General features: G+C 45.4%; 46 protein-coding genes (2 of these 46 cut by a window edge). 22 read left to right on the top strand and 24 right to left on the bottom strand.

What is annotated here, in order from left to right; all coding sequences use genetic code 11:
- On the top strand, positions 1-558 hold the 3' portion of the coding sequence (locus EHO57_RS03345) for an OmpA family protein (protein ID WP_135642890.1). It extends 474 nt beyond the left edge of the window; the window shows 558 of its 1,032 coding nt (coding positions 475-1,032); its start codon lies off the left edge, out of view; it ends in the stop codon at positions 556-558.
- Positions 559-577: 19 nt separating this feature from the next.
- A complete protein-coding gene (locus EHO57_RS03340; protein ID WP_135642888.1) occupies positions 578-1,600 on the top strand; it encodes a cation diffusion facilitator family transporter in 1,023 nt (340 codons plus the stop codon).
- 80 nt (positions 1,601-1,680) lie between these two features.
- On the opposite strand, the gene EHO57_RS03335 is transcribed toward EHO57_RS03340, so the two are convergent.
- Both EHO57_RS03335 and uvrA read right to left on the bottom strand, forming a co-directional pair.
- Positions 1,681-2,739, bottom strand: coding sequence for an acyl-CoA dehydrogenase middle domain-containing protein (locus EHO57_RS03335; RefSeq protein WP_135642886.1), 1,059 nt, complete (start codon positions 2,737-2,739; stop codon positions 1,681-1,683).
- A 24-nt stretch (positions 2,740-2,763) separates the two neighbouring features.
- Positions 2,764-5,598 (bottom strand): excinuclease ABC subunit UvrA, encoded by a 2,835-nt coding sequence (gene uvrA / locus EHO57_RS03330; protein WP_135642884.1) that lies wholly within the window; start codon positions 5,596-5,598, stop codon positions 2,764-2,766.
- A 197-nt stretch (positions 5,599-5,795) separates the two neighbouring features.
- On the opposite strand from uvrA, the gene EHO57_RS03325 reads away from it, so the two are divergent.
- Positions 5,796-7,436, top strand: coding sequence for a S49 family peptidase (locus tag EHO57_RS03325; protein WP_246050509.1), 1,641 nt, complete (start codon positions 5,796-5,798; stop codon positions 7,434-7,436).
- Positions 7,437-7,540: 104 nt separating this feature from the next.
- On the opposite strand, the gene EHO57_RS03320 is transcribed toward EHO57_RS03325, so the two are convergent.
- Together EHO57_RS03320 and EHO57_RS03315 are read right to left on the bottom strand one after the other, a co-directional pair.
- Positions 7,541-8,497, bottom strand: coding sequence for an L-threonylcarbamoyladenylate synthase (locus EHO57_RS03320; RefSeq protein ID WP_135642879.1), 957 nt, complete (start codon positions 8,495-8,497; stop codon positions 7,541-7,543).
- Entirely contained in the window at positions 8,484-10,082 is a 1,599-nt protein-coding gene (locus EHO57_RS03315) for a glycosyl hydrolase family 18 protein (protein ID WP_135642877.1), read from the bottom strand. Before EHO57_RS03315 ends, EHO57_RS03320 begins: the two co-directional genes overlap by 14 nt.
- A gap of 152 nt (positions 10,083-10,234) precedes the next feature.
- Between EHO57_RS03315 and EHO57_RS03310 the strand changes: the two genes are divergently transcribed.
- Positions 10,235-10,948: a queuosine precursor transporter gene (locus EHO57_RS03310; RefSeq protein WP_135642875.1), complete on the top strand. Its 714-nt coding sequence runs from the start codon at positions 10,235-10,237 to the stop codon at positions 10,946-10,948.
- Between the two features lie 96 nt (positions 10,949-11,044).
- Here the strand turns inward: EHO57_RS03310 and EHO57_RS03305 are convergent, their stop codons facing one another.
- Complete coding sequence (locus EHO57_RS03305) at positions 11,045-11,389, bottom strand: hypothetical protein (RefSeq protein WP_135642873.1); 345 nt, start codon at positions 11,387-11,389, stop codon at positions 11,045-11,047.
- Positions 11,390-11,481: 92 nt separating this feature from the next.
- On the opposite strand from EHO57_RS03305, the gene EHO57_RS03300 reads away from it, so the two are divergent.
- From EHO57_RS03300 to EHO57_RS03260, 9 genes are all read left to right on the top strand, one after another.
- Complete coding sequence (locus tag EHO57_RS03300) at positions 11,482-12,999, top strand: 2-isopropylmalate synthase (RefSeq protein WP_135642871.1); 1,518 nt, start codon at positions 11,482-11,484, stop codon at positions 12,997-12,999.
- A 136-nt stretch (positions 13,000-13,135) separates the two neighbouring features.
- The gene (locus EHO57_RS03295) at positions 13,136-15,160 is read left to right on the top strand and encodes an oxidoreductase (RefSeq protein ID WP_135642868.1); all 2,025 of its coding nucleotides are present in this window, start codon (positions 13,136-13,138) and stop codon (positions 15,158-15,160) included.
- 294 nt (positions 15,161-15,454) lie between these two features.
- Positions 15,455-15,790, top strand: coding sequence for an LIC14007 family protein (locus EHO57_RS03290; RefSeq protein ID WP_135642866.1), 336 nt, complete (start codon positions 15,455-15,457; stop codon positions 15,788-15,790).
- Positions 15,791-15,911: 121 nt separating this feature from the next.
- On the top strand, positions 15,912-16,382 hold the full coding sequence (locus EHO57_RS03285; RefSeq protein WP_135642864.1) for an FKBP-type peptidyl-prolyl cis-trans isomerase: 471 nt from the start codon (positions 15,912-15,914) through the stop codon (positions 16,380-16,382).
- 5 nt (positions 16,383-16,387) lie between these two features.
- Positions 16,388-18,370 carry an ATP-dependent helicase gene (locus EHO57_RS03280; RefSeq protein ID WP_135642862.1) on the top strand — a complete coding sequence of 661 codons (1,983 nt, stop codon included), beginning with the start codon at positions 16,388-16,390 and terminating at the stop codon, positions 18,368-18,370.
- Positions 18,371-18,479: 109 nt separating this feature from the next.
- The gene (locus EHO57_RS03275) at positions 18,480-19,130 is read left to right on the top strand and encodes a SprT-like domain-containing protein (protein WP_246050507.1); all 651 of its coding nucleotides are present in this window, start codon (positions 18,480-18,482) and stop codon (positions 19,128-19,130) included.
- An 11-nt stretch (positions 19,131-19,141) separates the two neighbouring features.
- Positions 19,142-19,327, top strand: a complete 186-nt coding sequence (locus tag EHO57_RS03270; protein ID WP_135642858.1) for a hypothetical protein — start codon at positions 19,142-19,144, stop codon at positions 19,325-19,327.
- Between the two features lie 381 nt (positions 19,328-19,708).
- Positions 19,709-20,386 (top strand): hypothetical protein, encoded by a 678-nt coding sequence (locus EHO57_RS03265; RefSeq protein WP_246050505.1) that lies wholly within the window; start codon positions 19,709-19,711, stop codon positions 20,384-20,386.
- A gap of 10 nt (positions 20,387-20,396) precedes the next feature.
- Positions 20,397-20,948 (top strand): YceI family protein, encoded by a 552-nt coding sequence (locus EHO57_RS03260; RefSeq protein ID WP_135642856.1) that lies wholly within the window; start codon positions 20,397-20,399, stop codon positions 20,946-20,948.
- A gap of 3 nt (positions 20,949-20,951) precedes the next feature.
- Here EHO57_RS03260 and EHO57_RS03255 read toward each other — a convergent pair whose 3' ends face one another.
- The 8 genes from EHO57_RS03255 to EHO57_RS03220 all read right to left on the bottom strand — a co-directional run bounded on the left by EHO57_RS03255 (position 20,952) and on the right by EHO57_RS03220 (position 34,709).
- Positions 20,952-22,139, bottom strand: coding sequence for a VWA containing CoxE family protein (locus EHO57_RS03255; protein WP_135642854.1), 1,188 nt, complete (start codon positions 22,137-22,139; stop codon positions 20,952-20,954).
- A 6-nt stretch (positions 22,140-22,145) separates the two neighbouring features.
- Complete coding sequence (locus EHO57_RS03250) at positions 22,146-22,949, bottom strand: AAA family ATPase (protein ID WP_135642852.1); 804 nt, start codon at positions 22,947-22,949, stop codon at positions 22,146-22,148.
- Between the two features lie 94 nt (positions 22,950-23,043).
- The gene (pbpC, locus tag EHO57_RS03245) at positions 23,044-25,179 is read right to left on the bottom strand and encodes a penicillin-binding protein 1C (protein WP_135642850.1); all 2,136 of its coding nucleotides are present in this window, start codon (positions 25,177-25,179) and stop codon (positions 23,044-23,046) included.
- Between the two features lie 26 nt (positions 25,180-25,205).
- Positions 25,206-30,896 (bottom strand): alpha-2-macroglobulin family protein, encoded by a 5,691-nt coding sequence (locus tag EHO57_RS03240; protein ID WP_246050503.1) that lies wholly within the window; start codon positions 30,894-30,896, stop codon positions 25,206-25,208.
- Between the two features lie 141 nt (positions 30,897-31,037).
- Complete coding sequence (locus EHO57_RS03235; RefSeq protein WP_135642848.1) at positions 31,038-32,375, bottom strand: TldD/PmbA family protein; 1,338 nt, start codon at positions 32,373-32,375, stop codon at positions 31,038-31,040.
- Positions 32,375-33,757, bottom strand: coding sequence for a TldD/PmbA family protein (locus EHO57_RS03230; RefSeq protein WP_135642846.1), 1,383 nt, complete (start codon positions 33,755-33,757; stop codon positions 32,375-32,377). Before EHO57_RS03230 ends, EHO57_RS03235 begins: the two co-directional genes overlap by 1 nt.
- Positions 33,758-33,809: 52 nt before the next feature.
- Positions 33,810-34,232, bottom strand: coding sequence for an HIT family protein (locus tag EHO57_RS18900; protein WP_135642844.1), 423 nt, complete (start codon positions 34,230-34,232; stop codon positions 33,810-33,812).
- 3 nt (positions 34,233-34,235) lie between these two features.
- Positions 34,236-34,709: a hypothetical protein gene (locus tag EHO57_RS03220; protein ID WP_135642841.1), complete on the bottom strand. Its 474-nt coding sequence runs from the start codon at positions 34,707-34,709 to the stop codon at positions 34,236-34,238.
- A gap of 67 nt (positions 34,710-34,776) precedes the next feature.
- Between EHO57_RS03220 and EHO57_RS03215 the strand changes: the two genes are divergently transcribed.
- The 5 genes from EHO57_RS03215 (at position 34,777) to EHO57_RS03195 (ending at position 40,682) form a co-directional block, all read left to right on the top strand.
- Positions 34,777-35,616: a hypothetical protein gene (locus EHO57_RS03215; RefSeq protein ID WP_135642839.1), complete on the top strand. Its 840-nt coding sequence runs from the start codon at positions 34,777-34,779 to the stop codon at positions 35,614-35,616.
- A 273-nt stretch (positions 35,617-35,889) separates the two neighbouring features.
- Positions 35,890-36,978 carry a recombinase RecA gene (gene recA / locus EHO57_RS03210; protein ID WP_210410000.1) on the top strand — a complete coding sequence of 363 codons (1,089 nt, stop codon included), beginning with the start codon at positions 35,890-35,892 and terminating at the stop codon, positions 36,976-36,978.
- 125 nt (positions 36,979-37,103) lie between these two features.
- Positions 37,104-38,114, top strand: a complete 1,011-nt coding sequence (argC, locus tag EHO57_RS03205) for an N-acetyl-gamma-glutamyl-phosphate reductase (protein ID WP_135642835.1) — start codon at positions 37,104-37,106, stop codon at positions 38,112-38,114.
- 6 nt (positions 38,115-38,120) lie between these two features.
- A complete protein-coding gene (locus tag EHO57_RS03200; protein WP_135642833.1) occupies positions 38,121-40,049 on the top strand; it encodes an AMP-binding protein in 1,929 nt (642 codons plus the stop codon).
- 3 nt (positions 40,050-40,052) lie between these two features.
- The gene (locus EHO57_RS03195) at positions 40,053-40,682 is read left to right on the top strand and encodes a nucleoside phosphorylase-I family protein (RefSeq protein WP_135642831.1); all 630 of its coding nucleotides are present in this window, start codon (positions 40,053-40,055) and stop codon (positions 40,680-40,682) included.
- Position 40,683: 1 nt separating this feature from the next.
- Here the strand turns inward: EHO57_RS03195 and EHO57_RS03190 are convergent, their stop codons facing one another.
- Complete coding sequence (locus EHO57_RS03190; protein WP_135642829.1) at positions 40,684-42,438, bottom strand: patatin-like phospholipase family protein; 1,755 nt, start codon at positions 42,436-42,438, stop codon at positions 40,684-40,686.
- 129 nt (positions 42,439-42,567) lie between these two features.
- Between EHO57_RS03190 and EHO57_RS03185 the strand changes: the two genes are divergently transcribed.
- Both EHO57_RS03185 and EHO57_RS03180 read left to right on the top strand, forming a co-directional pair.
- Entirely contained in the window at positions 42,568-43,170 is a 603-nt protein-coding gene (locus tag EHO57_RS03185; protein WP_135642827.1) for a DUF4254 domain-containing protein, read from the top strand.
- Positions 43,167-44,225, top strand: coding sequence for a glycosyltransferase family 9 protein (locus EHO57_RS03180; RefSeq protein WP_135642825.1), 1,059 nt, complete (start codon positions 43,167-43,169; stop codon positions 44,223-44,225). The genes EHO57_RS03185 and EHO57_RS03180 overlap by 4 nt, the downstream gene beginning before the upstream one ends.
- Here EHO57_RS03180 and EHO57_RS03175 read toward each other — a convergent pair whose 3' ends face one another.
- Complete coding sequence (locus tag EHO57_RS03175; RefSeq protein ID WP_135642822.1) at positions 44,226-45,521, bottom strand: glycosyltransferase; 1,296 nt, start codon at positions 45,519-45,521, stop codon at positions 44,226-44,228. It lies immediately after the preceding gene.
- 130 nt (positions 45,522-45,651) lie between these two features.
- Here EHO57_RS03175 and EHO57_RS03170 point away from each other — a divergent pair, with 130 nt between their 5' ends.
- Positions 45,652-46,983, top strand: a complete 1,332-nt coding sequence (locus EHO57_RS03170; RefSeq protein WP_135642820.1) for an O-antigen ligase family protein — start codon at positions 45,652-45,654, stop codon at positions 46,981-46,983.
- Here EHO57_RS03170 and EHO57_RS03165 read toward each other — a convergent pair.
- The 9 genes from EHO57_RS03165 to EHO57_RS03125 form a co-directional block, all read right to left on the bottom strand.
- On the bottom strand, positions 46,963-48,711 hold the full coding sequence (locus EHO57_RS03165) for a phospholipase D-like domain-containing protein (protein WP_246050500.1): 1,749 nt from the start codon (positions 48,709-48,711) through the stop codon (positions 46,963-46,965). The genes EHO57_RS03170 and EHO57_RS03165 overlap by 21 nt on opposite strands.
- On the bottom strand, positions 48,708-50,111 hold the full coding sequence (locus EHO57_RS03160; protein ID WP_135642816.1) for an LA_2168 family protein: 1,404 nt from the start codon (positions 50,109-50,111) through the stop codon (positions 48,708-48,710). The genes EHO57_RS03165 and EHO57_RS03160 overlap by 4 nt, the downstream gene beginning before the upstream one ends.
- 8 nt (positions 50,112-50,119) lie before the next feature.
- The gene (locus EHO57_RS03155) at positions 50,120-52,279 is read right to left on the bottom strand and encodes an LIC11755 family lipoprotein (RefSeq protein WP_135642814.1); all 2,160 of its coding nucleotides are present in this window, start codon (positions 52,277-52,279) and stop codon (positions 50,120-50,122) included.
- 50 nt (positions 52,280-52,329) lie between these two features.
- On the bottom strand, positions 52,330-54,189 hold the full coding sequence (gene uvrC / locus EHO57_RS03150; protein ID WP_135642812.1) for an excinuclease ABC subunit UvrC: 1,860 nt from the start codon (positions 54,187-54,189) through the stop codon (positions 52,330-52,332).
- A gap of 33 nt (positions 54,190-54,222) precedes the next feature.
- Positions 54,223-54,672 (bottom strand): peptide chain release factor family protein, encoded by a 450-nt coding sequence (locus EHO57_RS03145; protein WP_135642810.1) that lies wholly within the window; start codon positions 54,670-54,672, stop codon positions 54,223-54,225.
- Positions 54,673-55,104 (bottom strand): acyl-CoA thioesterase, encoded by a 432-nt coding sequence (locus tag EHO57_RS03140; RefSeq protein ID WP_135642808.1) that lies wholly within the window; start codon positions 55,102-55,104, stop codon positions 54,673-54,675. It lies immediately after the preceding gene.
- Position 55,105: 1 nt separating this feature from the next.
- Positions 55,106-55,807 (bottom strand): endonuclease III domain-containing protein, encoded by a 702-nt coding sequence (locus tag EHO57_RS03135; protein ID WP_135642806.1) that lies wholly within the window; start codon positions 55,805-55,807, stop codon positions 55,106-55,108.
- Positions 55,758-56,039 carry a 50S ribosomal protein L28 gene (rpmB, locus tag EHO57_RS03130; protein ID WP_135642804.1) on the bottom strand — a complete coding sequence of 94 codons (282 nt, stop codon included), beginning with the start codon at positions 56,037-56,039 and terminating at the stop codon, positions 55,758-55,760. Before rpmB ends, EHO57_RS03135 begins: the two co-directional genes overlap by 50 nt.
- A gap of 99 nt (positions 56,040-56,138) precedes the next feature.
- Complete coding sequence (locus tag EHO57_RS03125; protein ID WP_135642802.1) at positions 56,139-56,912, bottom strand: LOG family protein; 774 nt, start codon at positions 56,910-56,912, stop codon at positions 56,139-56,141.
- A gap of 30 nt (positions 56,913-56,942) precedes the next feature.
- Here EHO57_RS03125 and EHO57_RS03120 point away from each other — a divergent pair, with 30 nt between their 5' ends.
- Positions 56,943-57,671: the 5' portion of a hypothetical protein gene (locus EHO57_RS03120; RefSeq protein ID WP_135642799.1), read on the top strand. The gene runs 420 nt beyond the window's last position; only the first 729 of its 1,149 coding nucleotides appear in the window; it begins with the start codon at positions 56,943-56,945; its stop codon lies beyond the right edge, outside the window.

The raw sequence follows: 57,671 nt of genomic DNA, 5'->3' as shown, positions 1-57,671 counted from the left end.
AAGATCGCTAGCCTCGAGGCACGTATCCAGTCTCTTACAGACCAGATCGCTAAACTCGAAAACCTGAGCGAGAACCAAAAAAGAGAACTCAATCGTCTTTCCGAACAGGCAAACGAACTGGAATCCAAGCTTTCCGGCGAGATCGCAAAAGGACAGATCCGAGTGAAACGATTCCATAATCGACTCGTGATCAATATTGACGATCAGATCTCCTTCGATTCCGGCTCCGCAGACTTGAAAAAGCAGATCTTTCCCGCCTTGGACAAGATCAAGGAGATCCTAGCAAACTACCCCGGAAACCTGATCATCGTAGAAGGACATACGGACAATATCCCGATCAAGAACAAGAAATTCCAAGACAACTGGCAGTTATCCACAGAGAGAGCTCTTTCTGTACTTCGCTTTTTATTAGAGAGCAAGAGCCTGGATGGCAGGAACTTTTCCGCCGCAGGATATGGGGAGCACCAACCCATCGTTTCCAACGATAGCGCAGAAAATCGATCTCTGAACCGAAGAGTGGATATAGTCCTAGAGCCTCAGAGCGGAAAAAGCCATTAAGTCCCTCTGAAGTTTTCCCTTGGATAAGAATCTTACAACATCCCTATCGAACCTGGAACCCTTTTTAAGGCAGGCCATTCTTCGTCCCAAGCGAAAGGATACGATACGCACTCTTGTGTTTGCGTTCCTTCTTTCTATTCTTATCTTTTCCTGGGAGATATTCGGTTCTGCGGAAAGCAAGAGCCTTGCCCTTCTTGCAGACGCAGGACATGTGATCTCGGACTCTTTCGCATTTCTCTTAAGCATATTCGCAGTTTGGATCTCGGACAGAAAACCGACTTCCAAAATGAACTTCGGCTTCTTCCGGGTAGAAGTGTTTGCTGCATTTTGCAATTCCATCCTGATCTCCGGGATCTCTATCTACATCATCATAGAAGCGATCCATAGATTTCAGTCCCATCACGATATCGCCCCTGATTCCATGTTGGTATTCAGCTTGGGAACGATTGCATTGAACCTTCTCTCCGTTTGGCTTTTGAAACGGATCGCGGCGGACAATATCAATCTTAGATCCGCCTACTTACATGTTCTAAGCGATCTCTTAGGCACCTTGGCCGTACTTGCCGGAGCCATTCTGATCCGATTCGTGGGCTGGGTCTGGATCGATCCTCTGATCAGTCTCCTTCTTTCCATAATCATTCTTAGATCTGCTGTGATCATTCTGAAGGAAAGCATTCTCATCCTTCTAGAAGCTTCTCCTACTCATGAAGAATGGGATCATCTAAAGAAAGATATATTAGAGATAGAAGGTGTGGAGAATATCCTCTCCGCTCATACCTGGACTCTAACGAAAGGGATCCACGCCTCTGCGTTCCGATTGCAGATCGCTTCCAAATCGGATCCTAAGATGATATTAAAAAATGCGTATGAGCTTCTAAGAGGGGAATGGAAATTCGAACAGATCTACCTTCAATTAGAGGATCCTAAAACGACCCAAACGATCGAGGGTATTGTAGCCAAGACTCTGCACGATATCGATTCGGAAGAATGGGGACATCACCATCATACTCACGATCATCCGGCTCATCACCATTCACATTGAATTGATAAAGACCTAAGCGTTGAGAAGATCTAGGATCTAAAAGACCAAGAGGTAAGACTGCTTGGCCGGGATCTATAGATCTATTTCAGAGAGCCGAATTTTCTCCACTCTCTAGACTGTTTCAATCGGTTCTTGATATAAACAGGACTTCTGGCAGGATGGATCGACGAGAATAATCCTAGATCAGGATACTCCTTTCTACGATCGAAATTAGGAATTCCATCCAGAATGCTAAAGCATTCGTCTAGGACGGCCTCGTAACCGTACGGATGATCCACTTCTATCTTATAATCCGGGTCCTTATCCTTCTTGTCCGAGATCTCCATGCATTTTCCGTAAAGTAGTCCGCTGAGATCCCAGAGCTTTCCAAGAACGGCGAATCTTTCTCTGCACTCAGAGCCTTGGCTTAGGTCCGCGACTACCTTTCGCATAGCTCCTGAAAACAGGACAGCAGCAGAAAGCATTTCCGAAAGATGGATATCCGCGCCTAGTTTCGCATAATCGTCCACGAAAGAATATTCTGCGGGAATGCGAAGCTTCTCCCCCTTGATCTTGCAATGGGTCGCTTCCATCGCATATTCCAAATGGAATTCTTCTAATTCTAGTCCGGCAATATCTCTCGGGATATAATAGACACCGTAGTCGGAACTTCCTTCTTTCTTTGTGACTACGAGAAATCCTTCCGCATCCGCGCCATTGGTCACGAATCCTTTATAAAAATCTAATTCTAGCTCTCCACTCGGCAGACATCTCGCCACCGACTTGAGGTTTGTGAGTTTTCCCATCCATTCCGGCTCGCTCACTCCGAGGCCCAAGATCCCAAGCCCACTACTCAATCGATCGAGGATCGTAGCTGCCAGTTCTTTGGTGCCGGGCTTTGTAGGGACTCCATTTTCCTTTCCCGAAACCATGCGTAGGATCTTTCCTGCTACATTGGTTTGGGCCATGATCCCGACCCCGACTCCGATTCCATGCGGAAAGGACGGAAGAAGGAAAAGCTTTTCGTGAAATTCCCTGTATCTTCCTTCCTCTAGGGCTACGAATAAGCCTGCCTTTGCGATCTCCGGAAGAGAGGATCTATAAACAGTACGAAATTCTCCCCCAGGAAAAGATTCGAGTTTATCTCTTAAATCTATCATGTTTTTATAATATCGCCACGAGGATCAGCCGGCCTTCTTCCCGTGCCCGTTCAGCACCTTCTTCAGATATTGGCCTGTAAAGGATTCTTTGACCTTAGCGATCTCGGCAGGAGTTCCTTCCGCGATAATGGTCCCTCCACCATCTCCTCCTTCCGGGCCCAGATCTATGATCCAATCCGCTTGTTTGATCACATCCAGATTGTGTTCGATCACGATCATGGAGTTTCCTCGGTCCACAAGAGTATGAAGAACGGACATCAAATGTCTTACGTCCTCGAAATGAAGCCCGGTAGTAGGTTCATCCAGGATATAGAGAGTCTTTCCGGTAGGTCGTTTGGACAATTCCGTAGCGAGCTTGATCCTCTGTGCCTCTCCTCCGGAGAATGTGGTGGCAGGCTGTCCCAGTTTGATATAACCGAGACCGACTTCGCCCAAGGTTTCCAGTTTTCGTTTCAAGGCAGGGATATTCTCGAAGAACGAGATCGAATCTTCGACTGTCATTTCCAAGATCTCGTAGATATTCTTTCCTTTATAACGAACTTCTAATGTTTCCTGATTATATCGTTTTCCTTTGCATACATCGCAGGTCACATACACATCCGGAAGGAAATGCATCTCTATCTTCAGGATCCCGTCTCCTTCGCAGGTCTCGCAGCGTCCTCCGCTCACATTAAAGCTAAATCTTCCGGGATTATATCCTCTAAGCTTGGAGTCTTCTAACTGAGCGAACATATCCCGAACTACGGTGAAAAGCCCGGTATAGGTCGCAGGATTGGATCTAGGGGTCCTTCCGATCGGCGATTGGTCTATATTGATGATCTTATCGATTTCTTCGAGGCCAGTGATCTTCTCATGCTTGCCCCAAACCGTTCTCATTTTCATTACCTTATGAGCGGCAGCATTGTACAGGATATCATTGATGAGAGTGGATTTTCCGGAACCGGAGACTCCGGTAACCACGATCAGCTTTCCAAGAGGGATCTCTACGGAGACATTCTTGAGATTATTCTCTTTGGCGTTTACGATCTTCAGCTTCTTCCCATTTCCAGGTCGTACCGATTGGGGAAGCGGAATGAAGGCCTTTCCGGAAAGATACTTACCGGTTAAAGAAGACTTATCCTTGGCAACTTCTTCCGGAGTACCGGAAGAAACCACGGAACCTCCGTGGACTCCCGCTCCCGGTCCCATGTCTATCAACCAGTCCGCTTCTTCCATAGTTTCCTGGTCGTGCTCCACGACTAGAACTGTGTTCCCAAGATCCCTCAGCTCCTTTAGAGTATTGATGAGCTTGGTATTATCCCTCTGGTGCAAACCGATCGAAGGTTCATCCAGAATATAGAGAACTCCTTGGAGACGAGAACCGATCTGGGTAGCCAGGCGGATCCTCTGTGCTTCTCCCCCAGAAAGTGTGCCGGCGGAGCGTTCTAGGCTTAGATACCCGACACCCACATCGTTCAAGAAGGTCAATCTCTGTTGGATCTCCTTTAGGATCGGGCGGGCAATCACTTCGTCGCTCCCCTTTAACTTCATCGCTTTAACGAATTCTAGTCCGTTCTCTACGCTAAATCCCGAAAATGTATCGATCGTGGTGCCATTTACTTTTACTGCGAGACTTACAGGCCTTAACCGTTTACCCTCGCAGGAGGGACATGAATGGTTTGTCATAAAACCTTCGAGTTGTTGGCGACGAGCCTCTGAGCCTTCCTTATACCTGCGCTTTAGATTCGGGATCACTCCCTCGAATTCTCTACTGAATTCATAATGGGATTTATCGTTCCGGAAATCGTAATCTATCTTTAAGTTCTTATCCCCGTAAAGAATGGTATCTCTGATCTTCTTCGGAAGGTTCTTCCAAGGAGTATTATAATCGAATTTTAATTTCTTAGCTAAAGAGTGAACAGTCGTCAAAAACCAATAGCTACTGCTCTTAGAACCCGCCCAGGCTTCGATGGCGCCTTCGACCAAGGATAGCTCCGGATCTGAGACCAGAAGATCCTCGTCGAATTCTAACAAACTGCCGAGTCCATCACAGGTCTCACAAGCGCCGTACGGCGAATTGAATGAGAATAACCTAGGAGATAATTCAGGAAGGGATTCTTCCGGGTGATTCGGACAGGATAGTTTTTGGGAGAAGGTAACATCCTTCTTTCCATCATCCATAAGTAGGATCCCATCCGATTGTTTAAGAGAGGTCTCGATGGAATCGGCCAAACGAGAACGGATTCCATCCTTGATGACCAAGCGATCCACAACGATCTCGATGGTTGCCTTAAAACTCTTCTTTAGGACGATCTCTTCGTCTAGGGTCTTGATCTCTCCGTTCAATCGGATCCGATTGAAACCGTCCTTACGGATCTTTTCTAAAACGTCCTTATGCTCTCCCTTTTTTCCGGAGACAATAGGAGAAAGGAGTTGGATCTTAGTGCCTTCCGGATAGCTCAGGATCCGGTCCGTGATCTGGTCCACCGAAAGGGATTGGATAGCAGTGCCACAGATAGGACAATGAGGCTTTCCAATCCTTGCATAAAGAAGACGAAGATAATCGTAGATCTCGGTAACTGTACCTACAGTGGATCTAGGGTTCCTGTGAGTGGTTTTCTGTTCGATAGAAATGGCCGGAGAAAGTCCTTCGATCAGATCTAGATCCGGTTTCTCCATTTGCCCCAAGAATTGGCGAGCATATGCAGAAAGACTCTCCACATATCTTCTCTGTCCTTCCGCATAGATAGTATCGAATGCAAGAGAGGATTTTCCGGACCCAGAAAGACCCGTGATCACAACGAGTTTGTCTCTGGGAATATCTAAACTGATATTTTTGAGATTATGCTCTCTCGCTCCTCTGATCTTGATATGATCCAAACTTCTAACCCTCTCTCTTGATTCAGATAAAATCCCGAAACTCTGGCTGAAAAGCGGTTTTCATTTCGGAATTTTACGTTTTCCGGAATAAAACACGGTATTACTTTGGTCGACAAAAGGACTTTCCAATGATTAAAACTCTTTTCTCCCTGCTCTTTTCACCGATACGGATTTTTTTTCAGGGAGTGCGGATTCTTTTGTGGAGCCTTCGAAAAGGAAATCATATCTATCTAGAGATCCCTTCTTCTTTCTCTTATGATAAGAAATCTTTCTTAGTTCGTCTCTTGGTCTCTAAGGAAGAGTCGCCTTTCTTAGTGGATTTTCTATTGGGACTGAAAGCACTTAGTATGGTCCCAGGTTTGCGAAAAGTTTCCTTTCAAATTTCTAATCCGGAGTATGGATTTGGAGAAGTTTGGAATATCTGCCAAGCCATCCAAGCCTTGAACGACAAGGGGATCCAAACCTCGGGGTATTGCTTAGGTGGTGGTACCAAGGCATTACTTCTTTTATCTTTCTGCAAATCCAGATATTCCTCTTCCGCAGCGGAATTCTTTCCGGTGCTTCCTTCCGCAGAGCCTTACTTCTTCGGAGCGACTGCTAAGAAATACGGAATCGGAGTAGAGGCATACGCGAGTGGAGCATTCAAGGCTTTCGGAGAGACCTTTCAAAGGACTTCCTTTTCGGCCCCGGCCAAGAAGAATATAGAATCCCTTCTCTCCGACCAAAAGGAATTACTCGAATTCGGTTTTCGGAATACTTCCGGCTTGGCTCTTAAAGTATTAGAGCAACCGATCCTAAGCGCCGAGAAATTGAAAGAGATCGGATTTTTAACGGATTTCTTAGAAGAAGATGAATTCGAAGAGAATTATCTGCATAAGGATTATAAGAAAGAAACGGAAGACGCAAGGCCTGAATACAAAAAGTTAACCGCGAGCGGCTTACGATTGTACAATAAGAAAAAGAATTTCAGCCTTCTCTCCAGATCCTTACCTATAGTCGCAATCGTCCCCATCCAGGGAAATATCCTTCCCGATCTAGGAAGAGAAGAAGATTTTAGATCGAGACAGGTTTCCTTTCGCTATTACCAAGAGATCTTCAAGGAATTAAAAGAAGACCCGAAAGTAAAAGCAGTCGTTCTGGAAATGAACTCCCCCGGCGGAAGTGCTCTCGTTTCCGAGCTACTCTACCGAGAGATCAAAAAACTCTCGCAAATGAAACCGGTCATTACCTATGTTCTGAACGTTGCCGCTTCCGGAGGATATTATCTTGCCTGCGGAACCAAAGAGATCCATGGAACCCCTTATTCCGTAGTAGGTTCCATAGGAGCCGTCATGCTACGGTTCGAGCTCAAGAAACTGTATGATAAATTCGGGATCAAGAAGGAAAGGATCGGATTCTATCCGCATCGGGACATTCTTTCCGAGTATGGGAAACTTTCTCCCCAATCGGAGCAATTCCTAAAGAAAGAAGTGCTTCGATCCAGGGATGTATTTTACTCCAGAGTCACAGAAGCCAGACAGAAAACTTTCGCGGAACTGGAATCCAAGTGGGGAGAAGGTAGAGTATTCCTAGGAGACAGATTCCAAAAAGCGGGATTCTTGGATTCCTGTTCCAGTCTTCTGGATATATTACAAAAACTGAAAACGGATCTGGGAGCAAAAAAGATAGATATCCAATATCTCCCAGGCACGTATAACTGGAAGGCTCTCGTCCAGGATCTGAAACCTGGATTGCAATTCGCAGGATTTCCATTTAGATCACTTTCGGAGAAACAAAAGAAAGAAGATCCAAGGGAAATCCTCTATCTTTCCGACATAGCGACGGAGTTAACCAAATAACATCGCATTGTAAAATGGGAAAGTATCCGGATCAAAACAAGAATTTCAAAACGATACATCCGATCCGACATTCGGGATGGGATTGGAAATACGGCCCAGGCGTTTTATGCTAAACCGGAATCCTGGGCTTTTTGGATCCGATTCAAAAGTGCTTCTTTTCCTTTTCCTTCCAATGGCGGAAAACAATAGATCTTTGTGATCCCTTGCCGATCGCAATCTCTAAAGAAAGAATATAGATTTCTCATATACTCCGCATTGTCTTTTAAGTCCAGGCCGTACTTCCAACCAGGTAAAAGGCCGATCCCAATTGCAGCCGCATCTGCCTCTGGACGAACCCCTTCTTCTGCAAGGAACACAATTGCGTCTGGCGCATAATGTCTATATTTCGTACCGGGGCTCATGGGCTTCTCTTCGTCAGAAGAAGTGTCCGCAGGACCGAAGTCTTCCAGCTCCGGCAGGAGATCCTTTAGGTCCTCGAAACTCCAGAATCCGGGACGAAGGATCCGTGGCTTAGGTCCGGAAAGATCGATCACAGTCGATTCCAAACCGATCGTAGGCTCCGGCCCTTTTAAGATCAGATCCACCTTTCCTTTGAATTCGGAAACCGCATCCGAGAATCTAGTGATAGAAGGTTGCCCGGATAGATTCGCAGAAGGAGCCGAAACAGGTCCTCCAAATGCCCTCAACATTTCGTTCGCTGTCGAATGAGAAGGGACTCTGACAGCGAGCGTAGAAAGTCCTGTAGAAAAAACAGAATTATCTAATTTAGAAAGTACGAATGTAATCGGTCCCGGCATGCAATACGCAGCAAGAGATCTTGCAAAAGCGTTCATGCTCGCTATTTTTGGGATCTCTCCCGGATCGGAAAGATGAACGATTAGAGGATTATCCGCAGGACGATTTTTGATCTTATAGATCTCAAGACAGGCTTGGAAATTTCTGGAATTTGCACCCAGGCCGTAGACTGTTTCCGTAGGAAAAAGGACGATCCCACCCTTCTTAAGGACGCTAGCGGCCCGAGAGGGATCGTCTGTGATCAGTGTATCCTTATTTTTTAACAACTTCCTCAACAGAGGACTTAGCTTCTTCCTGCCCTTCTTCCGGTGCAGCTTGTTTCACATCCGGAGTATTCGCCTTTTCCGGAACAGCCTTAGGAACCGGGGGAAGTTTATTCGTCACTAAAAGTTCCAAGTAGGTATTGATACCAGGGTCGTTGTCCGAAAGAAGCTGCCAGAAAGAAAACCCGCCTATATCATAAGATCTTAATAGGGTCATCTTGTCCTCAAAAGCCTTTCTATTCATGAAGAAGGCAACACGATCGCAACCTTCCGATTTGTACCAGATACTAGGATCTTCGTAGGTCTTTCCTTCGTGAACCCAGCTAAACTTAGAAAGATTGGTCCAAGAAGAAGAGTTCTTATTATCCGCCATAACCTGGTTGATATTGGTAGGCTGTTTGGTGATCCCCAATTGCTGGCGTTTCAAAGCATCCGACCAATACACGGACTTGATCTTTGCATTGCAATTCAGTGCCCAGTCATATCCGTAAGTTGGGATCGCCATATACAATTTCTTAGCGGGAACTCTTTCTTTCGCGTAAGTAATGATATTTCGTATCCATACGTTAGGCGCCTGAGGTCCTGGACCAGGGTTTCTATACTTGCGAGGATGAAGTTCGTAAGCCATCACTTTCACTCGATCCGCATGTTTCGCTAGAAACGCATAATCGTGTGTCATAGGACCTCTCCAATTTTCCGCGAAGTCCATATTGATCTTTTCTTTTAGACCCTTGCAAGCCTTTAAAGAGGTTTTTTTAGCCGCTGTCTTAGGATGGACAGCAACGGAGAGTAACTTTCCTCGTTTATGGATCTCTTTGGAGAGAAGTACGATGAACTCTTCGAATTTTTCCTTCTTCTCGCAGCTCATTCCTTCATAGTCTATATCGATCCCGTCGAAACCATAGGTATCTACTTCGTATAGAATGTTCTGGATATGTTTGTCACGGATATCGTTGCGACCGTTCAGTCCGATATTCTCTGCGATCTTCTCATTCTTATTTTCCCAACGGAAAATGGTCGGGATGATCTTTACCCTAGGATTTAAGGAACGAAGTTCGGCAACTCTTGCATGCTTTTGGGCACTTCCCCAAAGAGAATACAGATCTCCGTTATTCGTCTCTCTTCCCTTGAATCCATAAATAAAGGGATGAATTTCATTGTATAGATGGACAGTCCTCTTCATCGCCTCATAGTCCGAGAACCAGGTAGAGGCACGGAAAGCGGTATCATCTTCCATGGCTACGGGAACCACGGAGGTTTTCCCTTCTTCGGTAGAACCATCGGAAGAAGAGTTCGGTAGAGTAGAATTCCACCATTTTTTAAGGTCCTCCCAGGCGCCGCTCGGCACGAGTTCGGACTTCACTCCTACATTCTGGAGCTGGATCGGAGCCTCCGCAACCGCAGGGGCTTCCTGTTTTTGGTCAGGACGTTCCTTTAAGGCTTGGATCCCAAGATAAAAAGAAATTCCGGAAAGCACGATCCAAGTGAAGCTTACAATCCCTGTGTGTAGAAAAGACTGCTTCTTTGGTTGGTAAGGAACGGGACGGCTTAAGTCCTCTGGGGTAAATGGTTCATCGTTTGGATTCATTTGAGCTCTATGTATATATCGAATCGCGGAGGCAAAAAATAAAGCACCGACTGTCTTCCAGTGATTTTCAGGGAACTTCCCTGTCAAACGTTTGTGAAATTCCCCCCTGTTCTTTGATTGACAGACCCTAGATCCGCGAAATTTTTCCCTGGATGCAGTTTCATAGGCCGGCCAAGCTATTTTTCGTTTTAGGTTCCATATTCATCACCTTCTTACTCATGGCAGAAGTTACCGGTTCCAAATGGATCCAACTGAATGTGGGGGGCCTTGCCTTCAATCTTACTCTGGGCGTGATCCCCTTTCCGATCACATTCATAGTCACAGACCTATTAAACGAATACTATGGCCGAAGAGGGGTCAGATACCTCACTCTAGTGGGAATGGTAATGATCGTTCTCGCATACTTCTTACTCCAAATTGATATGCATATCCCCGCCGTGGGGAATTCTCCGGTAGATGATCATTCCTTTAAGGTGGTTTTCTTCAATACGGGACAGGTAATTGCAGGATCTGTCATCGCCTACCTGATCGGCCAGTTGGTAGACATCCAGATCTTTCATTTGATCCGCAAACGTACCCAGAACAAACTCCTCTGGCTCCGGGCTACAGGTTCTACCATATTCTCCCAATTGCTGGACTCTTATGTCGTTATCTTTGTGGCCTATTGGGGACAGTATGAGTTCCAGACTTTGAACCAAATCTCTTATACAAACTTTGGCTACAAGATCCTCATCGCGATCGGGATCACTCCCCTTATCTACGCTTCTCATTATGCGATCGAAAGATACTTAGGAGAAGAAGCGCATAAAATGGCAGAAGAAGCCTTGAGAGAAGGCAAAGAAGAGATCCAAACCTATCCAGGCTAACGCTCGAGAATTTGTACATGTTTAGCGGCAGCGATCCGCTTATATATGATCCTCCCTTGATTGGAAACTACTTTCTACGGTATGGCAGGCGCGTTCTTATTTTCTAAAATAGAGCCAAAGCCGATTTTCCCACGGGTCCAAAAAGGAAATGTACTGGCTCGACTCAGACTCCTTCTGAAAGCCAGAAAAGAGCAAACGAGAAGCGAAGGATACGGCTCCTTCTTCTGAGATCGTCCAAATAGAAGTTCCGGGAGAAACGGGACATTCTTTCGTTTCCTTACTAAAGACTAGGGTTTGGTTATCGGAGAATAACACTTCTGCGTGGCCGGAGCTAGAACGAATTAGTTTTCCTTGAAACAGATCCGCATACAACTCTGCCGACTTTTCTGCATCTTCTGCTCTCAGGCTAGAAGCAAAGAATTGGGGTGTTTCAGAGTGCATTTCCTGTCTAATCTCCAAGTGGGCCTTTTCGCATAATTGGGTTTACGGCCCGATTCCGACATTATTTTTGGAGTAAGGAAGTATTCCAAGCAATGAACTCAAATTTGGATTTTGTGAGAATTTTCGATACCACTCTCAGGGATGGAGAACAATGCCCTGGTGCTGCCATGAGCGAGAATGAGAAGATAGAGATCGCTCTGCAACTCGCCAAAATGAAGGTGGATGTGATCGAGGCAGGATTTCCTGTATCTTCTCCCGTACAATTCCAAGCGGTCCAAAGAATTTCCAGAGAGGTCGAGGGTCCCATCATTGCTGCTCTTGCAAGAGCGGTTCGCCCGGATCTAGAAGCGGCTGCTAAGGCGATCATCCCCGCTCAAAAGAAGAGAATTCATACTTTTATCGCATCCTCACCCATTCACATGAAATTCAAATTGGGAAAAGAACCTTCCGAAGTCCTTAAGATGGCTGTAGAAGCAGTCAAGATCTGTAGAGACCATGTAGAAGACGTTGAGTTCTCTCCCGAAGATGCAACTCGCTCCGAGCCTGAGTTCTTACGGGAATTGTGCGAGGCAGTGATCGAAGCGGGTGCCACTACCATCAATATTCCCGACACAGTTGGATACACGACTCCATATGAGTATGGAGAACTTTTCAAATTCCTCATCCAGAATGTAAAGGACAGTCATAAGGCGATCTTCTCCGCACATTGTCATAACGATCTAGGACTTGCGACCTCGAATAGCTTAGCTGCCGTACTGAATGGAGCAAGACAAGTAGAATGTACCGTAAACGGGATCGGAGAAAGAGCCGGCAACACAGCCATGGAAGAAGTGGTCATGGCTCTTAGAACCCGCAAAGATAAATTCGGAATCCAGACAAATATCGCAACGGAAGAGATCGCAAAGGCTTCTTATCTAGTAAAGACCATCACTGGAATGGTGGTCCAAGCGAATAAGGCGATTGTAGGTGCAAATGCTTTCGCACATGAATCAGGCATCCACCAAGACGGGGTTCTCAAGAACAGAGAAACGTATGAGATCATGACCCCGGAAAGTGTTGGGGTCCAATCCAATCGAATGGTATTAGGTCGTCATAGCGGTAGAGCCGGATTCAAGGATAGGATCGTACGTTTAGGATTCAATCCACATGCCGAAGAATTAGAAGCAGCCTACCAAAGGTTCTTGGAGATAGCAGATCGTAAGAAAGAGATCTTCGACGAGGATATCAGGGCTCTATTTGCGGACGAATCCAGAAAATCCTCTAACGATCGATTCGCATTAGAAAGTTTTCATGTAACCACCGGAACCAAAAGCACTCCTACTGCAAGCATCCGTCTCTCTATCGAAGGCCAACTCAAGGAAGAATCCGCAACAGGAGACGGTCCGGTAGATTCGATCTTCAAAGCCATCCAAAAGGCGACCATCTCCGATGCGGAACTCATCAAGCTAGTCATCTCTCCCGTAACCGAAGGACAGGACGCACTCGCAGAGGCTTCGGTTACTCTGGAGAAGCATGGAGAAAGAGTGGTTGGAAAAGGGAGTTCGACGGATATCATTGAGGCCTGTTCCCAAGCCTATATTTCCGCTTTGAATCGTTTCTCTATTTCCTAAACGCAAAATAGATGCCGAATATCGTTCGGTATCTATTTTCAAAACCCCTAGAAAAACCGTTGCCTTTTGAAGATTGCGGGAAAACCTCACACAGTAGAACGAGTGTTCTACTAATTTGCGTTAGAAGAGGTTATTCATGTCTTCCTTAGATACTTCCTCCATTTTTCGCCCGATCGCGATCGGTGCGGAAACCATTCCGAACCGGATCATCATGGGCTCCATGCACCTTGGTTTAGAAGGTCTTCCCCAAACCGCGGATAGAATGGTCGCATTTTACGGAAGAAGGTTCGATGGCGGAGTCGGACTGATCACCACCGGAGGGATCTCGGTGAACGCGGAAGGTAAAGGTTCCAATATCTTCTTCGATTTCCAAAAGGAAGAAGACTGCAAGGAACTGGAAAAGACAGCCTCGGCTCTCAAATCCAAAGGGATCTTCTGCGCTCAGTTATTCCATGCAGGAAGATATGCATATCATAGAGAGCTCGTAGCCCCTTCTCCTTTAAGAGCTCCCATCAATCGTTTTATTCCGAAAGAATTATCCACAGACGAAGCTTGGAGGACCATCCGAGATTTCGGTTCTTCCGCATTACGAGCCAAGCAAGTCGGCTTTAGAGCGGTAGAGGTCATGGGTTCCGAAGGATATCTGGTAAACCAATTCTTCTCCGATGTAACCAACAAGAGAAGCGATGAGTTTGGTGGAAGTCCGGAAAACAGAAGAAGATTCGCGATCGAGGTCATGAAAGAGGTCCGTAGACAAGTGGGCCCTGGATATCCTGTGATCGTTCGGATGTCAGGGATCGATCTGATCCCAGGCAACCCTAGCTTCGAAGAAGTGATCGCGCTCGCAAACGAACTGAAAGCTGCCGGTGCAGACGCTTTGAATATTGGGATCGGTTGGCATGAGTCCAGGATCCCTACGATCTCTCAATTAGTTCCGAGAGGAGCTTGGGCAAAGATCGCAGGCAAGATCAAGGCTGCCGTTCCGGGGATCCCTATCATTGCGTCCAACAGGATCAATATGCCGGAAACGATCATCCAAGTTCTTTCCGCAGGAGAAGCGGATATTGTGAGTATGGCAAGGCCATTCTTAGCGGATGCAGATATCGTAAATAAGATCCAGAGCAACCAAACGGAACGAGTGAATACTTGCGTGGCTTGCAATCAAGCCTGTCTGGATCATACCTTCAAGGAAGAAATGGTTTCCTGTCTTGTGAACCCATCCGCAAACAGAGAATTAGAATGGACCAACCTTCCTAAGGCAAAAAAACAAAGAGTGGTCGTAGTCGGTTCCGGTCCGGGAGGAATGGAGGCTGCCAGAGTCTCCGCACTGAGAGGACATGAGGTCATTCTTCTGGAAGCTACGGAGAAACTAGGCGGCCAATTGAATCTTGCTGCGGCCATCCCTGGTAAATTCGAATTCTTTGAAACGATCCGCTATTTCAAAAATGAACTTCCTCGTCTAGGAGTGGATATTCGTTTTAATACCAAGGCCGATCTGGCTCTATTAGATTCTTTGCAACCGGATGCGGTGATCTTTGCTACGGGAGTTCTTCCTAGAAACTTGAATCTACCCGGTTTGGATAAGAAGCCTCACGCGAGTTATGTGGAGTTCTTGAACGGTTCGTTCAAAGCCGGTTCCAAGGTAGCCATTATCGGCGGCGGAGGGATCGGAGTGGACGTAGCTCATAAACTTACGGAAGAAAAAGATCCGGATATTCCTTCTTACTTTCATAGATACAATGTGAATTCGTATACAGAAGCAAAGATCCAGCCGGAGACCGCGACCCGAAAAGTTTCCATCCTGAGAAGGAACGGCAAGGTTGGCGCGGGACTCGGTGCTACTACATCCTGGGCGCTATTGCAAGAACTGCAATCTAAAGGAGTGGATTTCCTTTCTTCCCTAACTTATAAGGAAGTAACGGATAAGGGTCTTGTAATAGAGACCAAGAAGGAAGGAGACAAGACTCTCGAATGCGATTCGATCATTCTCTGCGCGGGTCAGATCAGCGATAAGTCCTTGTATGAAACCTATCTAACGAAAAGAGCGAAGACACCTTCTTATCTGATCGGAGGTGCAAAGGACGCATCCGGTATAGATGCAAAGAGAGCGATGTTAGAAGGATACTTAGCGGCGGTAAGCATCGGCTCGGAACAAAATTAAGAAAATCGAAATTAGATCTTTCTGAGAGAAGACCCGTCTTTAACCGAAGGCGGGTCTTTTATTTTCTTAAACTGTATTCTAAGAAACTTACGACGTGCAAAGACCGTTCCTTTCCACAGATATTTTTATCTGAACTATTTAAAAGTTCTTACAATCTAAGACCTGTTTTGTGGCGGGGAAGTGACAAAAGCATTCTTTCCCGTTGACTTTTTCCGGGTATGATTCTTAATGGAGATCGAATTTCCATCAAGTAAGGACATAAAATTCCTCTCGGATCCAAGAGGAGTGCTCATAATGAAAGTATACTCAGCTGAAAGAGTTCCGAATTCCACCGATTATAATTTGTACATAACCGAGGGGAATTCTAAAACTAGATTGATCCTTTCGGAACCTAGTCTCCCAGGCTATAGCGAATTATCTATTAATGATAAAGTCTTAAAGTCTTTAGCTTATTCTATACTTCTAAACTATACCCAAGACAGAGAGTTCTCCAATCGCAACACGAATCGCTTCCTGAATTTCCTAAGCGATATCGTTCACCGGGATTCTTGGTTCTTTCTAGCAAACCGAGTGGAACAATTCATCAAGGACGTAGAGAGTTTCGGAGTCGAAATTTCTTACGACTTTTAGAATTACCCGAAAAATCTGATTGTCCCAGGACCTTCTAAGAATATACTAACGGAAACGGTACCGGAATAATCCCTCCGCATCTTTATTACCCCCGGGCTTAAGCCCTTATGGAGCGCAACGAATGAATCCTAGAGTCGTGACCTTTCACTATACATTAAAAGATAAAGAAGGGAATATGATCGATTCCTCAGAAGGTAGTCACCCTCTTTCTTATCTGGAAGGTACCGGACAGATCATTTCCGGGCTAGAAGATGAATTGAAAAGCATGAATTCCGGGGACAAAAAGCTGATCTCCGTGGATGCCGACAAGGCGTATGGCCAAAAAAATCCGGAACTTGTTTTTGATGTTCCTAAGAGCCAATTCCCGGAAGATGAAGCATTGAGCGTAGGAATGATGTTCCAAACCGACGAACCAGATACCGTTTATACCATCACCGAGATCAAAGGAGAGACCATCATCGTGGACGGAAACCATCCTCTTGCAGGAGTGGATCTGATCTTTGATGTGCAGATCGTGAATACTAGAACCGCTACAGACGAGGAAGTAAGTCACGGGCATGTCCACGGCGAAGGGGGACATCACCACCACTAAGATCGATGGGCAATCCGGAGATATTAAACGAGAAGCAAAAAGAAGCGATCGAAACATTAAACGGTCCCGTGCTGGTTATCGCCGGAGCGGGCACCGGAAAGACCAAGACCCTGGTCCACAGACTTTCCAAGTTAGTCGAAACCGGGGTTCCCGCCGAGAACATATTACTACTCACATTCACCAGAAAGGCTTCGAGAGAAATGCTCTCTCGTGCGGTTTCCCTTTTAGACAAACGTTGCGCTCGAGTGCATGGGGGAACCTTCCATTCTTTCAGTAGTCATGTTCTTCGAAAATACGCGCCTGTCCTCGGGCTTTCTTCTCAGTTCTCCGTTTTGGATGAATCGGATACCGCTGATATTTTCCAACTCTTACGAACCGAAGGAGAATATTCCAAGCAGAAGTCCAGATTCCCTTCTAACGATACTCTCATTTCCTTGCATTCGGCTAGTATCAACCGAGTAAAAACCCTCGAAGAGCTATTAAAGACGGAATATCCGAAGTTCTTAGAACAGGAAACTCTGATCCAAAAGATCTTTTTGGAGTATGCCACCTACAAGAAAGAAAGATCCCTAATCGATTATGACGATCTATTGGTCCATACCAGGGATCTATTGAATAAGCATGAATCCGTTCGAAAGAAACTCGCAGAACAGTACCAGTATATCATGGTGGATGAGTACCAGGATACGAACCAGATCCAAGCACATATTGCCTGCCTTCTTGCATTAGACCATGAGAATATCTTCGTCGTAGGAGACGACGCGCAAAGCGTATACTCATTCCGGGGAGCGGATGTAAACGGAATATTCAATTTCCCTAAAATATTCCCTAAGACAAAGACGATCTACTTGGAAAGGAATTACAGAAGTACTCCTTCTATCTTGAACCTTGCTAATTCGGTTCTTGCGAATTTCAAGGATAAGTATGAGAAGTATCTCTATACCAAGAACGACGACTATCTAAAACCGGATCTGATAGGCTATCCAGACGAATTAGAAGAGGCCGAAGGGATTGCAGACATGATCCTCGAAAGAAGGGAGGACGGAATTCCTCTCAAGGACATTGCCGTCCTATTTCGATCCGGTTGGAATTCCAATCAACTCGAGTTAGTACTCAGCCAGAGAAATATCCCCTTCTTAAAATTCGGCGGAAAGAAATTCATAGATAGTGCCCACGCCAAAGACTACCTTTCCCTCTTAAAAGTCCGAGAGAATAGAATGGATTCTCTCTCTTGGTTGAGAGTTCTACTCTTACTTCCGGGGATCGGGATCGCAAAAGGAAAGGCAATCCTAACGGAATTAGAAAAGACTTCCGGCAATCTAGATTCCGTCCTACAGTTCAGTTCGGGTCCTTCTTCTTCCTACTTGAAAGAACTTGTTTCTTTATTGCAGGCACCCGAGGGAAATCTGCAAAAACTATTGGGAGATTTCATTCATTTCTATTCTCCATTATTAGAAAAGAAGTACGACGATTCCAAAAGAAGGTTAGAAGATCTAAATTCCTTTCTTACTCTTTCCCAAAGGTATGATGGATTGCATGAGTTCCTGGTAGATATGAGTTTGGAAGGTCCGACCAAAAGTTTAGACAAACTCTCTCCTGAGGAAGAAGAGGAAAGACTCATCTTGTCTACGGTCCATTCCTCTAAAGGATTGGAATTCGATACAGTCGTACTCTTAAATATCTCCGAAGGATCCTTTCCTTCCGGAAGAGGTGAAAAGAATTTAGAGGAAGAAAGAAGGCTGTTCTACGTGGCAATCACCCGAGCCAAGAAAAAACTCGTCCTCACCTACCCTCAGATCTCATTCCAGAACAACTCCCAGTATTTCAATCGTGTCTCTAGGTTCATAGAGGAGATCTCGGAACCGGAAAAAGTCCTCAACCGCGGCTTCGTGGAAAAACAAAAGGAAGATTCGGCTCCTTCTTCGCAAGCTAAGACCGAACAGGAAACAGATGCCAGAAAAAGAATTAGGGAATTCTTCGGCTCTTAAAAAGAAGGAGCAACCAAGTCCGGACCTGGAAAGACTCTTGCGTTCTGTCTGGGAGGATTTGAGGACTCAGTCGAGGCGTTTCCGCTCCGAAACCCTTCGAAAAATAGAAATGAAATTCTATCCTTACAGGAACGGAAATAATTCTATAATTTATAGAAACGGAATATTGTCCGCTAAATTCCATTCTTCCCTATTGAATGCGGATCCGAATGTTTCAGAGGCCATGGCCTATGTGCTACTTTCCCGGCTGTTCGGGTTAAAAGTAGAACCTACACATAAAGAAGAAGTAATGGACTTTCTGAACTCTATTCCGGACAGAAAGCCGGCAAAATTGCCTTCCAGATTGAGCCCTAAAGGACAATTTTATGATCTAAGCGATACCATGGATAGAATCCTTACAGAATATTTCCCAAAAGTGGATCCAAAGCATATTTCGATCTACTGGTCGGACCGGACAGGTACAAGACGGCTTGGTAGCTACGAAAAGCAGACCATGTCGATCCGGATCAGTCCGGTCTTGGATCATCCAAGGGTGCCTTTCTTCGTCGTCGAACACGTTGTGCATCATGAGATACTTCATCATATCCTTCCAGTACGAAGGATCAACGGCAAGAACTCCATCCACAGCCCTCAGTTCAAGGTCCTGGAAAAAAGATACGTTAGATACAGAGAGGCAATAAATTGGTTGAAAAAGGAATATCCGAATTTTCTAATTAGTCTGAGAAAAGAGAGACGTTCTAAGTTTCATTTTGGGGCCTAAGATAATTTCCCATGCATCCAAACCATTTCGAGACAGTATATATTCGTAAAAACATAATAGAAGAAGAACTTTCCAAGCTCCTTAAGGAATTTTCCAACTTCGAATACAAATCCCTATCCGAATACGATAGAGGTGTGTATGACGGATATACCCAGGCGGTCACCGAAGTCTTAAGGAAGATCCAAGCAAAGCGTTGAGCAATTTGCGAACTTTTCCATTCCCAAGGATCGGTTCTCCATCGTATTTCTTTCCCAAGAATTAGGAAATCCTTTCGGATCGAGCAAAGGACAAAGGATTCTTTTATTCGCTGCAAGAAACTGATTCTAATTCTCTAAACCAAATTCGTGATAATCTGTTACAGTGAAATGATCAGCTACAAATGAGATAGGATCGATTTTCAATTCCGACCTCGTTCCTTGATTTTTATTTCCTACTCCGATTTTGCTGGTTTTTAAAAATATGATTTCTTTTTAACGAGAATCGAATATCAAAGTTCAGTGGTAGATGATGTGAAAACCAAAACCAGAGTTCCATTACTCATCCTTATATTTTTCTTCCTTACTTTCTCGAGCTCGTATTTGAGTGCCTCTCCCTGGAATTCCAATGATTTCTCACAATTCAATGGTGGAAATCCCTTGGTTCCAGACTATAGAAATTACTCTCCCGGATTTTATAGCCAGAGCCAGGACTCGATTCCGATCGGAGTCAAATCCGCCGAGGATAGACAAAAGGAAAAAGAAAGTCTGGATACCAGGCGTTCCCTTCTAAATTGGCACCAAGGTCTCGGTCTTTTGACTTGGGGATTTTGGTTGGCAACCAACCTCGCAGGTGAACGCTCCCTTTCCCATTTGCATAAGGAATACCAACCCTTTGCGGAGTACCTTCTTCTCAAGGATCCTCAGAACACTCATAATAGCTATACCGCTTATACGTTTCTGATGAACGCTTCTCCTTGGGACGGAGATCCAGGTGGGAGCCAACATAAGTCATTGGCAGGAACTACGTTCACTTTGTATGCGTTGACTGCAGGCTTAGCATTCTTTTCTCCCTCTAAACGTTTAGAAAGAGAAGCAGGCTTAACCACGATCTTTACTCATAAGGCATTGATCTGGGTGCACTTGCCTGCTATGCTTGCTTTGCCTTTTATTGGAGAAAGGATCTCTAAGGACGGACCTTCTGCGGCTCATACGATGGAGACTGTTGGCTGGACCGGTTTCGCAGCGTTCACTATGTCCATTGCAGTATTTTATTTCTAAAGGAAGACAAATGATCCGAATTCTAATCTCTATTCTATTTTTTGCATATACCTCAATTATACCCGTTTATTCGGAAGAATTAAAGCTGGTCGATCCCAAGGTAGAATTCACGGTAATCCACCCCTTCAAGACGGTGATCGGAAAATGTACCGGGGTCAATGCGAGCCCGACTACCCTAACGGCAAACACGAATGGGGTTCAAATCCCGAAATCGGTTAAGATAGACATTCCGGTAAAAGAGATCCGTTCCGGGGATGAGAATCGGGACGAGCATATTATGGAGGCTCTTGGCTATCCTACTTATAGCACAATTTCTTTCGTAAGCACCGGGATCAGCCTCACTAAGGACGGAGACTGGTCGATTGCAGGAAATCTTACTATCAACGGAAAAACTAGACCAGTGAAATCCGTCGCCAAGATCCATAAGGACGATCACGAAACTTCGATCTCCGGAAAGTTTTCCGTATTGATGAGCGACTTTGAAGTGGAAGCGCCTAGTCTTTTATTTGCGAAGGCAAAGGACGAGGTCTCCATTGAATATAAGTTTATCTTGAAACCGTAATATCTATTTATTTAGAAGTCTCCGAATCCCGTCCTCTAAACCATCTACGCTTAAAAAGAACATAGGAAATACTTTTTTTAATTCGTAGATGGTAGGTGCATCCCAGTACCGCTTTGGTTCCGGATTCATCCAGATCGCTTCTTGGAAGTGAGACTTCAGCCTTTTAAAACTATCCAAACCGGATTCCGGATCTTCCGGCAATCTGGTTTCCTGCCTAAACCTAGAGTGATAGAATCCATACGCAGGATCTAAAAGTTCGTACGGGGCCATATACGCGTCCCCTACAATGATCACCTTGGTATCGTCCTTATGTTTCTTGAAAAGATTCTTAAGAGGAATAGGACGGCGAAGGTCTCCCTTAGGATATACGGAATCATAGATCGAATTATGAAAATAGTAGTATCCGAATTCCTTAAAATGGTTCATTTGATGAGCGGCGGAGAACAATTTACTCACTCTCTCCGCATACGGGGTCATGCTTCCTCCTGTATCCATCAGAAGAAGCACCTTGATCCCGTTCTTTCGGGTCCTGTCGAATACAAGTTCCGGATCTCCTGCGTTTCGGCAAGTCGCATCCACTGTCTTAGGAAGATGGAATTCCGGAATTCCTTCTTTTCTCAGGTTCCGAAGTTTCTTTAAGGCAATCTTGATCTGGCGCACATCCAACTGCTCATCCGTGCGATAGTCCTTATACTTTCTTTCCATCGCCTGGAAAATAGCGGATTTGCCTCCGCCTTCTCCTCCGATACGCACTCCGCCCGGATTCTCTCCATGGTGACCGAAAGGAGAACTTCCTCCAGTGCCGATCCATTTATTCCCGCCATGGTGCTCGCCTTTCTGATTCTGCAATCGATCCAGGAATTCCTTCCATAATTCCTCCGGGGGAATGATCCCTGGAGGAAGTTTATTAGGGTTCTCGAATATTTGGGAAAGCCAATCTTGTAATTCTTGTCGAAGGGATTCTCGCAGGATCCCTCTTTCACCGAATAATTCGGTAAAGACTAGATCGAAGGCGTCGTAGTATTTTACGTCCTTTACCAGACAAAGTCTTGAGATCCTATAGAATTCGTTTACGGATAAAAAGGTCTTAGGGCGGGAGAGAACATCCACCGCCTTCAGGAAATCCAAAAGCTCTACGGTAGAGAGAGGAATTCCAGAAGCCTTTAGCCTGTAAAAGAAAGTAAAAAACAAATTCTATTATCTGAACAGTTTCAGATCCTCTTCATTCTTAACGAGAGCGCCAATATATGGGATCCTTCCTTCTTCCGGAAGTTTCGCGCCCATATGGATTAGAATTTGGATCCAGTCCAAGAGTTCGCTAGTACCAGGCTTTTTCTTCATATCATCCATGGTACGGATCACATAAAAGGACTCTAGGGCTCGCTTTAATAGGCTCGTTTCTATATTCGGAAAGTGAGCGGATACGATCTCTCCCATGAAAACAGGATCCGGGAAATCTATATAATGAAAAATGCATCTTCTTAAGAAGGCTGCAGGCAATTCCTTCTCGTTGTTGGAAGTGATCAGGGTAAGAGGCCGATGCACAGCCTTGATCCTTCTTCCGGTTTCTTGGATGGTGAACTCCATTCTGTCCAATTCCAGGAGAAGGTCGTTCGGGAATTCTATGTCCGCCTTATCAATCTCGTCTATCAGAACGACGGAAGGTTCCGGCGCAGAGAATGCTTCTCCTAAAGCACCGAGTCGGATATAGTTCTCTATATTACGGACCTTTTCCTTATCTTCTGCAAAACGGGAATCGTTCAATCGGGAAACTGCGTCGTAGAAATACAGTCCTTCTTTAGCCAGAGAAGTGGATTTCACATGCCAGGAGAATAATTTCTTTTTAGTAGTGAAGGACAGATAGTCCGCGAGAAGGGATTTACCAGTTCCCGGTTCTCCTTTCAATAGCAATGGCCGAGAAGTGATCTCCGCTACTTTGATCGCTTCTTCTAGTTCTTGGGAAAGTAAATACGTTTCCGGACGGTTTCTTTCGTCAGACATTGGATCTCCTATGCCTAGCTTGGGATTTGGATCTCCTCTTTAAAGAAATTTTCAAGATCGTTTGGAAGGGAAAGGAAGACCAGACTTCTCCACTCTAACGAACTTGAAAGGCCACAGTCTCCGAAAGCTTCCCATTCTTCTCTCGGACAGAAAGAAGATGGTTCCCTCTCTTGGGTCTCCAATCGAAATAGGCGAGCTTGCTAGAGCCTATGACTTTGCCGTTCAAGATCCATTCTAGATCCTTGGCGGAACCTCGGACCATAAATCGGATCCTTTCATTTTCTTCCGGGATTTCCGGATCGATCGCAAACAGATTCCCGTTTTCAGGATAGATGATCCTAGGTTCGCCCTTTTGTACATTCTTTGTCGGAAGAAGGGACAGCTCCTTCTTCTCCTTCTCTTCTTGGGTTAGTAAAGGATTAGAGGGTCTATAATCCTGCAAGAGTTGCATGATCTCTTTCCAAAGTGGTGCGGCACCCGTGACCCCGCTTACGTCATACATGGGTTCCCCGCTCATATTTCCCACCCAGACTCCTACTGTATAGTTCCCACTAGAACCGATACACCAATTGTCTCTCATGTCCTGAGAAGTTCCTGTCTTAGCGAATGTGTAAAAACGAGTCGAGAGATTGGATTCCCAACCGAAACTGGGCGCCCGATTGTCCCTGGAAGAAAGGATCTCTCGAACCGTTTTAGAAGCTTCTTGCGAGAGGATCTGTTTCCTACCAGGAAGCTCCTTTGCATCAGACTGCAATCGATTGCTACTCGCCTCATCCGAATCAAAAGTTGCTTCCGTATAAGATCCGTTATTCGCAATCGTTCGGTATGCATTCGTCAATTCCCAGAGAGTAACATCTGCAGTTCCAAGCGCCAGAGAAAGTCCGTAAAATTCTGGAGATTGTAATTTCTGAAAACCGAGCTCCTTTAGCTTAGAAACGAATGCAGGAACTCCTACCCAATCCAAGACTTGAACGGCGGGAACATTTAAAGAAGAAGCAAGAGCCACTCTTGCCGGAACCGGTCCCATATATCTTTCTTCGTAATTGCCCGGTTTATAACTCCCTCCTACCAACTCCCAGTCCTTCGGTTCATCCATTAATACGGACTCGGGCTCCAGTAGATTTCTTTCGAATGCGATGGAATACAAGAAGGGCTTCAAGGTGGAACCCGCCTGTCTTCTGGAATGGATGGAATCTACGAAATAATTCTCTTTGGATAGTTTAGAATTCCCTAAATAAACGAGAACAGCCCCGCTTTGATTGTCCAAAACGAGGATCCCTGCTTCCTTTACATTTCTCTCTTGGATAGAGGAAAGCACTCGGTCCATCGCAGCCTCCGACTTTCGTTGCAAGTACGGGTCAATGGTAGTTTGGACCCTACCCGTTTCCAGAGAATCGGAGCTCCCTTCTCCCTTTTTAAAGATCCTATAGGCCGCATGGTAAGCGGTATAATTATCCGTATTCCACACAGAACTAGGCCTCTTATATTCTGAGATCGTAATTTCAATTTCCTGGGTAAGATCTTCTCTTCCAATTGTTTTTGCCAGATGAGAAGCTCGGCTAATCCATTTGGCCTTACTTACATTCGGGTTGGGAAGTAGTGCCACAAGTAAGACTGCTTCTTCCGGTGCCAAGGAAGAAGGATCTACACCGAAAATCCCTCTGGAAGCCGCTCTTAGTCCCAGATACTCCCCTTTGAAAGGAACCAGGTTCCAATAAGCTTCCATGATCTCCGACTTGGTCCAGATCTCTTCCAGTCTTTTGGCTGCCTTCATTTGTGACCACTTGTCGGAATACGTTCTGGTCCCAGGTTTGGTCCCTAATAGGAAACCTGCCAATTGCATAGAGATGGTACTCGCACCTCTTTTAGAATTCCCTACTATTCGATCCTTCAAAGAGCCTAGGATCGCATAATAGTCCACACCGGAATGGAAGGGAAACCTTCTATCTTCTTGGGCAAGTAAGGATAGTACCAAAGTCTCAGGTACTTCGGAAGAAGGGGTCCATTCCAATCTTCTGTATTTCTTTTCCAGACGGAGAGTTTGCAATACTTCTCCTTTAGAATCCAAAAGGATCCCTTCGGAAGGACGATAGGCTTTCTTCACATCCGAAAAGCGAGGAGTCTTACCTTCTTGTAGATACTCGGCGATCTCCTTCGAAAAAGGCTCCGAGAATACGCTCGAAACAAATCCGCAAAGAAGAAAGAATCCTAGAAGAAAGACAGATCTCATTGTAGGGAACCTTCTACTCTTTCTTACTATCGGTTCGACTGCACGACGATATCCGAATTCGGGATCACGGAATAGACTTCCGGTTGGTACAAAGCTTCGACTCTTGTGGGAGGAAGACGGAAATTTCCCGGAGAATTGATCCGATATATATACTCATACGTAATTTCTCCCGGAAAGAAATACTCATAGTAAGCGGTCACTCCTTCGAATTTTCTCTCTACGAAAGAAGGACTGTCCCACCAGGAAGTTTGGCTCTCGGATAGCAGAGCGGAATCTCTTCCTAAGCCCGAACCCAATACACTTGCACCAGCAGGTACAGGATCTTTCAAAGCCAACCAAGAGACGGAAAACTCCGATTTGATCTTGATCTTCACCTTAACCACATCTCCTTCTTTGAAGGAAGTCTTAGTTGCGCCTTGCAGATCCGTGATCTGTTTTTCTACTCTGAGTCCGCTATGAATGGGCTTTTTCAAAGGAATAGCAGAACTTGTCTTTACATATGCATACGGCTGCCCGGACCCTTTTTGTTCCACATTCAATTCAGATCTTCCTTTCGGGAATTCGAACTGTAGTTTTCCTTCCTTCTTCTCCCAATCGAAACTTTGGGATTGGGAAGAAAGAGAAAGTCTTACTTCTCCGGAAACGGAATTAGACTCATATTCTTTCTGGTATTTTCTGAATGCAAGTGCAGCAAATGCATTCGCAGTCGTAATATCATAATGCCCAGACTTAGTGTTATTCAAGAAGCCTCGTAAGAGCTTGGGAGTTTCTTCCTTCCAAGTTTGATCGTTCAAGATGGAATTCAGGAACCTCGCAGTCACAGTATCCCTCGAAGAAAGAAGCCACCAGAGATAGGAAGAATCGGAGGTAAGTTCATAGGAACTTCCTTGTATCCTAAGTTTAGATCTAAGGATCTCATCCACTCTTTGTCTCTTCTTCGCATCCCAATTGACCTGTCTGTACAGATTTCGAAGAGAGATAAGTGACTCGATCGGCAAACGGTTCGGGTCGGTCTCGATGGCCCGGATCTTAGATGCTTCCACATTCCCGAATTTGGAAACTGCTTCTAAGGCGGAGATCTTTCTTAGCAACGTGTCCGTAGTCGCCAAAGGAGAAGTCCTATAGAGGGTTCCATCTATGAATCGATGCAAGGCCCCGACCATCGCATCTCTGGACTTATCCGGGATCTGCCATCCCGATTCGGAAGACAGAAGAAGAAGATAGGTTGTTAACGGAACATTCCCATACGAGATCGAATCCGGAAAGAATCTCAATAGACCGTCGGAGTCCATATACTTGGGCAGATCCGTCATGATACTATTCCAGCTAGCCTCATTGCCTGCACTTACCGCCTTGGAAAGTTTCTGCTCCAAGCAATTGTACGGATACAGTCCCATATAATTCTGGATCCCTTCGATCGGCCCGGAAACCAAGCTGGAATAGAGAGATACTTCCACCTTGCTTCGGTTCGGTTCAGCATCCTCCGGTTCTTGCAATGGAATATTGATAGTGGGGCTTAGCTGATAAAAGTTTGCCTGTAAGATCTGCTCTACAGTCGGCTTATCCACTTTCTGTTTGAAGACGAATGCGTCCTTAAAATTGATAGAAGAAGCTTCCGTTCCGAATTCATATTTGATTTCCGTAATATTTCTCGGGATCTCGAATTCCCAATAGATTGTCTCGGATGCATTCGGACCAAGAGAGACATTCTTCCTTTGTAGTTTCAGATCCGGTTCCGATTTGACACTTAGGCTCAGATCGATCTGCTTCTGGCTGGTATTCTTTAAAGAAATCCCTGCTTGGATCCTGTCCCCTTCTCTTACTAAAGGAGAAACGCTTGCATACGCCAAGATCTCCTGGCTCGTCCGGATAGAAGAAGAAGCTGTCCCGAAGCGGCTTGCTCCTCCGGCAGCCACGGCAACGATCTTAAAGGAAGAAAGAGAATCATTGAGCGGAACCTCAAACTCCAGCTCACCGTTGGAATTCGGGACCATATCCGCTTTCCAAAAAAGTAATGTATCAAAAAGTTCCCTTGTGGAAGAAAGTCCACCACCTCCTCCAGGCGGAAGACTCTTCAAACCGAAATGTCGTCGTCCGATCACGAACATCTGAGCAGTAGAAGTTTGTACCTGGATCCCTCTAGGTGCCATCATTGCCTGCAAAAGATTCCAAGAAAGGTTTTGCTTTAGTTCCAAAAGACTTTCATCCACCGCTGCCACAGTGATCTTGGAGTCCTTCCAAACGGCCTTGTCCTTCTCGGATAAGCGAATCTTGACCTTGGCTTTTTCTCTCGGTCTATACTCTTGCTTGTCTGTACTTACAGTCAGATCCAGCTCGTATGGCTTCCATCCTACTTGGATCTCTGCGACTCCCATTCTGTACGCTGGCTTGGCAAGATCCACAAGTGCAGTCGCCTTAGGAGAATCCACTCTACCTCTTACGGCTAAAACGGAGACGAATATATTCGGGCCATAATGACTTTCTATCGGAACTTCCACCACAGGTTGGTTGCCACTCAAGGTCTGCACGAAGGATTTAAATACACCTTCTCTTTCCACAGTCACGAGTGCAGTCGCAGTCTTGAAAGGCATCCTAACTTGGAACTTTGCAATCTCTCCTGGCTCGTACTTTCTTTTTTCGGGAAGAAGGTCCATTCTATCGTGATCCGTGGATCCGAACCAAATATCCTGCTCATTCACGATCCAGATAGAGGTGTTCGCGTAGGAATCCTCTCCGTCTACACGCGCTTCTAAATACAATTGTCCTGCCTGACTGACGGAACCCTTGCATTCCAAAATTCCCTTGGAGTCCGTGAGACCGGAACAGACTTCTCCTAGATCCTTTCTCTCGCTCCTATGATCGTAGGAATAAAATCCACCGACGAGTCTCTTTCGATGAGATATATAACGAATTGAGAATGCTTTTACGATCGCCTTCTTGCTCGGAACAGGATTCCCGGAGGCATCCACGATGATTACCTTGGACTTGAGCTTGTTTTTCACAGCCACCCAATCCTCATTTTGGATCGCGATCAGATTCTTAGAAGGAAGGAGTTTGAAACTTCTGGAGATCGTTTGGATCTCACCGTTTGGATCCTTCCATTCCATTTCTAAATTGAGAGAGCGAACTCCTTCTAGTTTTTTAGGGATAGAGACCTTTTCCGAAAGGAAACCATTCTCGTCTGTTTTGGATTGGATCAACTTAAAATCAGGTTTCTGCCCGGAGCTGTCCGATTCTTCATCATTTGCAGAATTCGAGATACTAGTCCTTCCATTCGAAAATTCCAGATCCGGATAGGAAGGAAAATGCACTCCTCCTGTATTTTGAACGGAAGATCTCAGAGTGATCGGCAACAAACCTGCCTTTCCACCGGAAAGATAGGATACCTGGCCGCTGATCTGGATGTCTTTAGGAGAGATGAGTTGGTTCGAGTCCGCTTGCAATTCCCCTTTCAATAAAGGAAGCCTGAACTGAGCAGTAGTAAATCCTCCGGAGTAGATCTTTCTCTCGGAACCGTTCCTCAGTTTGAATTTTAAATAAATAGAATATTCCCCCAAGATGGCTTCTTTGGGAATGGCAAAGGTGGATTCGGAAGTAAACGTATTCGACCAGCGAAGTGGAAGTTCGTATTGCTGTCCGCTTGCATTGTGTTGGATGTACAATGTATCCGGGATCTCGTCCGAATTCGGATATCTAAAACCGTAGGGATCTGTCTTGCGGAGAATATGGTTCATATGGACCGTTTCCCCCTCTCTAAAAAGAGTTCTGTCTAGGATGGTCCTATACTTAAACTCCGCGTCGTAGGAATCATGGCTGAGTTTATATCTCCAAGTCTCTATTCCGTTATCCCAGCTCGTATGCAAGAAGGAGAAATCCTCACCCTTCTTGGCCACCAAGAAGAGACCGCTATAGAAAGGTTCCTCATTCCCGCAATTTTGCGCCTGCAATCTGGATTGATTTTCAGTAATGAGAAGTCTTCCGGATGCATCGGTATTTCCTTTCCAGAGTTGGCTCCCTCTACAATCGAATAGTCCGACTTCTACTCCTTCTACCGATTGGCCCTTGTCCAAGGAAGTCACCCAAACCAAGGAAGAACTCTTCCCCCATTTAAAATGAATGCTCAGATTGGTAACTAGTGCAGCGGTTCTCACATAGTATGGATTCTTTTGTTCGTGTAAGGCCTGGCCTAAAATAGGACTTTCAATTTCTATAATATGCAAACCGCTTTTTTTGAGAGGGATCCCGATCACCTCGAATCTCTTTTCTCCATTGGGAGAAGGAATGCCGAATTTCTTAGCATTCGTTTCTTGCGCGGAAAAAATGGAGACCTGATGATCATCCGATTCTCCTTTTACAAGCCAACGCATCAATGTCCTCACGTCGGAAGGACCAACGACTATCGATCTTGCCGGGATCGATTTTCCGCTCGGCTTGGTCTCCTGCTTGGGTCCGAATAGGTTGCCCAGAAAATCCTTTCCCTTCTCGCTTAGCTTCGCCCATTGTTCATGGATGAGCTCTCCTTCTCCGGAAGGATCGATCGGATTCAAATGCTTTGCAATGACGGGAGCTTCTACATTTCTCACAGTAACAGGAAGCAATGCTTCCGGAAACTTCTCCACGATCCCAAAGCCGGAAGAGAATTTTACGAGAGGAGGATATTCGTCCGTCCGGAACTTCAAAGGAAAGGAAGACATATTTTGGAGACTTCTTCCCATATCGTCCGTGATGGATTTAGGAAGAATGATCTCGAACTCGTTTTGAGGAGGAAGAGGATTCGGAAAGGAAACGGAGTAAGAGGACTCTTCCTCATAGTATGAATCCTCGCTCTCCTTCTTATTGGCGGTGACTAGTTTGCCATCCTTAAATTTAATAAAGATCTGGTTTCTCCAAGCCTTGTTGATAGGAGAAGAAAAGGAAAGATAAACGGGAGAGATCGGAACGCAGCCCGCGTTCGCATTCACTCTTTCACAATGCAAGGTCGCAGTAAAGGCGGAACGTACCTGGAAAGTGGTGGCCCAATCGGAAGAACTTGCAATCCCTGAAGAAGAACGTAACCCCTTCTCCACTACTAAACGCAGCTTAACGTCCGCAGGAAAAAGTTGTCTTGCACCGATCACGAAAACTTTTTTGGACTTTGGATCGTCCCGAGTGACCTTTAGGATATTCTCCCTTTCTCTTCCCTGCAGAATGCGGATCGGGATCTTGTTCCCAAGTCCTTCCATCGCAAAGTAGACCTTTTCGCTCACGTCGGAAAGTTTCGGTTCGCTATCGAATTGTACCACGAATGCTTGGTCTTCTGCGATCATCGCACCTTCGTACGGGCTCACGTTCGTGACCAAGGGACCTCCCGTATGAAAGCTAAATACTTTTCCGGGCTCTAATGAATTTCCTGCCAGGGACTTAATGGAATTGGTAGTGAACTTGCAACGAATTCCCCCTTCTAGGGTCTGAGGGAATTCATAGACCCAATCGGTTTCGGTGACCCATCTCTCTTCTCCCTTAACGGGACAATCGATCGTGAATGGGGACACAGATCTTTTCGGATCGCCTAACGGGACCATAGGTTCCTTGAATAAGACCTGGACCTGTCCGATATTCTTCACTTCTCCTTGTGGTGAAAAACTGAATTGCACCTTGGAGCTTTGGGAGAAACTACTTTGGGCAAGAAGAAGATTCGAGAATAGAATGGAACAGAAGAATAGAGAACGGAGTCGCAAGTTGAAATCCTTTCCTTTCGGGAATGAGATCTTTCATCCCAAAAAGGAAAGAAGGCTGCAAGCAAGAAATTGCCAAAAAAAGATAGGACAATTGCCCGGCAATGCAACCAGGCAATCCAAGGAATATATTCCTACTCAGTATTATCCGGCGATATGGATCTCTGAAATTAGAACATCGGGAACTTTGATCGAAGAATAACTATCGGAATACTCGTTGGAGATCCCAGAGATCTTATGCAATAGATCGAAATAGTTAGTATTCATAGTGATCCGATCCACAGCATGTTCCGGCTTTCCATTCTTATAGTAAATTCCCTGGATCCCAATGGAGATCTCTCCAGAGACAGCACTGCAACCCGCTCCGCCTTCCAATTTTTGGATCAGGATGCAATGGGAATCGGAAGACAAAAGTTCTTCTTTGGATCTCTCTCCCAAAGGAACGATCATATTCGAAAAGGATGTTCCTGCTCTTCCGGAATAAGAACGTACCCCGTGGCCCGTCGGAACAACACCATCCTTCTTAGAAGATTCCAGATTATAGAGAAAGGATCTAAGAACTCCTTTCTCTAATACTTTAGTCTCCGCAGAAGTAGGGATCCCTTCCGCATCTATGAGCCTAGAGCCCGGATAATCCGGAATATGAGCTTCACAATGAATACTTAATATAGGAGAAGAGATCTCCTTTCCTAATTTCCCGACCAGGCGAGAAGATCCCTTTTGCACAGAATCCGCAAAATAAGGAGAAGAGAACATCCCAAAGATCTGAGGACTGACCCGATTTCCGAGAACTATGGAGTAGACTCCGCTTGCAAGAGGTCTTGCATCTAAGAGTTCCGTTCCTCTGTGAGCCGCTTCTTCTGCAATGTATTTCGGATCGAAGAGAGAGATATCCCTACCGGAGCGGTAATAACTTCCCATTTTCTTTATATCGCCATTTGCGACCACGAGACCTGTTCCGCAATAGGCAACATTGGATTCCTTCTTTACGAAGACTCCTTTGGAGTTTGCGATCAGGCTTTGGGAGCTAGTCTTACCTACTCCTACATGGGGAACATTCTCCACACGCTTGTCCGAATTCCAAGAGGCCTCATCTAAGGCTAGGCCGATTTCCCTCATCCAGGCGAAGTCCAATTTTTCCAGCTCGGGATTATAATGCTTAAGATCGATATTCGGCAGATCTTTCGGAGAAGGTAGCTCCAGATCCAATGTATCCGTGATCTCCGTTTGGTCCATGGCGTCTCGGACCATTTGAGAAAGGGCTTCCTTACTGAATCTTTCACTATAGGAATACCCAGGACGGGAATGATTCAGAACACGGATCCCAACCCCTCTAGAACGGGATGTTTCCGTAGAAGTGATCCTTCCCTTGAATACTTCTATGCCTATATCTTCCGAATCGGTAGCGATCAGATCGAAGGTATCCAGGCCATACCTTTTTCCTTCTTCTAAAACGAACTGGGCTGCTTGTTCTAGATCCATTATCTTCCACCCACTAGGATCTCGTCCACTTTTAGAGAAGGTTGCCCCACTGTCACAGGAATGGATCCCGAAGAAGCCCCACAGGTCCCGGCCGCGAGCTCCAGATCCTGACCCACCATGGAGATCTTGGGTAGGATCTCATGTCCTTTTCCGATCAGAGTGGCTCCTCTCACAGGTTCGGCAATCTTCCCATTTCGGATAACGTATCCTTCCTCAACTGCGAAATTGAATTCTCCGGTGGCAGGGTTCACGGAACCTCCGCCCATTCTCTTAGCATACAGCCCGAAGTCCACAGAGGACAACATAGAATCCATGGAATCGTTTCCGGCTGCGATATACGTATTTCTCATTCTAGAGACAGGAGCATACTGATAGGATTCCCTTCTTCCGCTCCCAGTTCTAGGCACTCCTGTTTCCAGGGAACCTACTCTGTCGGACAGATACCCTTTCAAGGTCCCTTTCTCAATGAGAAGGGTCCTTTGTGTCTGCATTCCTTCATCGTCCACTCGGATCGTTCCGTATTGGTCCTCAATGGTCCCATCATCATACGCCGTCAAACAAGACTGAGCGATCTGCTCTCCTAGTTTCCCTACGAAAGGAGAAGATTTCTTTCGGATGGCCTCGGTTTCCAACGGATGGCCGCAAGCCTCATGGAAGATCACTCCTCCAAAACCGTTACCCATGATCACAGGCATTTTCTTTCCTTCGATATAACCTGCATCCAACATGAATAGCGCTCTTTCTCCGGCGCTTCTTGCGAGCTCTTCCACCTGCAATCCTTCGAAGAATTCGAAGCCCTTGACCGCACCCGGAGATTCACTCGCCACGAATCTCTCTCCCGATTTTTCCGCAGTCACGGAAAGATAGAATCTACTCCTGACCCGTAAGTCTTCTACATACAGACCTTCCGAATTTGCGATAAGAACATTCGTAACGATATCGGAGGCACTCACACCTACTTGGATAATATTTGAAGAAACCTTGCGAGCGATCCGATCTGCAGTTTGCAAAAGTTCTAACTTGCGAAATGGGGGGATCTTTCTTGGATCATGTATTTTCGCAGGAAAAGAATACTTAGAAGAAGATCCGTTCCAGGTGAATGTCCCGCGATCTACCTTTCCTTCTCCTCTTGAATCTGCGAGTAAGTTGATTAAAGAAAGTAAATGTTCCAAGTCGTCGTTGCTTGTATACGCGTACAATACATCGGTCCCATAAATGAGCCGGATCCCGATCCCATAATCGGTTGCAGCCAGAGACTGTTCAATTTTTTGATCTCTGAGTGCGATGGAGGAATTCCTGGATTCTTCTTCGTATATCTCTACGAAATCCGCCTTTCGTTTCTGACCTGCGTCTATTAATGTTTCTATATTGGATGGATTCATGACCTTTTACTTTAGACAGTTATTTTAGAGTAAATCTAAGACCTTTCTAGACTCATTCGAATCTAGGGAACGTGATACCGACCGGCGCAGGCGCTAAACCTTCTAGAGCCAAACGAATGTACTCCGGTCCCTTGGTTTCCTCGTATCGAGGCACCAAATGAAAATGCATATGCGCCACCTTCTCCGCAACTAGGACGGTGTAGATCTTCGGAGGAGAGAATCTCTCTTGGATCCAATTCGTAGCGAATTGCAGCGTTTCTCCTAGATCCGCGAACTCTTTAGGGTCCCAGTCGGAGTATTTTTCCTTATGAGAAATCAATTCCACATAGAGATAGCCTGGGATTTTTTTCTCAGCGGGAGCGTGACGGACTAGGAAAGAATCGTTTTTGAGGACTAGCCCTGGGATTTCTTTCCCGGAAATAATCCCGCAGATCGGACAATCGGAAGAAAAAGAAGGATCGGAAGCTTCTGCCAAAGATCAGACTCCGGAGCCTTGGGAAATATAGGTCTTGTACTTTTCGTAGACCCTTAGGATATAATCCAGGTCCGAACAAAATCGAATGATGCAACGATAGAAATGATATCTTTCCAATTCTTCCACTCCCTCGTTCGGATCGGGTTTGTTTTCACGAAGAAGGGACTTGAGCATTCCTAAGAACATGGCCCTCTCTCTTTCGTTGTATCCTTCCTGAGAATAACGAACCCCTTCTAGGATATTTACGAAACTTTCTGCGGAGACATGGAATGCTTCCGGTGAGGATAGGAATTTTTTGACTTCTTCTTCAGAGAACGTAGAGAGATAATCATGGAATAAGGTCAACTGGATCGCCTCGACCAAGGATTGGGTCTTGGCCTTTGTCTCCGTATAAAACGGCGTCCGGATACTGTATTCTACGAAATCATGCCAGGAAGATTTGGTAGTTTGGATTTTGTGTAGATCTTGGAGACTCATATTTTTTAAAGCTTTTCAGTTTTGGGTTTTCGATTATGGTTTGAGTAATACAGGATCAAAGGCCCCTATGTCAAAGGTTTTACGCAGACTCTTCTCGCTTTTATTTCTACTCTTTCCCTTGGCATTATTCTCGGCGGAGAAATCCCCCGAAGACGTTTGGAATTCCTTCTTAGAATGGTCCGGTCATCCGATTCTCGTAGAGGAAAGGATCGTAAAGGTCTTGTCCCAGGAATATCTACAAGAACTAAGAAAAGAAACCGAGGAGATGTTGGATTACCTACTCACCAATTCTCCCGATTTAGGCTCCAAGCAACAGGCAAAGACGGAGAAACTGAGAGAACAGCTCCAGAACCTGCAAACCTTAGAAGGAGTTCAATACAAACTTCCGGGAGGGGAATGGGAAACTATTCTCTTAGAGAAAGGAAATTTCCCGGATTCGTTTTATGAATTCGAGACTCCTAAATTGAGGATCCGATATGTGTTCAAAAGCCTTCCTTATAAACCTGTTTCCAAATGGAGGGAATTAAAACTCCAAGGTAGCTTCTTCTTATATTCCGAATCGGGAGCCTTACTGCTTAGCAAGTCTTCTCCTGATTTTCCGATCAAGGATCTGGATATGAGAGAGATACGTGCTTACTACGAAACGGAAAAGAAACATAGACAGGATGTAAAGAAGATCTCGGAGAATGGAACAGAGCTGTATTACTTTGCAAATCATAATCTCATCCCCTTCTATGCATTACTTCTTTCTAAAGTGATATTGATCGTTTCCGCGTTTATTATATTTTCCTTATATATAAAGCGTTTCTGGACCTTCTTAAGGGACCAGACCAGAAGGAGTCGCAAGGCGGAAGCGTCCTATTTACGGAGTAAGGAAAAGGTAGAAGGCCAATTCCTATCCGATTAGGCCGGATTTCTATAGACCAAAACCGCTTCAAGTATATTTACTATACAAATATTTGTATTTTTTTCATCCTTGCCTTTGTTTTTTGGGTGACATAAGGAAACAAAGAAGAGAAACTTTTCCCAGGGAATCGAAGGGTTTTTTCTAAGCGCTCTGGAATTTGTCCGGGCTCTGGATATACTTCTTTCTATAATAAGATTAGGTTCCCGAGAAAAATTACGCGCAGTATTACGTAAGGAGGACCGGTTCTTGGCAAGAGAAGGAGCTAAAGAGTCCATGAAAAAGCAAAAAGAAGAAGCCCAGGGTCTGGATGATTCCAAGCGCCAGGCTATCGACCAGGCAATGACCCAGATCGAAAAACAATTCGGCAAGGGTTCCATTATGCGTCTAGGTTCGGCTTCCGCAAGTGCGGTCGCACCTGTAATCCCTACCGGGTCCTTAGATCTGGATATCGCACTTGGGATCGGGGGTTATCCATTAGGAAGGATCGTGGAGATCTACGGACCGGAATCTTCCGGAAAGACCACACTTACCCTTTCGGCCATTGCAGAGGCTCAAAGAAAAGGTGGAGTGGCAGCCTTTATAGATGCGGAACATGCCTTGGATCCTGCCTACGCTAAGAAATTGGGAGTGAACCTAGAGGAACTCCTGGTGTCTCAACCAGATAACGGAGAGGAAGCTTTAGAAATTTGTGAATCTCTAGTCCGAAGCAATGCGATCGATATCGTGGTTGTGGATTCCGTTGCGGCATTGGTGCCCAAGGCGGAGATCGAAGGCGATATGGGAGATTCCCATATGGGTCTGCAAGCAAGACTTATGTCCCAAGCACTTCGAAAGCTGACTGGAACGATTTCCAAGTCCAAGACTGTGGTCATCTTCATCAACCAGATCCGTATGAAGATCGGAGTCATGTTCGGTTCTCCCGAAACGACCACCGGTGGAAACGCATTAAAGTTTTATAGTACGGTTCGATTGGACATTCGGAAGATCGAAACCTTAAAAGAGAAGGAAGAAGCTACTGGAAACAGGGTACGTGTAAAAGTTGTAAAAAACAAAATGGCACCTCCTTTCCGCCAGGCTGAATTCGACATAATCTATAACACTGGAATTAGTCGAGAAAGTTCTCTCGTTGACTTAGGGGTAAAACACGACATTATTAGTAAATCCGGGGCCTGGTATTCTTATAATACCGAGAAGATAGGCCAAGGAAAAGAAGCCGCTAAGGAATACCTAAAAGCAAATCCAGAAATTGCGTTCCAAATAGAGAATATGGTTCGCGATCTGAATGGATTACCTCCTTTAGCGCCGGATGGGAAACTTCCAAATGCTGCCCCTTCCGAAGAAGCTCAAAAAGCAGCAGGTTAATTACTACTGGCTTTCTTTTTAGAAACCATTGACCGCCGGATGAAACTCATCCGGCGTTTTTTTATTCCAAGACTGGTCCGGTTTTCCAGTATTGCACCAAACCCATCCCTTTCCAAGGAAACTAAATGTCAGAGATCAGCATTATAGGAGCAGGCGGTTTTACCGGCAAAGAATTACTAGGGCTCATCGCGAGACATCCAAAGTATAAAACAGTTCATATCACAAGCGACAAGCTTGCGGGCAAGTCTCTATCGGAAGTATTTCCTGACCTGATCTCTCCTGAGAATCTGATCTTCAAGCGACATGAGGATGAGGTGCCAAAGGGTTCCCTTGTAGTGCTTGCCGTTCCGAATGAAGCCTCCCTGGAATTGGCTCCGAAATTTTTGGACAAAGGCCATAAGGTCATAGATCTTTCCGGAGTGTACCGATTGCATGATCAGTCCTTATTCGAAAAGAATTATAAACTCAAACATACTAGCTTCTCCCTTACCGACAAGGCAGTATTCGGGATCCCTGAGATCTTTAGGGATAAGTTAAAGGGAGCGGATTTCGTTTCGAACCCGGGATGCTTTTCCACTTCTGTGATCCTGGCCGTTTATCTGTTAGGCGATCTCAGAAAGAAAGTCCGAGCAAGGATCGTAGCGGACTGCAAGTCAGGGATCAGCGGCGCAGGCGGAAGGGTCGAGGATGGTGGCTTCTCCTTTAATAGCGTGTATGAGAATTTCAGGGCCTACAAGATCCTAACCCACCAGCATGAGCCGGAGATACAGGAGTATTGCTTTGCTGGATCGGGACTTTCTCATCCTGAGATCTTATTCGTGCCTCATCTTCTTCCTGTATATAGAGGAATTCTTTCTACGATGTACTTAGAAGCGGAATCGGAAGATCTTCCTATCTTGCAGACCTTAAAAGAGAATTCTAAGTCGGAAACATTCGTTCGGATCCGCGAAACTCCAGAAGAGATCGATCTAGCAAAAGTAAATCAGACCAATTTCTTGGATATCTCCGCAAGGGTCAGAGGAAAGAATATTACCATCGTTTCTGCTTTGGACAATCTAATGAAGGGTGCGGCGAGCCAGGCTCTCCAGAACATCAACCTAATGCTCGGGGAAAAGGAAACCCTGGGACTGATCTAATCTAAAATGGAAAAGAGAAGCATCTACCATTTGGTCCGGGACTCCTGTATCCATTATAAGGATAGGCCCTTCCAATGGATTTGGGATGAGACTCACAAAAGTTTCTCCGGGATTTCCTATTCGGAATGGTTTTCTAGATTAGAGGAGCTTTCCGCATTCTTTCGCATTCAGAATGTAAATAAGGGAGATAAGATCGGTCTATTCTGTGATAATCGAACGGAATGGGCCTTATGCTCCTTTTCCATTATGAGCGCCGGAGCAGCCGACGTTCCAAGAGGTTGCGACGCGAGCGAAGAAGAGATCTTTTATATCCTGGACCATACAGAAGCAAGGATCGCTTTCATTGAAAAGGAACAGGTACTCGTAAAACTGGAAAAGGTCTTAGACAGGCTCAAAAGCCTAGAGACGATCGTTCTCATAGAACCAGAAAGCAATTTTCCTTCTTTAGCTTCGACCAAGGCTTCTCGACCCAAGCTTCATTTTATTGATCTCGAAACCGCAATCTCGGAAGGACGCCATTGGATCTCTAAGAAAGGAAAGGCGCAATTGCATTCCATCGGAGAGTCCTTAACTCAAGAAGATCTTGCCACCATTATCTATACTTCCGGAACCACTGGGGTCCCGAAAGGAGTAATGCTCAAACATCGCTCCTTTACTTGGACAGTGGACCAGTTGCAGCATTTCGTTCCCGCAAATTATTCGGATCGGATCGTTGTCTTTCTTCCTCCCTGGCATATAGCGGAGCGCATCCTGGAGACCACCCTTCTCTCTATGGGCGCTTCTTCCGCGTATTCCAATGTGGCACAGTTGACCAGGGATTTCGAGATCATCAAGCCCACCGTTCTTGTTTCCGTTCCTAGGGTATGGGAAGCTTTGTATCGTAGGATCTGGGATAAGGCAGCAAAGACTTCTCCTTTAAAATATGCGATCTTTTCTAATGCGGTCCGGATCGCGGAATTCTATAATTCCCTTTTGGATACAGTAACAGGCAATTTCTCGGAAACTAAGGATGGGAATAAGGAAGAGTTTCTCACCGATAAATTCGTTTCCGTTGCCCTTCTTCCTATATTCGCTTTTCTGAATATTCTGGCGCAGAAAGTATTAGAGCCCGTACGGGCTCTATTTGGGGGAAGGCTACGCTTCGCGTTTTGCGGCGCCGGCGCCATGCCCCCTAAGATCCAGTTCTTCTTTCGTTCCGTAGGAGTTCCTATCATAGAAACCTACGGAATGACGGAAACCACCGGAATGGGCGCCTTGGGTGATTTTCCGATTCCTAAGACCGGTTCCATTGGTCCTGTCTTTCCCGGGGCACATATTAAACTTGTGGATGAACAGGGAGTAGTCGTCTCCAAGCCGGGAGTAAAAGGGATCGCTTGGCATAAGGGTCCACATGTAACTGCAGGCTATTATAAGAATCCTTCTCTAACGGAGGCTAATTTCTCAGACGCTTGGTTTAATTCGGGAGATCTTTTCGTTTGGACCAAAACGGGCGAATTGAAATTTGCAGGACGGGCCAAGGACACGATCGTTCTTTCTTCCGGAGAGAATGTAGAGCCAGAACCGATCGAAGGCAAGATACTGGAGACGGGTTGGGCCCTTGCTACAGTGATCGTGGGGCAGGACCAGAAATTTCTGGCAGCTCTGATCGTTCCGGATTTCAATAAGCTCAAGGAACATTTTACTTCCCAAGGTGTCAGTCTTCCTTCTTCTCATTCCGAACTAGTCAAGGACCAGAAAGTAGTCCGATTCTATAAGGACCTTCTCCGAGATACGATCTCCGATAAGAACGGTTTCAAAGTCTTCGAGAAATTAGGCGATTTCAGGCTTCTGGATCGGGAGTTCGAAAAAGGAAAAGAACTTACGGAAACTATGAAAGTGAAGAGAAATAAGGTTGCAGAACTCTATGCGGATCTGATACAAACGATCTTCGCTTAATCCATGGGTCATCCGAATTTTCAAGATATTCTCTTCTGCGGGGCCTTCTCAGGCGAAATCGATAAACTCAAATCGGACTCTGGGATCTGGACCTTCGAAACGGGGGTCGGAGATCTGGAGGCTGCGATCAATCTTCAGAAATATCTTTCCCAAAACGATACCCCAAGACCGAAGGCGGTCATCAGCGTCGGTTCTGCAGGTGTCTATTCCTCCGTGCCTAGAAAGGATTGGGAGGGCAAGTTCGGTATCTCTCGTTTATTCGTGAATTATGAGATCGCTTATTTGGACAAGAAAGTCCGTATCCCAGATTCAATGAACTTGAAGTATGATTTCCCCGACTTTGAGTTTCCGTTTACAGGTCCTGAGTTTCTGGAATTAGCAACGAATGGAACCGGTTCCGTCACCCTGGAAGACCTAAGTCCGAGGGCTTTGGAAAGAATTAAAACAGAAGGCATAGGCTTCGAGAATATGGAAGCTTTCGGACTTGCGAAAGTTTGCAAGACCCTGGGCATTCCTTTCGGAGCGATCTACGCTCTCACAAATAAAGTAGGTCCCAAAGGGAGCGAAGAATGGAAACTTTCTTGGAGAAAGCACTCGGACCGTCTCCAAGAAAGGATCTTACACTCCGACTGAACTATTTTTCCGAAGGAAAGAATAGTTTTCGGATATCCGGTACTCCCGCTTCGGTCTCCAACTCTCCCTTTTTTATAATTTCCTTATATTTTCCGAAATCGGTAAATGCGAACTCCTCTATATGAAGATTGATGAACAGGTCCATCTTCTCCTTTCTGAGTTTTGTGATCTCCCTTCCCTCCAAGGTGATAGCTCGAGCCATGATCTTAAGGATCGGAGGATAACTGATATCTTCCCATAGATTCTTAAAGAAGGATTTTCCGGTTACCTTTCTGTCCTCTAAGAGGCGAACAATCCCTTCGTCTCGAAGAGGAGAAACGTTTACGGAGAGGATCACATCTGCACCTTTTCTGCGAATCAGATTCTCCGGAACGTTATTCAACACTCCTCCGTCTATAAGCAAATGATCTCCCTTGAAGATCGGGGGAAACATTCCCGGTAGGCTCATAGCAGAGGCTAACGCTTCCCAAATAGGCCCCTGGTCCATTACATATTCTTGTCCGCTATGCAAATCCACTGCGGAAGTAGCGAAAGGGATCTTTAGATCTTCGATGAGCTGCGAACCGAACGCATCCTTTAACATCCGAAGCATTCTTTTCCCTTTGAAGAAGGAAATAAGCGGGATCGTCGGATCGAATGGCATCTCGATCCCACCGAAGAATTTTCCGATCATCTTGAAGATGGAATCCGCTGTCTCTCCTCTTGCATACAGTGCTCCGATCACCGCTCCAAAAGAAGAACCGGAAACGAAATCGAATTGTATCCCTTCTCTTTCTAGTACCTTGAGTAATCCTACATGGGCAAGCGCTCTAGCTCCTCCTCCGCCAAGGGCCAATCCTCTCGTCTTAGAGACCAGGTATCTTGCAAAGGTCTCTCCCTTATAGAAGACCTTTTGGTCTGCGGACTCTTGGTGTTTTTGCAATCCGTTTTCAGAAACGAGAATGCGAGATGTCCTTCCTGAAAAATTCCGGATGCGAGGATGCCAATAATCCAGGATCTCATTCTTCTGTCTGAGATTGCGTTCCGGGTTCTCCTCCCAAAACACGATCTGATCGCATTGTTGTACAAGCTTGTCCAGCTCCGGGATGAGTCCAGGGCCCTTAAAATACAAATGGAGTATGGCATATTTTTTTCTGAGTTGAGAGATGGCTCGTACCATTTCAGCGACGGACTTTCCTTTGAAAGTATCCATTCGCACCAAAGAGATCTGCCCGTCATGGGATCTCCGCCCATGATCCACAATGGAATCCAGATGCACCTTAAAATCCGTGACTTCCTCGATCGGTATATGGCAGACCAATCTTCGAGGAGAATAGGAATTGTTAAAGGGGTCCTCCATGACCTCTCTCATTCGGATCCCCATCAGTCTCATTAGATTCTGAGAAAGGATCCTCTCCTTTCCCGCGAGCTTTAGAAAATATTCCCCGTCGATCACATACAGCAAGGTATCCAAGATCGCAGTCGCAGATCCGGTATGAGCCGAGCGAGTGAGCACGCTATTCTCAGCGAATACATCCCCCTCTCCCAGATAGCGGACCGTCTTGCCAGCTTCTCCAAGAGACATCATCACCTCTCCGTGACGGATGAGGTATAGCTCCTTGGAGATCTCTCCCTTATAGTAAATAACGGTGTGATTATGAACGTTTCTTTCTTCTATATGACCGTAAAGTAGAACGAGCGTTTTTCTTGGTAGTCCTTTGAACAAGGGAATGGATGCTAAGAATTGTAAGGCTTCCGGAGGGACTATCTTTTTCATGCGGGTCAAATCCTACCTAGGAAATTTATTTTGTAAAGCGGATCTAAGAACGAACTCTAGTATTAGGCGACGGATCAACAATCAGGAAATCCTCTTGATTTTTGGTCTGTTGAGTAAATTCTAGCTCCGATGATGTTAGATTCGGCCGCTGTGGTTGAGATATTTAAGAAATCCGTCCAGGATTGGCATAAAGAAGAAAGCGCCTCCACCAATCCCTACCCGGACTCCTCCTTAGAATTCCTATTTTATAAGAAAAACCAAATAGATACCATCCAATGGCATGTGGAAGACGAGATCAGAAGACCCGACCTCCCGGACTCGGAACTGGTAAAATTCAAACGCAAGATCGATGCTCTCAATCAGGAAAGAACGGATCTGGTCGAGCAGATTGACGACAGAATTTCCGCCATGTTCCAGTCTGTGATAAGAAAACCGAGCGCAAGAATGAATTCGGAAACCCCTGCTTGGCTGATCGACAGAATGAGTATCCTGGAGCTCAAGATCTATCATATGGATGAGCAAACCAGAAGAACGGATGCAAGTCCGGAACATATCGAAACATGTAAGAAGAAACTCTCTGTCCTATTGGAACAAAGAAAGGATCTATCGGTCTGTTTGGACGAACTTATGGACGATCTTTCCAAAGGTGATAAGTTCTACAAGGTGTACAGACAAATGAAAATGTACAACGATAAAAATCTGAATCCTTCTTTATATTCGAAGCAGGCATGAATCTACTCGTTTTACGTTTTTCTGCGATGGGAGATGTGGCCCTTATGGCCCCTGCACTCATCGCGGTCGCGGCAAAATATACGAATATACAACTTACCGTGGTCACCCGCGGGAATTACGCTCCCTTCTTCTATAATATCCCGAATGTGAATGTGATCGGGATCAATCTCAAGAAATACAAGGGCCTCACCGGGCTCTATCGTTTATTCAAAGAATTGAATAAACTCGGTCCTTACGAAAAGATCGTGGACCTGCATTCCAGTGTTCGCTCCCGCTTCATCAGTTTATTCTTCCGATTCAGAGGGATCCCGGTCTTTCAGATCATCAAAGGAAGAAGGGAAAAGATGCGTCAGATCCGAAAGAATCGTAAGGTCTTACGAAAACTTCCTCATACGGTCGATCGCTATCTAAAAGTCTTCGAGAAGGCAGGTTATCCTGCTACAGTCAGAAAGGGTCCCTGGATCAATGTGGATCCAGAATCCAAGATCTATGCCAAGGATTTCTTACTCTCAAGAAAGATCGATAAGAAGGAAGGACTTTGGATCGGGTACGCACCTTTTGCGGGTCATAAACTGAAAGAATGGCCTCTGGAAAAAAGCATTGCTCTATTAAGATTATTGAAAGAAGAATTTCCGAACGTTCGGATCTTCCTATTCGGTTCCTCCCAAGAGGCTTCGATCATGGAAGAATGGAGAAACGGGGATCAAACGATCACAATCGTTTCCGGAGGCAAGTATGGGATCCGAGGCGAATTGGGGATCATGGAAAGAATGGATGTGATCATAGGAATGGATTCTTCCAATATCCATATCGCAGCATTACTCAAGAGACCAGTGATCGCATTATTCGGGACCACTCATCCTCTTTCCGGATTTGCGCCCTTTGGGCAGGAAGACACGGGAGTATTGCAGATCGAAGATCTACCTTGCAGACCCTGTAGCATCTATGGAAATACTACCTGCTATCGAAAAGACTTTGCCTGCATGGAAAGGATCACTCCCGAAGACGTGATCAAGAGGATCAACGTCATCAAGAATATCAATACGCTTTTCTGATCAGCCTAGGATCCCGAGTGGATCCAAGGAGAAGATCGTGTTCAGAAGGGATCTCTTCTTCTTTTTGCCTTTTTGCGAGGCTACCGACCGATAGACCTCTTCCATTTTATCCACGCAAGCTTTCATCTCATGGCTCTTGGAAATCACTAAGGATTCCTTGGAGAAGTTCGCATAGGTCTCAGGACTCTCCAGAATACGGATCGCCTTCTCCGCAATATCCTTCACGTCAAAAGGCTTCGCGATAAATCCATTCACTCCATCGTGCACGAGTTCCGGGATCGCAAAGGAGTCCACTCCCACCGCAGGAAGTCCGCAGGCAACCGCTTCCAGGATCACAAGTCCTTGGGTTTCCATAGTCGATGCAGTCAGGAATAGATCGAAATTCGGATAATGCTGAGGAAGTTCCGCTCTATCTATAAATCCGGTAAACATAATAGACTTATCAATTCCAAGCTTTTGAGCCTGGAGCTTCAAAGAAGGAAGAGCCGGTCCGTCCCCGATAATCGTAAGTGTCGCTTGAGGAATCTTGTCCAAGATCAGTTTGAACGAATTGATGACCACATCGCAGTTTTTCTCGTAGGAAATCCTACCTACATGCAATAATTTCGGATTCTCAGAAAGGGTTTTAGGCGTTCCCTTGAATTGAGAAAGATCCAGACCGTTAGAGATCACCGCCACAGGTTTCTTCAAACCGAACTCTTCTAACTGCTTCTTTATCAAATGAGAGGGAGAAATGATGAGATCACAGCGATCGTACAAATTATTCGTGATCTTTAAAATGATCTTCTTACGGATATTGAACTTATCGAACTTCTCGAATTTGAGCAGATCCTTGACCTTGATCTTTTTATTCAACTTTCCTATTCTCATAAAGAGTTTATCCAACTTCAAGAGACGATATAAGGAAAGGTACATGTCCTGCTCGGACATAAGCGTATGATAGGTACCGATACTCGGGATCCCGTATTTCTCACTGGCATTGATCCCATAGACTCCCATGAGGCCTGGAGTGTGAATATGCACTAGGTCCGGTTGGAATTCCTTGATTGCCCTCTTGATCTTAGAAGGAGAAGGAAGCACCACTTTGATATCCGGATAGCTGGGAAGATAACCGCTCCTGAATCTCTCGACTCTGATCCTTTCGCCCATTCTCTCAAAATCGCCTTCGCCATATCTAGGACAGCAGATCAAGAACTCATGTCCTCTTTCGGCGAGTAACTCTGCAAAATTTCGCATGGAGATCGCCACGCCGTCGATTTTGGGAAGAAAGGTGTCGGAAAAATAAAGGATCTTCATCTTAGTTCCTAATGCGAAACCAATCTCTCGTATAAGATGGATTTTACCACTCCATTCTAAGTATATTTGCCAAAAATAATCGAATTTACAAAGAATCCAGAAGTTAGATCCTCTCCTGAAAACATAGCCGATGAAAGAGTTTTTGAAAAAAGCCCACCTATTCTGTTTGCTAGCTACCTTTCCCTTGATTGGAGTCTCTGTGAGTTTGAGCCAAGGCTTTCTGGTTCTCTCCTTTCTATTCGGCTTATCGAGTCTTCTTTTAGAAAAACGATTCGACGAGATCTTTCCAAGACACGGGCTGTTTCGGATCTCTCTGGCATTGTTTCTCTGGTATTGGATCGTATTCGCCTTACATCTTGCTTTAGATCCGGACAATCAGACTCGCCTTCGCTCTGCCTGGAATGGGGAATTGAAGGATTTCTTTTTGTTCTTTGGATTTCTCTCTGTGGGATTTACTAAGAAAGAAGATGTTCCAAGACTTTTCTCGGCACTTTTCTGGCTCTTTCTTCTTCTCATCCTAACAGGATTGATCGGAGGGTTTACTCCTGTGCGACTTTCCAGGTTGATCAGCGATCTGTACAGGGAGTCCCATACCTATAAATTCACTCATCCGTTAGGATCCGTCTTTTCCGTTCCTCTCTATATCTCCATAGGACTCATGAACACCCACTTGACCTTTGGCGGATTACTTCAATTCTTCTCCGCTTTCGCGGTCTTCTCCTTCTTAAAAGCATTACAAGAAGGGAATATTCGGAAAATCGCTTGGACAGGGATGCTTCTGATATTCTATGTTCTTGTATTTTTACTCAACCAGGCTCGATCCAGTATGATAGGAGCAGGAGTCACACTTCTATTCGCAGGAATACATCTATTCTTTCTCAGAAAAGAATTACCTAAATCCTTCTTAGTCAAAGGAGGAATTGCATTCTTTGGACTAGTACTTGTACTAGGGACAGCACTTGCGATCAGTCCCGCAGGAAAAAAAGTGATCGGTCCTCTTTTCGGAAAAGAAAAGCATACAGATTCCGGAAGGACATTTATCTGGGACTCAAGCTTTCCTCTCATCCAAGAACATCCTATCCTTGGGGTCGGACCTGGAAACTATAACCAAGCGATCGATCGGGTCAGGACCGCTCACTCCGAAGAATATCCGGAGCTCGCTTATTTCTACGAGGTCACCCAAAGAGGACACGCCCATAACGATTATATTCATCTTGCATCCGTCTTTGGGTTGCCGGCGGCCTTCCTCTATCTTTCGTTAGCTGGCGCCCTGGTATTCTTTTCGTTCCAGTCCAAGCAAGGATTTCATAGAATTATTTTCTTTTACGGATTGCTCGGCTTCTTCGTTTCCGGACTATTCCAATGCTATTTCCAAGACGACGAGGTGGTGATCCTATTCTGGTTACTTCTGGGATTATTCGTCAAAACGGAAACCGAGCCTTTAGGATCCGACCACGCATAGATCCACTTTTCTTTTATAAGGAAATCCAGGCTCTGCAAAGAATTCGATCCAAGAATTTGGGAACTCCTCTTTTTTCCATTCTCCTCTCTGGCTATCCAGTGTAGAGAGTAGAAGCTCTTTTGTCCAAGCGAGAGAATCGTTCGTAGATTTATAACAAAAATATAAACCAAAATCCCGGTATTCCATTAGGATGACTCCTGTGTTAGTGTCCAAACCTTGGGAAAGAGAATACACATCACCTTCCTTTTGTATCATGGATCTCTTCGGTAATTTGCCTCGATGGAAGATCCAAGCCTGGATCGGTGGTTGCGAATTGACCCAATTAGAAATACTTTTAGAAGTATCAAAGACCCAAGCAGGTTCGGAGAAAAGTAGAACTTCCGGCTTCAAGAATAGAGCCGGCTTTCGGATCACTTCTTTCAATTCATTCATATCAGAAGAAGGATACGAACTCGAAAGCAATGTACCGGAACGGTCTAGCAACCTTGCTCCCAGATCCAAGCTCCCGTTCGGAAACTCAGACTTCCCGCCAAAGAACCTAGAACTGATCGATTCGTAGGATTGCAAGGACTTGCAAGTATCCAACTCCGAGAAGCGATAGAATTGGATCCATCGCAGCCAAGAAAAGCCAATGTCCAAGAAAACTTCTCCCGCTCCTATTCCATTCTTGCAAACCCTCCCATTCTCAATATCCAGTCGGTACGTATTGGAAGAAGGAAGCGAACCCGCAGAAGGAATTCCTTGGGATTTTCTGTACACTCTTTCCCATTCGTCTCTAAAGGCAGAGACTAAGTTTGCATTCTTAGTCGTAACCAAGATCTCTCGATTCGAATCCCTCGCGCTCAAAGAATAATTATAGGAACCGGTCAATAGTTCGCGATCGTCGATGATCATTGTTTTATGATGGAGGAGTCCTCCCTTTCCGGGAGTCGTATCATCTAATATGTCCTCATTCCCATCTTCTTTGATCGTAAATCGGTCCATAGACGAAAGAAACCTTCCTTCGGGATCTAAGGGACGATCATAGACACCAAGAGTTTCTTCCGCATTCGACCGGAGCATTCCCAGGCTCAAGACAGGATCGTAATGATCAAAGATCAAATATCGGATTCTGTTTTGAGAAGAAAGAGCCGCATCATATAAACGGTTCTGGATCCGAAACCCGTCCTTAGGAGAGTTGATCAATTCCAGATCTGACAGCTTTAAGGTGGAAAACGGATATTCTTCTCTTAAGAAAGAATGGAATTTCTCCCAATCTCTTTGCAAGAGAAGGAACTCGATATATCCGTTATGATCCATTTCCAAACCATAAAAAGTAAAGTTGCCAGTTCCCAGGAAAACGATCTTATGATCGCTTACAAGGACCTTGCTGTGTTGCAGACCGGAACCATCCCAATATCTCAAAAATGGAAGAAGAGAGCTCGGATACTTCTTTCCCAATTCTCCCATTAGCTCCAATAGAACTCCGCGAGAATGAGCAAGCAATAACTCCTTCTCGATCTCCGGATCGTCCAAGGAATACACATGCATATAAATACTATGTTTTGTTTCTCGGATCAATCTTAGGATCTCGTCTCGGACATTTCTCTTCTTTCCTTCCGGAACAAATCTACCCGGATAAGAGAAGAATGCCTTAGGAGAATAGTCCTCTGCCCCTAAAGGATCGAAGTCGTTTCCGTTCAACGAACAGAAAGAAAGAAGAAAGCAAAGACTGAGAATATTCTTCATTCCCATATGGCTCTCACTTGCAGAAGAAGATACCAGTTCTTGATCCCGATGGATTCGTCCGTTTCGAACCCACCTACTTCTATTTGGGCAACCGGAACAGACTCTCCTTCCGGGATCCACCCAAGGCTCACTCCTCCTTCTCTTACGAAAGAAGGACCGATCCCTTTTCTGGAAAAGATCCAAGCTCCGGAAGAAGATCCCTCTTCTTTCAGGAAAGAAATATAGCTGAAATGGATCCCAAGAAGAAGTCCATGCTCTTTCCATTCGCTACGAATACCCAGAAGCGAGGCTGGTCGTTTGCCGGGGTATTTTGTTTCTTCTCTTTCTAAACCGAACGAAGTCACCCAACTAGAAGGATAGAATCCCCAGATCTGCTGCAAGATCGGATTGGAAATCGGAGAAGCTCCCATTCCCACAAATCCAAGTTCTAAGATCTGACCGTTTGCCTTTCTTTTCTCTTGGTTGGGTAAGAATCCGAAAAACGAAACTCTTGCATTTTGGAGATAAACTCCAAGATCGAATCGAACCGCTTCTCCGCTGATCGGAAGGGATCTTTGCGGTCTAGCAGGATCCCAGGCAGTCTTATCGATCCCTCTAGAAAGAAAAAGGTCCGCTGAAAGGTAAACGTATTTCCAGAGGAATCCGAGTCCGACCTTCCATTCCACCAAGTAATCCTTATCTCCATCTTCCTTGCCGGACCTGGACTCTTTCTTGTCCTCACCGAACCTTCCTAGATCTCCCAAAGACAAATAACGCACTTGGAAAAGATAAACGAAACGATCTTCCCTGTTTCCTTGGATCAAAAACCCTGCCCTGTATCTGGATTGATAGGAAGGATCTGGAGTGGAATTTTTGCCGACTAAGGTATCGGAAGCCTCCTTTGGCAGGAACTGCTCTCTTCCCTGCAATCGCAACCAAGAGTTCTCCCAAAGTGGAAATCCTCTGTACAAGTCCAAAAGATCGAATCGGATCTTGAGATCCGGATCCAAGTTCTCAACGAAGGCACCTTCTACTCCGTCCTTCCAAGAACTCCAAGCTGGAAAAGGTGTTGGATCGGACCTTCTTCCGATAGCCCAAAGAAAGCCTTTGCCTAGAAGTCCAAGGTAACTATTCTCTCCAGGAAGAAGGAAAAGATTCTCATTAGTACCCTTGATCGCCACCCAGTCCAAATGGACTCTGTACACATTCGTTTCTTTTTGATAAATAAAGCCGAAGCCTAAAGGTTGCGCAGTTCCTGAGAATCGATCCGCAAGATCTGCTTTTGGATCTTTTTCCCTTCCTTGGTCCTTGAACAAAATCCACTGGAAATTAAATCTCAATCCAGGTTTTGGGGTAGAAAGATCTTGGGAATATACTTCTATCCCAAGAATGAAAATCAGAAGAGCTGGGATCTTTTTCATACATCCCTCTATTCAAGTTCACCAGGATGAGCATCCGTAAGAGGACAGCTAATATCCCTGAATGGATTTCCCGCATATTGGCTTGTTTGCCAGACCCTTGTCCCTACAATGTCCTTTGAATATGCAGATTTTCTAATTTTATTTTTAGTGTCGTTGATCCCCGGCCCGCTGGGATCGTAGAGGAATTCATCCCAAATCTCTCCCGTATTCGGATCGATCAATCTTAAAGTATTCTTTCCGGTAGAAGGAAGACTGAAGTTAAGATCCTTCCAAAACGCAGTCTCCGGAAAACATGTGGATATGCCTCCGGACAATAAGGTCAATGAATCCGCTTCCAAAGGAAATAAGATAGAAGTGATTGTTCCTGCGCCGGAAAGGATCCGCAAGAGAGCCGAGTTGGAATTTCCCTGTAGATTCACGAATTCCAGGAAACGATCCTTTGCGATCGGATTCGATCCTTGGTAAGAACCCATCCAAGAAACTTCCGAAAATTTCACATGGCCGGGAGCAATGGAATTGGTACAAGTCTTGATCCCAGGAGAAGTCCGAGGGTTCTCTATTAACTCTTTCCGGCTCGAATTGGAATAGATGCGATCTAGCTGAGAGGAAATGCCGTAGCTCTCTGTTAAATCTATCCTTGCATGGATCCGTGGACTTTCGTCCATAAAACAGATCGAAGCTACGGATCCATCCGTTTTTTCTAATACGATCCGATCGGGAATCCCTACCGTCGTTCTCCAGATCCCGTCCCATAAGACCTTCTTCTTTCCGGAAGAGCGATCCAAGAGAGAGATCGGATCCCCGGCTTTGGCAGATCTTAGGTTCCTGTACGAAAAATTCGGAGAAGAAAGTAAAAATACTAAACCTCCTAGTGTTAAGATCTGACCAGGCTTCCAGACTTCTTGGTAGGATATGGGCTGCTGTACATTCCCCCATTGGATCTGTAAGAAGGAAGGATCGCATTCTTCTAATCCGATATGAAGAAGATCCAGATATTTCCAATCCGATCTAAGTATGGAGCCTTGTTTCAAGCCGATCGGATTGGCTTCTTCCAACTGGATGGAGTCCACATCGCAGATCGGATATTTTCGATCGGACTTGAGAATCTTCTCCTGTCTTCCCGGGTCCATGCATAGAGCTTGATTCTCCTTGCACTGCGAAAATCCAAGTGAGGTCCAAGAGATATACTCTTCTCCGAAAAGATATCCTCCTCCAGGTAGAGATAGACTTTGGGATCCTTGGCTTTGGAATAAGGTAATATTTCCTACTTTCTTAAGATCTCCCCAACGAATCCCGCTTAGGACCAACTTCTCTAATTTAGAAGAAGATTCCGCATACACTCTTGTCTCGAAAGGTGCAATGAACCCAGTCGTCATCGGAAGAAGGATCCTCGTTCCGAACAATTCAATACTTAAACCATCTTCGCAGATGGGAAATGAGTTTGGATTGTAGATCTCTATCCATCTTCCGCTAGGAGAATCCGTTTCTCCAAAAATTTCCGTTACTATCGGGAGAGTGATCTGGCAGGCGTCTAAAGCGGATCTATTCTTGCTCAGGATCTGGGTTCGGATCTCTTCTTTTCCTAATGTCCAAGAAAAATTCAGGGCAAAGTAGATCTCTTTCTCTCCCTGTGCAGGAAGGACGAGCATACTTCGACCATTCGAAAAAAGGAATATACTAAATTTCTTTTCGTGATTTCTGGTATTGAAATTTTTCCGGGTCCAGGAACCTTCGAGTGGACTTAGATCGAATTCTTTTTGTCCGACCAAAAGGAATTCAGCAGTCTTTGCTTGTTTGACTAGATCGTTCTTGTGATAGGTCCCGATCCTAGCCAAAGATCCGTCCCTTAAGACTAGACTAGATTCTGGGATTAACTCTTCCTTCTTCCAAGAAGAGAAGGCTCGAGCTAAATTTTCCTGGGAGCTCCGATCTTTTTCGAGGACACAGATCCGAACGAGTATGTTCGGATCCTCTCCTGTGATCAGACAAAGATTGCCTTCTTCCCATTCAGTTATCGAGCGAGACGCTTGTCTGGAATATAAAGGATCATATTTGAAAAAAGCCGAAGCTTCCTCGTCGAACCAAACGGGTTCTTTCGGTGATTCCGCCTTGCAGACGACGCTTATTGCAAGAAAGCAAAGTAATGGAATGAGTTTGGATTGTTTCATTTTTTCCTCCTTCTCTTGCAGGTAGAAGAGAAAGATCTTGGAGGAAAAAATTATTCTATTTGGTTGGATGTTTCCGGAATTGTTGTTCCGGAATGAAAATGCTTATAGATCTTCTCTGCGAGAGACTCTCCGATCCCGGGCACCTTCATTAATTCTGCAATATTTACGTCTTCTATCTTCTTCTGTCCGGAGAAGGAGCGAAGCAGCAATTTGCTCCGTTTCAAACCGATATCAGGGACTTCTTTGATCAGGCTATTCAATGCTTCGCGGTTCCTACGAGAACGATGATGTTCCACTCCGAACCTATGTGCCTCATCGCGCAAATGCCGCAGCAGTTTCATTCCGGGAGAATTCATATCGAAGCTGTATGGGGTCATCTCCCCAGGAAAGTAGATCTCTTCTCTCTTCTTGGCAAGACCCACCATCGGAAGATTCGGAGCCCCAGCTTCCACTGCAGCCTCGCAAGCCTTGACGAGCTGTGTAGGCCCACCATCGATCACGATCAGGTCGGGAAGGACACCATCCTCATTTAGGATCCTCTGCAGCCTGCGAGAGATTACCTCGTGCATCATTCCCGGATCGTTGATGCCTTCATAACCTCGAATATTATATTTTCTGTATCCTTGCTTGAAGGGTTTTCCCTCGACGAACATGACACCGCTTGCTACAGGAAAAGATCCTTGGAAGTGAGAGATATCGTAGCATTCGATAATATGGGGAGGTTCAGGCAAACGGAACATCTCTTGGATCTCTTTCAAGGCTACCGTTTGGTCCCTGTAGTGGGTCGCAAGAAGTCTTTCCGTAAGACTCAGTTCCGCGTTCTTCTCTGCGATCTTTAAGAGAGATTTCTTCTCTCCCGCCTTAGGAAAGCGAAGCTTTGGACGAAAGCCGGTCTTCTCCTGTAGAAAGTCGAGGACCGCCTCTCCTTCTTCTTTCAAGCCAAAGGAAACTACGATACTTGCCGGGATCCAACCGGCTCCCAGATAATAATCCCGGAAGAAGGAAGAAAGGATCTCCTCTTCCGTAGAGTTTTGGACCCCTTGCAATGGAAAAGACTTCTTATTGTCGAGTCGACCGCCTCGGACCTCCATGAGGACCACCTGTCCTTCATCTTCTTTTCTGGCAAAAGCGATCACATCCTCATCGCCTCCATCCATGCTGACTACAGTTTGCTTTTGGCGGAATAACTGTAGTCTTCCCAGCATATCCCGATAGCGTGCGGCATTCTCGAATTCCAGCTTGGTGGAATAGTCGTCCATTCTCTTGGTAAGTTCGTTCGCGAGGACCTCTTTCTTTCCCTCTAAGAACTGAATGATCTGGTTGACTACGACTGCGTATTCTTCTTTGGAAACGGTGCCTTGGCAGGGTCCAAGACATCTTCCCATTTGGAAATTCAAACAAGGTCTTCTAGGTTTAGGAAGAGGGAGAACCTGTTTCGTCTTACGTATCGGGAAGATCCTATGGATCACATCCAATACTTCTCTGGTCGTCTTTACATCCGTATAAGGACCAAAGTATCTATCACCGTTGTCCTTGATCTTCCTTGTGACAAATACCATAGGGAAAGGCTCGGAAAGGGAAACGCAAAGATAAGGATATTTCTTATCGTCCTTCAGACGTACATTGTATCTGGGATTATGCTTCTTGATCAGAGTGGCTTCTAAGATCAGAGCTTCCTTTTCTGTGGAGGTGGCAATCCAGTCCAGATCATAGATCTCTCTCTGCAAGAAACGGGTCTTGATATCGGATTGTTTTTCCTTTAGATAATTGCGGATCCTCTTGTCTAGGTTCTTGGCTTTGCCTACATAGATGACCTCTCCTTCGAAATTCTTCCAAAGGTAGCATCCGGGAGAACCAGTTAGGTTCTTCAGCTTCTCGACGATCAGACTATGATTGAAAACTTCAGGCATCCGTAGATAATGTCCCGCTTTTACAAGAAAATGCTATTCCGGAGAGTCCGTCCAATCTTCTCCGTATTCTTCTTTCCAGTCGTTCTCGGGAACGAACTCTCTTTTTAGACCGGAAGAAGCCTTGGCCCTAGCTTTTCTTTTTGCCTTTCTGGCCTTGTCCGCCTTTGCCTTTCTAAGTTTCGCATGCTCGGGATCCTCTATTTTAGAAAGAGCCCTCGCTTCTTCTTCAAATTTTTCGCAGAGTAAGATCCTTGCCTTGTATCGGTTTAATCCTTGGGTACGATGGATGGAACATTTGATCTCGGTCCCAGTAGGTTTATGGAAGAGCCGAACTGCGGTAGATACCTTGTTCACATTCTGTCCCCCCTTTCCCCCGCTTCGAACGAAAGTCTCTTCTAGATCGGACTCCTTGATGCCTAGACCTTCTAGTCTTGCAAGCAAGGCAGCCTCCTTTTCGAGGGAAACGGGAAAGCGAGAGGCCATTTATCTTTTGAGGATCTCTTCCGTATCAAACTGAGTGAAATACGGGAACGGTTTCCCGGAATCGTCCAGACAAACATAGGTGATCTTACAATCTATGATCTCGCGGACTTCTTTCTTCTTTTGGCTCTTCGCAATGGCAGCACAACGGAGAGTGATGGAACTCTTTCCGATCTTCTCTATTTTGGAAAAGATCTGTATGATCTCGCCGAGTAGTCCCGGGCTTTTAAAGACCACATCGTCCATACTCACTGTGACTAGATTCGAATAACCGATCTTCTCCATAACGAACATGGCACAGCCCTCATCGATCCAAGCAAGCATCTGTCCTCCGAAAAGGAATCCGTGCTGGTTCAGATCTCGGGACATGACTATATGTTGGGTGCTCAGGCCCATTCCCTGTATTTTAGAATCTAAGAATACTTCTACACTCATTCTACTCTCCCATTTTCAAGACCAAGGAAGAAGGACATTCTTTCCGCAAGATACATGTCTCGCAGAAGGTTCTATGAGCCTTGCAATACTTTCTTCCTAAAAAGATAAAATATAAAGACAGATCCATCCAGTATTCCGGTTGGATATTCTTCATCAGATCCTTCTCCACCTTGACCGGATCCGATTGGGTGGTTAAACCCAATTTTTTAGAGATACGCTTTACATGGGTATCCACCACGAATCCTTCCGAAATATGATGGATCTCATTCAATACAACGTTAGCTGTCTTTCTTCCGATTCCCGGAAGCTTAGTTAGTTCCGCGATCGTCTTAGGCAATTTCCCATCATAATCCTTTAATAGAGTATTTGCGAAGCCGGAAACCGACTTGGCTTTGTTTTTATAAAAACCTGTAGAGTAAATGATCTTCTCTATTTTCTTTAAAGGAGCTGCGGCTAAGGATTCCAGGGTAGGAAATTCGGCAAAAAGAAGAGGACTGACCTGATTAACCCTCTCATCCGTGCATTGCGCGGAAAGGATCACAGAGATCGCAAATTGATAGTCTTGGGAATATTGAAGAGGAGAATTTACATCCCCGAATTCCTTCCTTAATAGGAAGTAAACTCGGGATACGTATTCAGGGGTTACGGAAAACTTAGGCTTGGACTGCCTTTTTTTGGATTCCGACGTATTTTTTAGGGGCAAGGGCTTGTAGAGATCCTGCGTTATCTTTGATCGCTGCTTTGATTCCTTTCTTTTTCAAGGTTCTTAGAGCACGAGTAGAGATACGAACAGTGACCCAGCGGTTCTCATCTTCCAAGAAGATACGCTTTTTGATCAGGTTGATTTTCCAGGTTCTACGGGTTTTCAGGTGAGAGTGGGAAACATTGTTTCCTGCAATCGTTCCTTTCCCTGTGACGACACATTTTCTGGCCATATTGCGACCATAATTTTCTGCCGAAACAAGCTGTCAAGGAAACCAAAAAGATTCGGGAAAAAACCTCCTATTTTGTCTCCCTCTTCCCGTAACTATACTTTAATCCGCCTCTAGGGGAACCTTCTTCTTAAGAACTTCGAGTACTTCGGAAGGAGAATCGCAATATGTGATCAGGTCCAGATCTAACGGATCTATGAGTCCGTAATCCTTCATTGCATCCAGTTGAAAAATGGAATTCCAGAACTTACTTCCATACAGGATGACAGGGATCTTCAAGTTATTGCGTCCTGTCTGAATAAGGGTCAGGGTCTCGAACAACTCATCCACAGTTCCGAATCCTCCCGGAAAGGCCACTACTCCCTTGGAGAGTCTGAGAAACCAAAGCTTTCGCATGAAGAAATAATGAAATTCAACGCTGATATTTGGATCCACATACGGATTCACCGTTTGCTCGAACGGAAGCCGGATATTTAAGCCAAGGCTAGGTCCTCCGGCTTCTCTCGCGCCACGGTTGGCGGCCTCCATGATCCCTGGACCTCCTCCCGTACAAACCGCCATTCTATGATATTCCTTGGAGATCTCCTTTCCCCAATTCGTGATCAACTTAGCGGTTTCATAGGCTTCCACATAGTAAGAAGATAATTCCTTTCTTTTTTGGAAGAATGCCTCCGCCTTTTCAGTGCGTTCTTCATTCTCCATTGCATTACATTCATCCGGACTCAGGATCCGAGCCGAGCCAAAGATACAGATCGTATCTTTGACCTTTCCGTCCCTAAATATGGATTGGGGATAGTCTATTTCGGCGAGCACTCTCAAATGGAATGCGTCCACCGATCTTAAAAACTCCTCATGTTCTAACGAAGTTCTTCCCATGTTCTTTCCTTGTTTTGAGGGAAGTTAGGCTTGCCTTTCCTAACTCTGTCTGTATCCTTTCCAAGAATGATCGGACCGAGAAGTTTAAAAGAAAAAATTCTGTCGGTCTTTTCTTCTTTTCGTTTTCATTCTTCCGTTAAATGGGAAGCGGAAAAGATCCGACTCCAAAAACGACTCGATCCTTACGTTACCAATCGGATCCAAACCGAGAATATTCGGGATCTTGGCTCGGACGGAACTTCCGCCTCCCAGGATTGGGTCGAAAACCTGCCTCCCTTTTCCTATTCAGAATCTGAGACAGAAGAGATCTTTCCGAATGCGAAACGAAAAGTACAAAGGATCCGAAAGCACAAGGTTTCCCTCTGGTCCCTCTTCTTCTTTTTGCCCTGGAAAAAGAAATTGGCTCATGCGGATCCGAACGTTCGGGCATTTCATCCGGGAGAGGATCTGTTCCTTCCTGAGGAACCTTCCCAAAAAGGAAGAAGGAAACGAAATTTTCAATTTAGGACGGAGCCGTATTTCTGGGAGGCGTGGTTTCCTCAAATCAGTAATCTCACTCTTTCCCCTTTTCTTATTTGGGAGACAAGCGTTCCCTCCGATCTTTTCCAAGACTGCATCTCCGAATCCGTATTACCCGTAGGTGAACCAGGAAAATGGAAGGTCCGCATCCAATCGATGAGGGTGTTAAGTCATCAATTAGGAAGGATCTACGAAGATATGTATCCGAGTCCAAACCGGGTCTATCGAACCGAAGTTTGG

This window comes from Leptospira langatensis (genome assembly GCF_004770615.1).
Lineage (GTDB): Bacteria > Spirochaetota > Leptospiria > Leptospirales > Leptospiraceae > Leptospira_B > Leptospira_B langatensis.
The sequence above is the reverse complement of the archived record's forward strand: the minus strand, read 5'-3'. Positions and strand labels throughout refer to the sequence as shown.

Excerpts from the sequence above, each read along its gene's own strand:
- EHO57_RS03335 (WP_135642886.1), bottom strand. The coding sequence starts at position 2,739 with ATGATAGATTTAAGAGATAAACTCGAATCTTTTCCTGGGGGAGAATTT.
- EHO57_RS03315 (WP_135642877.1), bottom strand. The coding sequence starts at position 10,082 with ATGAATCCAAACGATGAACCATTTACCCCAGAGGACTTAAGCCGTCCC.
- EHO57_RS03310 (WP_135642875.1), top strand. The coding sequence starts at position 10,235 with ATGCAGTTTCATAGGCCGGCCAAGCTATTTTTCGTTTTAGGTTCCATA.
- EHO57_RS03305 (WP_135642873.1), bottom strand. The coding sequence starts at position 11,389 with ATGCACTCTGAAACACCCCAATTCTTTGCTTCTAGCCTGAGAGCAGAA.
- EHO57_RS03300 (WP_135642871.1), top strand. The coding sequence starts at position 11,482 with ATGAACTCAAATTTGGATTTTGTGAGAATTTTCGATACCACTCTCAGG.
- EHO57_RS03295 (WP_135642868.1), top strand. The coding sequence starts at position 13,136 with ATGTCTTCCTTAGATACTTCCTCCATTTTTCGCCCGATCGCGATCGGT.
- EHO57_RS03290 (WP_135642866.1), top strand. The coding sequence starts at position 15,455 with ATGAAAGTATACTCAGCTGAAAGAGTTCCGAATTCCACCGATTATAAT.
- EHO57_RS03285 (WP_135642864.1), top strand. The coding sequence starts at position 15,912 with ATGAATCCTAGAGTCGTGACCTTTCACTATACATTAAAAGATAAAGAA.
- EHO57_RS03280 (WP_135642862.1), top strand. The coding sequence starts at position 16,388 with ATGGGCAATCCGGAGATATTAAACGAGAAGCAAAAAGAAGCGATCGAA.
- EHO57_RS03275 (WP_246050507.1), top strand. The coding sequence starts at position 18,480 with ATGAAATTCTATCCTTACAGGAACGGAAATAATTCTATAATTTATAGA.
- EHO57_RS03270 (WP_135642858.1), top strand. The coding sequence starts at position 19,142 with ATGCATCCAAACCATTTCGAGACAGTATATATTCGTAAAAACATAATA.
- EHO57_RS03260 (WP_135642856.1), top strand. The coding sequence starts at position 20,397 with ATGATCCGAATTCTAATCTCTATTCTATTTTTTGCATATACCTCAATT.
- EHO57_RS03250 (WP_135642852.1), bottom strand. The coding sequence starts at position 22,949 with ATGTCTGACGAAAGAAACCGTCCGGAAACGTATTTACTTTCCCAAGAA.
- pbpC (WP_135642850.1), bottom strand. The coding sequence starts at position 25,179 with ATGAGATCTGTCTTTCTTCTAGGATTCTTTCTTCTTTGCGGATTTGTT.
- EHO57_RS03235 (WP_135642848.1), bottom strand. The coding sequence starts at position 32,375 with ATGGATCTAGAACAAGCAGCCCAGTTCGTTTTAGAAGAAGGAAAAAGG.
- EHO57_RS03230 (WP_135642846.1), bottom strand. The coding sequence starts at position 33,757 with ATGAATCCATCCAATATAGAAACATTAATAGACGCAGGTCAGAAACGA.
- EHO57_RS03220 (WP_135642841.1), bottom strand. The coding sequence starts at position 34,709 with ATGAGTCTCCAAGATCTACACAAAATCCAAACTACCAAATCTTCCTGG.
- EHO57_RS03215 (WP_135642839.1), top strand. The coding sequence starts at position 34,777 with ATGTCAAAGGTTTTACGCAGACTCTTCTCGCTTTTATTTCTACTCTTT.
- recA (WP_210410000.1), top strand. The coding sequence starts at position 35,890 with ATGAAAAAGCAAAAAGAAGAAGCCCAGGGTCTGGATGATTCCAAGCGC.
- argC (WP_135642835.1), top strand. The coding sequence starts at position 37,104 with ATGTCAGAGATCAGCATTATAGGAGCAGGCGGTTTTACCGGCAAAGAA.
- EHO57_RS03200 (WP_135642833.1), top strand. The coding sequence starts at position 38,121 with ATGGAAAAGAGAAGCATCTACCATTTGGTCCGGGACTCCTGTATCCAT.
- EHO57_RS03195 (WP_135642831.1), top strand. The coding sequence starts at position 40,053 with ATGGGTCATCCGAATTTTCAAGATATTCTCTTCTGCGGGGCCTTCTCA.
- EHO57_RS03190 (WP_135642829.1), bottom strand. The coding sequence starts at position 42,438 with ATGAAAAAGATAGTCCCTCCGGAAGCCTTACAATTCTTAGCATCCATT.
- EHO57_RS03185 (WP_135642827.1), top strand. The coding sequence starts at position 42,568 with ATGATGTTAGATTCGGCCGCTGTGGTTGAGATATTTAAGAAATCCGTC.
- EHO57_RS03180 (WP_135642825.1), top strand. The coding sequence starts at position 43,167 with ATGAATCTACTCGTTTTACGTTTTTCTGCGATGGGAGATGTGGCCCTT.
- EHO57_RS03175 (WP_135642822.1), bottom strand. The coding sequence starts at position 45,521 with ATGAAGATCCTTTATTTTTCCGACACCTTTCTTCCCAAAATCGACGGC.
- EHO57_RS03170 (WP_135642820.1), top strand. The coding sequence starts at position 45,652 with ATGAAAGAGTTTTTGAAAAAAGCCCACCTATTCTGTTTGCTAGCTACC.
- EHO57_RS03165 (WP_246050500.1), bottom strand. The coding sequence starts at position 48,711 with ATGAAGAATATTCTCAGTCTTTGCTTTCTTCTTTCTTTCTGTTCGTTG.
- EHO57_RS03160 (WP_135642816.1), bottom strand. The coding sequence starts at position 50,111 with ATGAAAAAGATCCCAGCTCTTCTGATTTTCATTCTTGGGATAGAAGTA.
- EHO57_RS03155 (WP_135642814.1), bottom strand. The coding sequence starts at position 52,279 with ATGAAACAATCCAAACTCATTCCATTACTTTGCTTTCTTGCAATAAGC.
- uvrC (WP_135642812.1), bottom strand. The coding sequence starts at position 54,189 with ATGCCTGAAGTTTTCAATCATAGTCTGATCGTCGAGAAGCTGAAGAAC.
- EHO57_RS03145 (WP_135642810.1), bottom strand. The coding sequence starts at position 54,672 with ATGGCCTCTCGCTTTCCCGTTTCCCTCGAAAAGGAGGCTGCCTTGCTT.
- EHO57_RS03140 (WP_135642808.1), bottom strand. The coding sequence starts at position 55,104 with ATGAGTGTAGAAGTATTCTTAGATTCTAAAATACAGGGAATGGGCCTG.
- rpmB (WP_135642804.1), bottom strand. The coding sequence starts at position 56,039 with ATGGCCAGAAAATGTGTCGTCACAGGGAAAGGAACGATTGCAGGAAAC.
- EHO57_RS03125 (WP_135642802.1), bottom strand. The coding sequence starts at position 56,912 with ATGGGAAGAACTTCGTTAGAACATGAGGAGTTTTTAAGATCGGTGGAC.